The 57,671-nt window shown below is 60.6% G+C and carries 48 protein-coding genes, 1 tRNA gene and 1 pseudogene (2 of these 50 cut by a window edge); 34 read left to right on the forward strand and 16 right to left on the reverse strand.

The window, feature by feature from the left end; translation table 11 throughout:
* Positions 1-935, reverse strand: the 5' portion of a protein-coding gene (locus tag BREU_RS04105) for an O-acetylhomoserine aminocarboxypropyltransferase/cysteine synthase family protein (protein ID WP_044090047.1). The gene continues 388 nt to the left of window position 1, outside the view; only the first 935 of its 1,323 coding nucleotides appear in the window; it begins with the start codon at positions 933-935; its stop codon lies off the left edge, out of view.
* A gap of 479 nt (positions 936-1,414) precedes the next feature.
* On the opposite strand from BREU_RS04105, the gene BREU_RS04110 reads away from it, so the two are divergent.
* The 4 genes from BREU_RS04110 to BREU_RS04125 all read left to right on the forward strand — a co-directional run bounded on the left by BREU_RS04110 (position 1,415) and on the right by BREU_RS04125 (position 5,660).
* Positions 1,415-2,794: a M20/M25/M40 family metallo-hydrolase gene (locus BREU_RS04110; protein ID WP_052382020.1), complete on the forward strand. Its 1,380-nt coding sequence runs from the start codon at positions 1,415-1,417 to the stop codon at positions 2,792-2,794.
* 202 nt (positions 2,795-2,996) lie between these two features.
* Complete coding sequence (metK, locus tag BREU_RS04115; RefSeq protein ID WP_044090045.1) at positions 2,997-4,190, forward strand: methionine adenosyltransferase; 1,194 nt, start codon at positions 2,997-2,999, stop codon at positions 4,188-4,190.
* A complete protein-coding gene (locus BREU_RS04120; protein WP_044090044.1) occupies positions 4,187-4,927 on the forward strand; it encodes a methyltransferase domain-containing protein in 741 nt (246 codons plus the stop codon). Before metK ends, BREU_RS04120 begins: the two co-directional genes overlap by 4 nt.
* 4 nt (positions 4,928-4,931) lie before the next feature.
* The gene (locus BREU_RS04125) at positions 4,932-5,660 is read left to right on the forward strand and encodes a class I SAM-dependent methyltransferase (protein WP_044090043.1); all 729 of its coding nucleotides are present in this window, start codon (positions 4,932-4,934) and stop codon (positions 5,658-5,660) included.
* 61 nt (positions 5,661-5,721) lie between these two features.
* Here the strand turns inward: BREU_RS04125 and BREU_RS04130 are convergent, their stop codons facing one another.
* The 7 genes from BREU_RS04130 to BREU_RS04160 form a co-directional block, all read right to left on the reverse strand.
* A complete protein-coding gene (locus BREU_RS04130; RefSeq protein WP_081886538.1) occupies positions 5,722-6,603 on the reverse strand; it encodes a MetQ/NlpA family ABC transporter substrate-binding protein in 882 nt (293 codons plus the stop codon).
* Positions 6,593-7,270: a methionine ABC transporter permease gene (locus tag BREU_RS04135; protein ID WP_044090042.1), complete on the reverse strand. Its 678-nt coding sequence runs from the start codon at positions 7,268-7,270 to the stop codon at positions 6,593-6,595. Before BREU_RS04135 ends, BREU_RS04130 begins: the two co-directional genes overlap by 11 nt.
* A complete protein-coding gene (locus BREU_RS04140; protein ID WP_181161787.1) occupies positions 7,267-8,403 on the reverse strand; it encodes a methionine ABC transporter ATP-binding protein in 1,137 nt (378 codons plus the stop codon). Before BREU_RS04140 ends, BREU_RS04135 begins: the two co-directional genes overlap by 4 nt.
* Positions 8,404-8,563: 160 nt before the next feature.
* Entirely contained in the window at positions 8,564-9,007 is a 444-nt protein-coding gene (locus BREU_RS04145) for a GNAT family N-acetyltransferase (RefSeq protein WP_044090041.1), read from the reverse strand.
* Between the two features lie 57 nt (positions 9,008-9,064).
* Positions 9,065-10,090 carry a D-2-hydroxyacid dehydrogenase gene (locus BREU_RS04150; protein WP_044090040.1) on the reverse strand — a complete coding sequence of 342 codons (1,026 nt, stop codon included), beginning with the start codon at positions 10,088-10,090 and terminating at the stop codon, positions 9,065-9,067.
* Between the two features lie 83 nt (positions 10,091-10,173).
* Positions 10,174-11,367: an aminotransferase class I/II-fold pyridoxal phosphate-dependent enzyme gene (locus BREU_RS04155; protein ID WP_161788314.1), complete on the reverse strand. Its 1,194-nt coding sequence runs from the start codon at positions 11,365-11,367 to the stop codon at positions 10,174-10,176.
* 80 nt (positions 11,368-11,447) lie between these two features.
* Positions 11,448-12,536: an Ldh family oxidoreductase gene (locus BREU_RS04160; RefSeq protein WP_052382022.1), complete on the reverse strand. Its 1,089-nt coding sequence runs from the start codon at positions 12,534-12,536 to the stop codon at positions 11,448-11,450.
* A gap of 424 nt (positions 12,537-12,960) precedes the next feature.
* Between BREU_RS04160 and BREU_RS04165 the strand changes: the two genes are divergently transcribed.
* The 16 genes from BREU_RS04165 to BREU_RS04240 all read left to right on the forward strand — a co-directional run bounded on the left by BREU_RS04165 (position 12,961) and on the right by BREU_RS04240 (position 31,486).
* Positions 12,961-13,719, forward strand: a complete 759-nt coding sequence (locus tag BREU_RS04165; RefSeq protein WP_044090039.1) for an amino acid ABC transporter ATP-binding protein — start codon at positions 12,961-12,963, stop codon at positions 13,717-13,719.
* Positions 13,720-13,803: 84 nt separating this feature from the next.
* On the forward strand, positions 13,804-14,637 hold the full coding sequence (locus BREU_RS04170; protein ID WP_044090038.1) for a transporter substrate-binding domain-containing protein: 834 nt from the start codon (positions 13,804-13,806) through the stop codon (positions 14,635-14,637).
* Between the two features lie 117 nt (positions 14,638-14,754).
* Positions 14,755-15,417 carry an amino acid ABC transporter permease gene (locus BREU_RS04175; RefSeq protein WP_044090037.1) on the forward strand — a complete coding sequence of 221 codons (663 nt, stop codon included), beginning with the start codon at positions 14,755-14,757 and terminating at the stop codon, positions 15,415-15,417.
* Positions 15,418-15,468: 51 nt separating this feature from the next.
* Positions 15,469-15,717 (forward strand): mycoredoxin, encoded by a 249-nt coding sequence (locus BREU_RS04180; RefSeq protein WP_044090036.1) that lies wholly within the window; start codon positions 15,469-15,471, stop codon positions 15,715-15,717.
* Between the two features lie 144 nt (positions 15,718-15,861).
* Positions 15,862-17,043, forward strand: coding sequence for an amidohydrolase (locus tag BREU_RS04185; RefSeq protein WP_044090035.1), 1,182 nt, complete (start codon positions 15,862-15,864; stop codon positions 17,041-17,043).
* Between the two features lie 260 nt (positions 17,044-17,303).
* Positions 17,304-19,010, forward strand: a complete 1,707-nt coding sequence (locus BREU_RS04190) for an ABC transporter substrate-binding protein (RefSeq protein ID WP_052382023.1) — start codon at positions 17,304-17,306, stop codon at positions 19,008-19,010.
* Positions 19,011-19,164: 154 nt separating this feature from the next.
* On the forward strand, positions 19,165-21,012 hold the full coding sequence (locus BREU_RS12225) for an ABC transporter permease subunit (protein ID WP_202962216.1): 1,848 nt from the start codon (positions 19,165-19,167) through the stop codon (positions 21,010-21,012).
* Positions 21,009-22,658, forward strand: coding sequence for a dipeptide ABC transporter ATP-binding protein (locus tag BREU_RS04205; protein ID WP_044090031.1), 1,650 nt, complete (start codon positions 21,009-21,011; stop codon positions 22,656-22,658). The genes BREU_RS12225 and BREU_RS04205 overlap by 4 nt, the downstream gene beginning before the upstream one ends.
* A 161-nt stretch (positions 22,659-22,819) precedes the next feature.
* A complete protein-coding gene (locus BREU_RS04210) occupies positions 22,820-24,256 on the forward strand; it encodes an FAD-binding oxidoreductase (protein WP_161788313.1) in 1,437 nt (478 codons plus the stop codon).
* On the forward strand, positions 24,253-24,792 hold the full coding sequence (locus BREU_RS12520; protein WP_052382025.1) for an aminotransferase class I/II-fold pyridoxal phosphate-dependent enzyme: 540 nt from the start codon (positions 24,253-24,255) through the stop codon (positions 24,790-24,792). Before BREU_RS04210 ends, BREU_RS12520 begins: the two co-directional genes overlap by 4 nt.
* A complete protein-coding gene (locus BREU_RS12525) occupies positions 24,789-25,475 on the forward strand; it encodes an aminotransferase class I/II-fold pyridoxal phosphate-dependent enzyme (RefSeq protein WP_081886548.1) in 687 nt (228 codons plus the stop codon). The genes BREU_RS12520 and BREU_RS12525 overlap by 4 nt, the downstream gene beginning before the upstream one ends.
* Before the next feature lie 271 nt (positions 25,476-25,746).
* Positions 25,747-26,580: a DUF1684 domain-containing protein gene (locus tag BREU_RS04220; protein ID WP_044090030.1), complete on the forward strand. Its 834-nt coding sequence runs from the start codon at positions 25,747-25,749 to the stop codon at positions 26,578-26,580.
* Positions 26,581-26,656: 76 nt separating this feature from the next.
* Positions 26,657-28,105 carry a lanthionine synthetase LanC family protein gene (locus BREU_RS04225; RefSeq protein WP_044090029.1) on the forward strand — a complete coding sequence of 483 codons (1,449 nt, stop codon included), beginning with the start codon at positions 26,657-26,659 and terminating at the stop codon, positions 28,103-28,105.
* A 156-nt stretch (positions 28,106-28,261) separates the two neighbouring features.
* Positions 28,262-29,485 carry an iron-containing alcohol dehydrogenase gene (locus tag BREU_RS04230; protein WP_052382027.1) on the forward strand — a complete coding sequence of 408 codons (1,224 nt, stop codon included), beginning with the start codon at positions 28,262-28,264 and terminating at the stop codon, positions 29,483-29,485.
* A 114-nt stretch (positions 29,486-29,599) separates the two neighbouring features.
* Entirely contained in the window at positions 29,600-30,484 is an 885-nt protein-coding gene (locus BREU_RS11210; protein WP_052382028.1) for a GNAT family N-acetyltransferase, read from the forward strand.
* Between the two features lie 114 nt (positions 30,485-30,598).
* Positions 30,599-31,486, forward strand: coding sequence for an SPFH domain-containing protein (locus BREU_RS04240; RefSeq protein WP_375137574.1), 888 nt, complete (start codon positions 30,599-30,601; stop codon positions 31,484-31,486).
* Between the two features lie 330 nt (positions 31,487-31,816).
* Here BREU_RS04240 and BREU_RS04245 read toward each other — a convergent pair whose 3' ends face one another.
* Positions 31,817-32,659 carry a patatin family protein gene (locus BREU_RS04245; protein ID WP_044090026.1) on the reverse strand — a complete coding sequence of 281 codons (843 nt, stop codon included), beginning with the start codon at positions 32,657-32,659 and terminating at the stop codon, positions 31,817-31,819.
* Between the two features lie 320 nt (positions 32,660-32,979).
* Positions 32,980-33,774 (reverse strand): glutamate racemase, encoded by a 795-nt coding sequence (murI, locus tag BREU_RS04250; RefSeq protein ID WP_044090025.1) that lies wholly within the window; start codon positions 33,772-33,774, stop codon positions 32,980-32,982.
* A 159-nt stretch (positions 33,775-33,933) separates the two neighbouring features.
* On the opposite strand from murI, the gene dapF reads away from it, so the two are divergent.
* Positions 33,934-34,830, forward strand: coding sequence for a diaminopimelate epimerase (dapF, locus tag BREU_RS04255; protein ID WP_044090024.1), 897 nt, complete (start codon positions 33,934-33,936; stop codon positions 34,828-34,830).
* 134 nt (positions 34,831-34,964) lie between these two features.
* Here dapF and BREU_RS04260 read toward each other — a convergent pair whose 3' ends face one another.
* Entirely contained in the window at positions 34,965-35,684 is a 720-nt protein-coding gene (locus BREU_RS04260) for a vitamin K epoxide reductase family protein (RefSeq protein ID WP_044090023.1), read from the reverse strand.
* Positions 35,685-35,816: 132 nt separating this feature from the next.
* Between BREU_RS04260 and BREU_RS04265 the strand changes: the two genes are divergently transcribed.
* The 6 genes and pseudogenes from BREU_RS04265 (at position 35,817) to BREU_RS04290 (ending at position 44,335) form a co-directional block, all read left to right on the forward strand.
* Positions 35,817-36,710 carry a PHP domain-containing protein gene (locus BREU_RS04265; RefSeq protein ID WP_081886541.1) on the forward strand — a complete coding sequence of 298 codons (894 nt, stop codon included), beginning with the start codon at positions 35,817-35,819 and terminating at the stop codon, positions 36,708-36,710.
* A gap of 724 nt (positions 36,711-37,434) precedes the next feature.
* Positions 37,435-38,783 (forward strand): annotated as a pseudogene (locus tag BREU_RS04270) (ABC transporter substrate-binding protein).
* 308 nt (positions 38,784-39,091) lie between these two features.
* On the forward strand, positions 39,092-40,036 hold the full coding sequence (locus BREU_RS04275) for a carbohydrate ABC transporter permease (RefSeq protein WP_044090020.1): 945 nt from the start codon (positions 39,092-39,094) through the stop codon (positions 40,034-40,036).
* A 1-nt stretch (position 40,037) separates the two neighbouring features.
* Positions 40,038-41,048 carry a carbohydrate ABC transporter permease gene (locus BREU_RS04280; RefSeq protein WP_044090019.1) on the forward strand — a complete coding sequence of 337 codons (1,011 nt, stop codon included), beginning with the start codon at positions 40,038-40,040 and terminating at the stop codon, positions 41,046-41,048.
* 96 nt (positions 41,049-41,144) lie between these two features.
* Positions 41,145-43,232 (forward strand): beta-galactosidase, encoded by a 2,088-nt coding sequence (locus BREU_RS04285; protein WP_044090018.1) that lies wholly within the window; start codon positions 41,145-41,147, stop codon positions 43,230-43,232.
* Between the two features lie 44 nt (positions 43,233-43,276).
* Entirely contained in the window at positions 43,277-44,335 is a 1,059-nt protein-coding gene (locus tag BREU_RS04290) for a LacI family DNA-binding transcriptional regulator (protein WP_044090017.1), read from the forward strand.
* A gap of 8 nt (positions 44,336-44,343) precedes the next feature.
* Here the strand turns inward: BREU_RS04290 and BREU_RS04295 are convergent, their stop codons facing one another.
* Together BREU_RS04295 and BREU_RS04300 are read right to left on the reverse strand one after the other, a co-directional pair.
* Complete coding sequence (locus BREU_RS04295) at positions 44,344-44,568, reverse strand: DUF3107 domain-containing protein (protein ID WP_044090016.1); 225 nt, start codon at positions 44,566-44,568, stop codon at positions 44,344-44,346.
* A gap of 83 nt (positions 44,569-44,651) precedes the next feature.
* Positions 44,652-46,364, reverse strand: coding sequence for a phosphotransferase (locus BREU_RS04300; RefSeq protein ID WP_044090014.1), 1,713 nt, complete (start codon positions 46,362-46,364; stop codon positions 44,652-44,654).
* A gap of 183 nt (positions 46,365-46,547) precedes the next feature.
* Here BREU_RS04300 and BREU_RS04305 point away from each other — a divergent pair, with 183 nt between their 5' ends.
* Positions 46,548-48,125 (forward strand): ATP-dependent helicase, encoded by a 1,578-nt coding sequence (locus BREU_RS04305; protein WP_162178916.1) that lies wholly within the window; start codon positions 46,548-46,550, stop codon positions 48,123-48,125.
* A 46-nt stretch (positions 48,126-48,171) separates the two neighbouring features.
* On the opposite strand, the gene BREU_RS04310 is transcribed toward BREU_RS04305, so the two are convergent.
* Complete coding sequence (locus BREU_RS04310; protein WP_044090011.1) at positions 48,172-49,977, reverse strand: zinc-dependent metalloprotease; 1,806 nt, start codon at positions 49,975-49,977, stop codon at positions 48,172-48,174.
* Between the two features lie 185 nt (positions 49,978-50,162).
* Here BREU_RS04310 and BREU_RS04315 point away from each other — a divergent pair, with 185 nt between their 5' ends.
* From BREU_RS04315 to BREU_RS04325, 3 genes are all read left to right on the forward strand, one after another.
* The gene (locus BREU_RS04315; protein ID WP_044090010.1) at positions 50,163-51,014 is read left to right on the forward strand and encodes a S16 family serine protease; all 852 of its coding nucleotides are present in this window, start codon (positions 50,163-50,165) and stop codon (positions 51,012-51,014) included.
* A gap of 78 nt (positions 51,015-51,092) precedes the next feature.
* The gene (locus BREU_RS04320; RefSeq protein ID WP_044090009.1) at positions 51,093-51,509 is read left to right on the forward strand and encodes a DUF3052 domain-containing protein; all 417 of its coding nucleotides are present in this window, start codon (positions 51,093-51,095) and stop codon (positions 51,507-51,509) included.
* Positions 51,510-52,935: 1,426 nt separating this feature from the next.
* Positions 52,936-53,009: transfer RNA gene (locus tag BREU_RS04325), tRNA-Val, on the forward strand.
* Positions 53,010-53,332: 323 nt separating this feature from the next.
* On the opposite strand, the gene BREU_RS04330 is transcribed toward BREU_RS04325, so the two are convergent.
* Both BREU_RS04330 and BREU_RS04335 read right to left on the reverse strand, forming a co-directional pair.
* Positions 53,333-53,635: a HigA family addiction module antitoxin gene (locus tag BREU_RS04330; protein WP_044090008.1), complete on the reverse strand. Its 303-nt coding sequence runs from the start codon at positions 53,633-53,635 to the stop codon at positions 53,333-53,335.
* The gene (locus BREU_RS04335) at positions 53,607-53,882 is read right to left on the reverse strand and encodes a type II toxin-antitoxin system RelE/ParE family toxin (RefSeq protein ID WP_044090007.1); all 276 of its coding nucleotides are present in this window, start codon (positions 53,880-53,882) and stop codon (positions 53,607-53,609) included. Before BREU_RS04335 ends, BREU_RS04330 begins: the two co-directional genes overlap by 29 nt.
* Positions 53,883-54,257: 375 nt before the next feature.
* On the opposite strand from BREU_RS04335, the gene BREU_RS04340 reads away from it, so the two are divergent.
* The 3 genes in view from BREU_RS04340 to ispG are tightly spaced (at most 57 nt apart) and all read left to right on the forward strand, a layout consistent with a single transcriptional unit that may run on beyond the window.
* Positions 54,258-56,102, forward strand: coding sequence for a DivIVA domain-containing protein (locus BREU_RS04340; protein ID WP_044090006.1), 1,845 nt, complete (start codon positions 54,258-54,260; stop codon positions 56,100-56,102).
* Entirely contained in the window at positions 56,099-57,289 is a 1,191-nt protein-coding gene (dxr, locus tag BREU_RS04345; RefSeq protein WP_044090005.1) for a 1-deoxy-D-xylulose-5-phosphate reductoisomerase, read from the forward strand. The genes BREU_RS04340 and dxr overlap by 4 nt, the downstream gene beginning before the upstream one ends.
* A 57-nt stretch (positions 57,290-57,346) precedes the next feature.
* Positions 57,347-57,671, forward strand: the beginning of a protein-coding gene (gene ispG, locus BREU_RS04350) for a flavodoxin-dependent (E)-4-hydroxy-3-methylbut-2-enyl-diphosphate synthase (RefSeq protein ID WP_150335618.1). It continues 887 nt past the right edge of the window; 325 of the gene's 1,212 nt are visible here — the first part of the coding sequence; the start codon lies at positions 57,347-57,349; its stop codon lies off the right edge, out of view.

Here is a 57,671-nt window from a genome sequence, read left to right on the forward strand (position 1 = left end):
GACGCTGTCTCCTTCGATACACGCTCGCTGAGCGTCTCCAGGCCGATCAACTGCAGATACGCCTCGAACGGGCCCAAAACCGCACCGGTCAGACGCAAATACTTCAACCGCAGACGGCGGATGAACGCCAGAGGCCCTGCCGCCTCGGCGAAACTGCGCGGTGCGCGGCCTGCCGCCTCGCCAAGGATGTACTCAGGCTCGGTGAATTGCGGATACCGGCCGTTCGCCCAATCAAACGAGTCGCCGGAGGTCACCACGCCGCCGATGGCATTGCCGTGGCCGCTCAGCGCTTTGGTGGTGGAATACACGACGATGTCCGCGCCATGTTCGAGCGGGCGATAGAGATACGGTGTCGGCAGCGTGTTGTCGATGATGAGCGGGATGCCATGGCGATGAGCCAGCTCGGCCAGCGCCTCGACGTCGGTGATGACCGTGGTGGGGTTGGACACCGATTCGGCGAAAATCGCCTTGACATCGGTGTCTCCCGTATTGTTCGGATCGCCGATCAGCGATTCGATATGATCGATGTCATTGATGTCCTCCACGAAGTCCGTATGCACGCCGAACTGCGGCAGCAGGGTGCGCAGCGAGTCGAACGTGCCGCCATAGACGTCATAGGGCGCGATGATGCGGCCGCCGCCTTCAGCAGCGTTCAGGATCGCATAGGTGATCGCAGCCATGCCGGAGGCGACCGCCACCGCCTCCTTGGCGCCGTCGAGCTCGGCGATTCTCTTCTCCAGGAACGACACTGTGGGATTGGAAACCCGGGAGTACAGGAATCCTGGAATGTCCCCGTTGGCCACATCATGTCCGCGCTGCGAATTCTCCAACCAGAATGCCGCATTCGAATAGATGACCGGCGTCACGGAGTCGGCGTTGGCGCCGGGGTCGAACCCGGCATGCACCTGTGACGTCGCGAATTGATGATCAGACATAAACCCCTTCTTTGCAATGGCCGTGCGACGGATCCGAAGATACGTGGTCGCTGGATACATAGACGCTTCCCGACATCCCCGGCCGGAAAGCCATGCCACACAATCTATCAGCTTCCAAGGTGTGCCGTTCCGGGCTGCCAATCGGTAAAATTTATGATGTCATCAATGAAATGATTATGGACGGCGCCGCTGTGTGATTGGCTGTGCGATTGGCTTATATCCATTGCTTATGGCGCACGCATGGGCGCTGCTTATAGCGCGTGCGGAGGGCTGCGCCGTCGGCGTTGCGATCATGCCGAATGTGAGCCGATTCTATATTTCTCTTATACCTTCATGCCCGGTGACACAGGGGATTTGTCGTTTGACGAGGCCTCGGAGCAACCCATACCATGCAGGCTAGGTAACGTCTCGCAATCAATGCAACGTCTCGCATGTCTTGGGGAAGCACATGCGGGCGGACTCGTGGAAGGGAATATGCCGTGACGGCAATCAACGAATCGAATGTCATCGCAACCGCAGCCGGAGATGAAGCCATCGGTTTTCTTCAGGACCTGATCCGCTTCGATACGCGCAACAACGGTGACGGCACCTGCAACGAACGGCCGGCGGCCGATTGGGCGGCGGAACGGCTGCGCGAGGCGGGCATCGAATCGACCATCATCGAAAGCGCCCCAGGGCGGGCGATTCTTGTGGCTGAAATCCCGGGTGAGGACCAGACTCTGCCGACACTGCTGGTGCATGGGCATCTTGACACCGTGCCGGCCAATCCCGATGACTGGTCGGTCGATCCGCTTTCCGGGCTGATTGCCCCCGATGAGGCGGGTGTCGAATGCGTCTGGGGCCGCGGTGCCGTGGATATGAAGGACATGGTCGCGATGTCGCTTGCCGCCATCCGTGCGCTGGTCAGGCGTGGGGTCAGGCCCCGTCGCAATGTGCGATTCGTATTGCTTCCCGACGAGGAGGCCGGCGGGCATATCGGTTCGGATTGGGTGGCCGAGCACCGCCCGGAAATCTTCGCAAACATCGGATATGTCATCAGCGAGACCGGAGGCTTCTCCGACTATGTCAACGGCAGGCGCGTCTACTATGTGCAAGTCGGTGAAAAAGGCACGCAGTGGTTCAGACTCGAGGCGCAGGGCACTCAGTCCCATGGGTCGCAGATCAACCATGACAATGCCGTGGTGCGCGTCGCCGAAGCCGCAGTGCGCGTCGCCGAATACGAGTGGCCCGTCGAACTCAGCCCGGTGACACGCGCGTTGTTGGACGGTCTGAGTGAGGTCAATGGCCGGACGGCCGATGCCAATGCCAATGCGGCAGACGCCTCCTATGCGCCTGCCGACATCCAGCGGTTGGCGCAGTCGGCCGGGGCGACCACGCCGTGGGTGGCATCTTCGTTACGTAATACGTTCAATGTCAGCTCCATCGACGCCGGAAGCACGGTCAACATCGTGCCGGCCAAAGCGACGGCACTGGTGGATGGCCGCGCGCTGCCCGGTCAGGAGGATCTTCTGGTCGACACCCTGAAACGACTCGCCGGACCGGGCATCACCGTCACCCCGATACACCGCAGCAGCGGGTACCTCACCGAGCCGGATGCCGAGCTGTTCACCGGCATCACCGCGGTATTGCATGATCTGGACCCCGATGCCGTGGTGCTGCCGTTCCTCTCGTCCGGCGGCACCGACAGCAAGGAAGTCAAGCAGGTCAGCCCCGAGGCTCAGGCGTGCGGGTTCATGCCATTGCAGGTGCCCGAGGGATTCAGCTATATCGCCCAATTCCATGGCATCGACGAGCGCGTGCCGGTGCAGGCGCTGCGCTTCGGCGAGCAGGCCCTGGAACGTTTCATCGCAGAATTCTAGTGTTCCGTCTCGTATTTGGTTAAGGGTGCTGGCCCCCTCTGACGAGGGGGCTGTCAGCGAAGCTGACTGGGGGAGAGACGGAAGCTGAAGTCCTCAATTATCAGCGAGACAGGCCATCAGAAATACAGTGAGATTTAATCATTCCAACGTACACATCAATTCGTGCATACAGATACAACCACAACACAGAAGGGAACACACCATGACCAGACTGCTCACCTCCGAATCGGTGACCGAAGGGCACCCTGACAAGGTCTGCGACATCATTTCGGACTCCATCCTCGACGCTTATCTGACACTCGATCCGGATTCGCGCGTCGCCGTGGAGACCTCCGCCAAAGACGGCCTCGTGGTCGTGGAAGGCGAGGTGTCCGCGCCCCGCACGCTGGACCATGTGGCCATCGTGCGCAAAGCCATCGCCGACATCGGCTACACGGATGCCGCCAGCGGCCTCGACCCCGAAGGTGCAGGCGTGATCAACAACATCCGGCCGCGAGAATTCGACAGCAACGACGGCGGCGCATGGGGCAACTACGGCGATGACAAGCAGATCAGCAAGGAGGAGGCCTACAACACGTTCGGCGGCGACCAGGGCCTGATGGTCGGCTATGCGGCCGACGACACCAAAGCACTGCTGCCGCTGCCGATCTACGCCGCCAGCCGTCTGGCCGAGCGTCTCGCCTACGTACGCAAGAACGGCATCATCCCGCTGCTGCGCCCCGACGGCAAAACGCTGGTCTCCGTGGAATACGCGAACGACGACATCACTGATCCCCGTGCGATTCGTCATATCCTGATCTCCACCCAGCACTCCGACAGGATCGCCGTCGAAGAAGTGAGGGAGCAGGTGCGCAAGGAGGTGCTCGAACCGGTGCTCGCCACTCTGGATGTGGACGCATCTGAAGCGGAAGTGGTCATCAACCGTTCGCCGTTCATCAACGGCGGACCCAAGGCGGACGCCGGTCTGACTGGACGCAAGATCATCGTCGACACCTATGGCGGCATCGCCGGTCACGGTGGCGGCGCGTTCTCCGGCAAGGATCCGCGCAAGCCCGACCGCTCCGCCGCCTATGCCGCGCGCTGGGCAGCGAAGAACATCGTCGCCGCAGGCCTCGCGCGCCGCGCGCAGGTGCAGCTCGGGTACTTCAACCGTGTGGCCAAGCCCATCACCATCGACGTGGAGACGTTCGGCACCGAGACCGTGGATCGCGAGAAGATCCAGCGCGCGGTGGCAGACACTTTCGACTTCCGTCAGCTGGCCATCATCGACGAGCTTGACCTGCGTCGTCCCATCTACCGCAAGACCGCGGCATACGGGCACTTCGGCCGCGATGACGCCGACTTCACGTGGGAGCGCACCGACAAGGTGGAGGAACTTCAGAGGAACATCAAATGACCGATGCGTTCAGACACGAGTACTTCGACGACTTCGAACGCGACCATCCCAACATCTTCGCGGCGAAACTTGGCCTGCTCCGAACGGCGATCACGCTCGACGGTACGCGGGATATCGGTTATACGGTGTCGGTAGGAGCCGGCACCGGTTCATACGAGACCGCCCTGCGCAGCGACGGCCTCGTCGTCGACCGCATCATAGAACCGTCCGCGAACCTTGCCGCCGAGGCCCGCAGCCGGGGATTCGACGTCACCGAGGCGCTCGCTCAGGATGTGCCGGTCGCGGACGAATCAATCGACACTGTTTTCTACAACGGCAGCGCCTTCGGATTCATCGACGAAGCCACCCTGCGCGACCTGTTCCGAGCCCACTGGCGGCAGCTCAAACCGGGCGGCGTGCTCGCCCTGCTCGACGTGCCGCCCGCCAGCGCGCTGGGACTCGCAGTGCAGGCGTCATTCCGCATCGCGGGGGAGTCGTATATCGGCGAAGTGCTGCGGTCCAGCTGGTACAGCGCCGACACCCCGCACAAGGAGTATTGGCGCACCACGGAGGAGTACCGAGCGTTCCTCGAGGACGGCGGCTTCACTCAATTCTTCACCTGGCAGACCCTGCGCAGGCATCTGATCTACCAGAACGACGCCGTCGAACCGGTCGTCGAAGGGTATCAGGAAGGCAGCTACGTGGCCTTGGTAGCACGTAAAGACATCGAATCAGACCATCACATCGATCGGAGATAACACCATGGGAGAACCATTCATCGACCGATATCAGGACAACGGGCGGATTCTGGACGAGACGTGGCAGGCCCGGCCCAACATCTATGAATCACGGCTGCGTCTGCTGCATCGCGCGTTGACCACCAAGGAGCCGGGCAAGATCCTGTCCATAGGCATCGGCTCGGGCATCTTCGAAACGCTGCTGAGCGAACGCTACGGCATCACCGTGGCGGAGGCCGTGGAGCCTTCCGCAAGCCTCGGCGCAGAGGCAAAGGCCAAAGGGATCAACGTCGTGCAAAGCACCGCCCAGGAATACGACTATGCGGGCGCCCCCTACGACACCATCGTCTACAACGGGTCAAGCTTCGGTTTCATCCCGGACGATGAAATCGAGGCGACGTTCTCCCGCAACCGCGAGGCGCTCGCCGATGGTGGGCGCCTGGTGCTCACCGATGTACCGGAGGAGAGCGCGCTCGGCATCCTCCTGCAGTTCGCCCAGAAGTATGAGATAAACCGCAACGATCTTGACGATCTGCTCGTGGGAACCACGTTCTTCAACCTCGATACGCATGCCTACAAGCCGAACTGGCATCCTATCACCTGGTACGTCGCGCTGCTGGAGCGCATCGGATACCACGATCTCAGGTTCTTCCAGACCGTGCTCTCCAATCCTCCCTATCAGAAGGACACCGTCGAGGATCCGATTGAAGGATACACCAAGGGCAACTACGTGGCCATCGTAGCCGAACGCTGATAGTCAGCCTATGAAAAAGCCTCTCCGTAAGGAGAGGCTTTTTCTGTACAGCTGTCTGTCATCACCACGTCGGGATTTCAGCGCCCTTGGACTCGTTCTCCATAAGAACGCGGACATTGTCCTGATGATAGGCCTTGATGATGTCCTTGTAGGCCTGATTGTCCTTATCCTTGGTGCGGGCCACGATGACGTTGATCCACGGCTTGTTGACATCCTTCGTGGGGTCGGGGTCGATCTTGAAGATGGAGTCCTTCTCGGGGCTCTTGCCGTAATCGACCACTGCGTTGGCATTGGCGATGCCGGCTGCCGCATCGTCTAGCGAGCTCATGATCATGTTGCGGTCAGTGGGCACGATCTCGATGTTCTTCGGATTGCTGGTGATGTCTTCCTGCGCCGGGTAGACGCCCTTGGCTGGGTCGTTCTTGTCGGGGTCGACCTTGATGACGCCGGCTTCCTGCAGCACGATCAGTGCGCGGCCTCCATTGGTCACATCGTTGGGGATGAGGACCTTGTCGCCATTCTTCAGTTCGGAGACCTTCTTGATCTTGTTGGAATAGATGTTCAGCGGGCTGATGTATGCCTCGCCGATCACCGTGAAGTCGTAGCCCTTCTCCTTGATCTCACCGTTCAGGAACGCATAATGCTGCTGTGCGCTCAGGTCGACATCGCCGGCTTCAAGGGCCTGGTTGCCGAGCACGGCGCTTTTCATGGCCACTGTCTTGACCCTGACCTTGGATCCCTCGGATTCCAGGTTCTTGTTGACCTGGTCCCATAGCGGGTCATCGGTCGATGTGGTCAACGCGACCTTGACGGTGGTGACGCCGGAGGCGGAGGACGAGCCGCAGGCAGCAGCCGTCAGCAGCACGCCCATTGCGGAGATGATGGCAAGTCCCGTCCGGATACCGGTGAACACGCGTGAGCGAATCGATGGTTTAATGTTCATTCTTCCTCCCAACTAAGGTTCCAATGGTCTGGATGATGGTGATGAAAATCAGCAGGGCGATGACCGCCGCGACTGTGACATCAAGCTGGTTGCGCTCGAAGCCGTAACGGTTCGCGTAATCGCCGAGGCCTCCGGCTCCGATGGCGCCGATGACGGCGATCTCGGAGTTGAAGCTGATGCAGGTGATCGTGGTCACTCGCGCCAGGCCCGCGATGCTCTCGCGCAGGTACACGTGCCAGATGATCGACAGCGGCCCGAAGCCCATGGATTGCGCCGATTCGATGAGCGTCGGGTTCAGCCCGTTGAACACGGATTCGACCTGACGAGAGAAGAACGGTGTGATGCCCACGATCAGCGGGAAAATCGCGCCTTCCACACCAATGGCCGTGCCGGCGATGAGACGGGTCAGTGGGAACAGCAACGCGATCATGATGACGAACGGAATCGAGCGGCATAGGTTGACGAGCTTGTCGAGGAACTCGAACACCGGCCGGTTCTCCAGCAGGCCGCCTTTCTTCGTCACGGCGAGCACCAGGCCGAAGAAGATGCCGAAGACGAACCAGAACGGTGATGCGATGAAGAACATCTGCAACGTCTCGATCAGCGACTCGACGAAGACGTCGGGGTTCTCCATCACATGCGGGAACAAAGTCTCGAGAACACTCATCGTGCATCCTCCTTGTCATGGTCGTGGTTCGCGGCCGTGGCCTCGACCGCGGTAGTCTCGTCGGCGTCGCTTTCTGCTGCCGCCACGTCACCGGGTTCGATCAATGTGGTGCGGATGCCTTTGCCTTTCAGGAACTCGAGCGCCTGATCGATCTGCTCGTCGCTGCCCTTGTATGTGGCGACGATGCTGCCCAGTGGGTAGCCGTCGACGATGTCGAGCGAAGCGAACAGGATATTGACGGTAAGGCCGAAGCGCGTCGAAATAATCGACACGAGTCCTTCCGAGACGGTCTTGTCCACGTACTGCATATGGATCAATCGCTCGCCCGGTGCAGCGGCAAGCAGCGGCGAACGCTTGGCGATGAGCTCGTAGATGCGGCTCAGGCCAGTCGAATTCGAGACGAATCGACGGGTCAGGTCGGCCTGCGGATCCGAGAACACGTCGAACGAGTCTCCCTGCTCGACGATCGTGCCCTTGTCGATGACGGCGACATCCGTGCAGATCTGCTTGACCACATCCATCTGATGCGTGACCACGATGATGGTCAGATGAAGCTGCCGGTTCAGACGTTCCACCAGTTCGAGGATCGTCTTGGTGGTGTCCGGGTCAAGTGCGCTTGTCGCCTCATCCAGCAACAGGATTCGCGGATGGTTGGCCAGCGCGCGGGCGATGGCCACGCGCTGCTGCTGGCCGCCGGACAGCTGCGACGGATAGGACCGTGCATGGCTTTCCAGTCCGACGAGCTGCAGCAGCTCCTTGACACGGGCCTTTTTCTGTTCGCGGCTGAGACGCGACTTGCGCAACGGCAATGCGACGTTGTTCTCCACGGTCCGCGACGGCATGAGGTTGTACTGCTGGAACACCATGCCGATGGATTTGCGCAGTTCGCGCAGCTCAGCCGGTTTGAGCTTGGGAACATCCTTGCCCAATACGGTGAGTTGGCCGCCGGTGATGGGTTCCAGGCCGTTGAGGCATCGGACCAACGTGGACTTGCCTGCACCGCTCAGTCCGATGATGCCGAAGATGGAGCCTTCCCGGATGGTCAGGCTGACATCCTTGAGCGCCGTGTACGGACCGTTCGCCGTGTTGTAGGTCTTGCTGAGATTGTTGATCTCGATGATGGTGTCCGCCATCTGGCAATGTCCCTTCTGTCTGGCTGATCGCTGTTCCCGGATGGCATGTCCGGGCAACATATGCGAGCCTAACCGATGGGACAAGGTGACTTGGCCTGTTCTTTATCGGTGTTGGTTATGGCCGGTTACAGGCGAGGGTGCGCATACGGACTGCGGAACTTCACAGATCGTGGTCGAAGTAGATCACGTCAGGGCGGGTGTTCCAGCCCTGCTTCTTCCAGAATTCCTGTCCTTCGATGTTGTCGGCCACCACCAGGATGCCAATCTTGACGATGCCGATGGCCTTGAACACATCGTAGATGCGGTTGATCAGTGTGGTGCCGATGCCGTGGCCGCGCCACTGCTCATCGACCGCCACATGATACAGGTAGCCTTTGCGGCCGTCCGTGGCGCCCAGCGCGGTGGCGATCACCTTGCCTTCCGGATCGGTGGCCACGAAGCAGGAATCCGGATTCTTGGACAGCAGCAGCGCGATGCCGCCATACGTGTTGTTCAATGATTGCAAATGCATGCCGGGAGTGTGCTCCCAGAGCGCATAGGCCTCCTCGTAATCCTCGGGTGCCATGCGGCGGATGTGGACGTGCTCGTCCTGCCAAGTAGCCATAGTGTGTCCTCTCTGTCGAAGGTGTTGCATGCCGTTGCCGTAATGATATGGCGTTGCCTATCTGGTGTGAGCCAGATTGTCATATGGTGCTATTTCGTGTGGGCTGGTGCCGCCATTAAGGATCGCCAGTGCGTCGTCCAATGATTGGCAGACCATGTTCTTGACCGCCACGTCGGTGAAGAATGCGATATGCGGGGTGATGACGACGTTCGGCATGGCGTTGAGCGCATCATAGTACGGGTGCCCGGTCGGTTGGTCGGCGGGCAGGGTGTGGCCGAATAGCGTCGCCTCGCCTTCGAGCACGTCGATTGCAGCCCCGGCGATCACATGATTGTCGAGCGCATCGATGAGCGCCGGGGTGTCGACCACGCCGCCACGCGAATTGTTCACGAAATACGCGGTCGGTTTCATCTGCGCGAATCGGGAGGCGTCCATGAGATGCCGCGTGCTCGCGTCGAGATACGTGTGCATGGTGACCACGTCGGCCCGCGCCAGCAGCTCATCCTTGCTCACCCAAGTGAGGATGCCGTCCAGCTCATGGTTCGGCGCGATGTCGTTGCCAAGCACCTGCGCGCCGAGCGCATGGAAGATGCGCGCCACCGTGGAGCCGATGCGGCCGACGCCGATGATGCCGACGGTCAGTTTGCTGATCTCCCGTGAGATCAGTCCCTTGACCGAGAAATCATGGTTGGTGGCGCGTTCGTCGAACTGCGGCACATGACGGATGAGCCGCATGATATGCGTCAGCGTCAGTTCGGCGACGGCACTGGGGGAGTAGGACGGCACGTTGGTGACGCGGATGCCGTTCTCCGCCGCGGTCTTCAGGTCGATGGTGTCGTATCCGGCGGAGCGGATCGCGATCTGGCGGATACCGTAGGCGCTCAGGCGACGGTAGAAATCCGGGTCGTCGCTTGGCGCGCTGCGCTGCTTGTAGGAGATGCCGTCGAATCCTTCGACGGTGTGCAGCGTATCCTCATGCAGTTCGAACGGGAAGCATTCCACATGGACGTCGTGTTCGGCGGCCCACTGCTCGGCGAACGGACGCTCCTCGTCAATGCAGTGATAGAACGCGATGGAAGTCATGGAAGGGCCTTTCTGATGGATTGGGTTGGTACGAGTGGAATGATGCGCCATTGACGATGCGACGGGCGCATACGCATGCGAGGTCAATGTGATTGCCTGAATGCCCGGATGCGTCTGACGGCCTCATGCAGCGTATCGAGCCCTGCGGCATAGCTGAATCGGATATACCGTGATGGTCCGCTGGTGAACGCCTCGCCGGGGATGCCTGCGACCTTCGCCTCTCTCGCCAATAGTCGGGCATAGTCATAGCCGGTGCCCTCATAGTCTTCGGGAATGCGTACGTACAAGTAGAACGCGCCGGAAGGCCTGGCCATCGAGAATCCGAGCTCGGTGAGCGCATGCACCAGATAATCACGGCGCTCGCGGTATTCCCCGACCATGAGATCGATTGATGTGTCGCCTTGTTCGTAGGCGGTCTGCGCGGCGTCCATGGTGAAGGTGGCAGCCGTGGACACATGGATTTGGTGGACCTTGGCCAGTTGCGCGGACAACGCGTGCGGCGCGGCGAAGAACCCAAGTCGCCAGCCGGTCATCGCATAGCTTTTCGACGTGCTGTCCACCACGACGGTGCGGTCGGGCGCGAACTGCGCGATGGAGGGTGCCGGGCGGGTCTCGTAGCTGACCTCTGCGTACACTTCGTCGCTGAGCACCGTCACGTCATACCGCTCCACGACCTCGGCAAGCGCTTGCAGCTGGCTGGCGGACAGCGTCACACCGGTGGGATTGTTCGGCGAATTGATGACCAGCACCGTGTCGCGTCCCTTGAGGGAGTCCAGGGTGCGTTCCAACGCGTCCGGCGTGAGGATGAAACCGGTGCCTCTGGTGTCGATCGCCACCGATTCGGTGCCGGTGAGTCTGGCCATGCTCTCGTACAGGCCGAACGCCGGCGTGGGATACACCAGTACCGCGCCCGGGTGCAGCAAGGCGGTCAAGGCACTGCTGATCGCCTCGCTGGCGCCTTCGGTGACGACGATGTCAGCAGCGTCGAAATGCAGGTCGCGGCGGCGTGCAAGATAGTCGGCGATGGCCTGACGCAGGCCGGGAGTGCCGGCGTTCGGCGCGTAATGCGTACGGTTGCGCGCAAGGCTCGCCGCTGCCGCATCCTTGATGAAATCAGGGGTCGCGAAATCCGGTTCGCCCAAGGTGAGTTTCAGTATTCCCGGAATATCGGATACTTCGGCATCGAACGATCGGATGACCGATGTCGTGAGATTGGAAAGCTGGGGGATGACGGAGTCTGTCGGATTGAACTGGTGCGACGGTGATGGCTGATTCACTGGTGACTGCCTTGCTGGGTTCATGGGTGGTGGATAGTGTGTTCGTTGCGATGATTGGTTGTATCGGTGTTCATAGGTGTTCATCGATACTCGTCGAGTGCGATGGCGGGCGGCGCTGCGATGCCGGTGCGCTCGCCGATCTTTGCCAGCTGCCGGAATGTGGCCTCATCGACCGTCACCGTGGTGGTGTTGATCCGGAAGGCAGTGTTCTCCTTGTCTCCCGGAACCAGCACGTCGTGACCGTCCACCGATGGCATGGACCGGAGCCGGCGCGACAGCTCGGCGACACGGCTGCCGACCAGCGGGGCGCCGCCGAACGACTCCAGACTGATGGCGGCGAAACAATGGCAGATGTGCTGTCCCCGCATATCGAGGGACAGCAGCCCGCCGGAAAGGATGCCGGTGAATGTTTCGACCATCAGTGCCAGGCCGTATCCCTTATAACCGGCATTCGTCTCACCGGCTCCGCCCAGCGGCGTCAGACCGCCGATCCGCGGAGTCGCCTTGATATTGTCCATCACGTCGGCGGAATCGTGGTTGATGAGGCCCTGCCCGTCTACGGCCCAATCGCCTTCAATGGGCTGGCCGAGCTTGACCAGCACCTCGATCTTGCCTAGGGACACTGTGCTGGTGGCGGCGTCATAGACCAGCTGGTCATCGCCTTGTCCCACCGCGAACGCTATAGGATTGCTGCCCAGCGCCGGCAGACCGGCATGCGTCGGTACGGTGAGCGGATTGCTGTTGGTGCTGGCCAGGCCGATCAGGCCCTGATCGGCCGCCATGCGCGCATAGAAACCGGCGGTGCCGAAATGATTGGAGTCGCGGACGGCGACGATGCCGATGCCATGGTTCTGGGCTTTGGAGATGGCAAGCTCCATCGCATCGCGCGAGATGAGCTGTCCCATGCCGCTGTGGCCATCCAGCACGGCGCATGCCTTCACGTCGCTGACCACGGTGGCGTGCGCATTCGGGTCGATCATGCCGTGGCGCAGTTTGTGGTCGTACATGGCTAGACGCTGCACGCCGTGCGAACTGATGCCCCGGCGGTCGGCATCGATAAGCGTATCGGCGATGAACGAGGCGTCTGCGGCATTGAAGCCGCGCGCCACGAAGACCCGCGAAAGGAAAGTGTGCAGAGTCTCGATGCTGATCTGGACGTATTCGGTCACGATGAGTCGATTACCTCCCTGATTCTCCGGGCGTTTCCGCTGTCTGCATTCGTCCGGCTCGTTGCCTCCGGATCCGCTGTGCCGAAAACAGGTCGGGCGGGGGAATGACGTGCGGACACTGTGCATGAACCTAGCACGGTGCGAGGCGTATGACAGTGGCGTGGCAATCGGGAAAACCGATAGCGCGTTACAAACCACGGCTGTACCGGACGCGACACCGGGCGCGGCCCATCCCATTCCCGTGATTTCGGCGCAGGGCGGAATATGAGGGGATGGGTTTTCCGGTCCGGATACCATATGGAATCCGCGTGGATAGCACCTCATAGGTAATGCCTATAGCAATGCCGACGTATCGGCATTGCGCCCGAGGTATCGTAGTCCGTGCGTAACGGAAAGTGCGGCACAGGAACATGAGAGGAAACCGATGATCGAGATCAGGGGAGTACGTAAGAGCTTCGACGGCACCGCCGTGCTGGATGGGCTCGATCTTGACATCCCCCGCAAAAGCGTCGTGACGGTGATCGGTCCCTCCGGTTCAGGCAAATCCACACTGCTGCGCATCCTCGATTTTCTGGAACGGGCGGATGCCGGCACCGTGGATTTCGGAGACGGGCCAATCGATCTGACCAGCACCAAAGCGTCCGACATTCGTGCGGTGCGTGCCCGGATCGGGTTCGTATTCCAGAACTACAACCTGTTCCTCAACAAAACCGCATTGCAGAACGTCGCCGAGCCGCTGATCTATGCCAAGGGCGTCAAACCTGCGGAAGCCCGTAGGATCGCCGCCGAACAGCTTGACAGGGTGGGACTTGCGGATTTCGCGGATCGGCACCCCAGCACTCTGTCCGGAGGACAGCAGCAGCGCGTGGGCATCGCCCGCGCGGTGGCGCTGAACCCGGAACTGCTGGTGCTCGACGAGCCGACATCCGCGTTGGACCCCGAAATGGTCTCCGGTGTGCTTGAGGTCATCAAGCAGCTGGGCCGTGACGGCATGACCATGCTGATGGTGACCCATGAGATGCGCTTCGCCTATGAGGCTTCGGACAAGGTGGTGTTCATCGAACATGGGCATGTGATCGAGCAGGGGGATCCTAAACGGATTTTCGAGCACCCCCAGCAGCAGCGGACCGCGGAGTTCCTGTCGTCCACCAACAATGTGCTGGTGATTCCGGCAGCGCAGTGAGGCTGAGTTCGCGATTGACGCCTACTGCGCCTCGATCTATCCGCAATAAATGTATCCACAATGACAAGAAGAGAGGAAATTGTCATGTCCACCAATCATGTGATTCGCAAGGCCGTGGCCTTGCTGTCCGGCGTCGCCGTGCTGTTCTCGCTGGCCGCCTGCGGTTCGTCTTCCGCCGGTTCCGCTGACAGCGGCTCCACTAGCGCCAGCGCCCTGGAGCAGGTCAAGCAGGCCGGCAAGATCGTCTTCGCCACCGAAGGCACCTACGCACCGTTCAGCTACCACGATTCCAAGACCAACGAGCTGACCGGCTACGACGTCGAGGTCGCCAAAGCCATCGCCAAGGAAGTCGGCGTCAAGGCCGAGTTCGCCGAAGGCAGCTTCGATTCGCTGCTCGCCGGCGTGGACGCCAAGAAGTACGATACGGTCGCCGACCAGATCAGCGCCACCGACGAGCGCAAGGCCAAGTACGACTTCACCGAACCGTACACCTATTCCTATGGCGTGGTGGTGACCACCAAGGACAACCCGAAGGGCGTCAAGTCGTTCGATGACGTCAAGGGTCTGCAGGCTGCGGAGACCGGCACCTCCAACTGGAACAAGACCGCCCAGGAGAAGGGCGCCACCATCGTGCAGGTCAACGACTTCGGCCAGGCCGTCGATGCGCTGACCACCGGTCGCGCCGATGTGACCCTGAACGACGGTCTCGCCGTGCTCGACTACCTCAAGCAGAAGCCCGACGCGAACATCAAGATCGCCGCCAAGACCGAGAAGACGCCGGCCGCCCAGCTGCCGTTCCGCAAGGGCAGCGACGATCTGGTCAAGGCCGTGAACGACGCCATCGCCAAGCTCCAGAAGGACGGCACCCTGACCAAGATCTCCGAGAAGTACTTCGGCGAGGACTTCTCCCAGGAGTGATGCATCGCTTCCAACCGCTGTTCCGGCTCCCTTCGCTCTGAAGGGGGCCGCCGGCATGAACCGGCCCGATGAACGGCGACGAGCGGGAGTATCCAACCAATACGCAAAGGATGACCAATGGATGCACGAGTATGGGGAATAGTCGTTGATTCCTTCACCAAGCTGCTGATTCCCGGCATCACCGTGACCATTCCGCTCACGCTGATATCATTCGCCATCGGATTGCTTCTGGCGATTCTCGTGGCGCTGGTCCGCGTGGCCAAAGTGCCGGTGGCGTCGCAGATCGCATGGGTCTATGTCTGGGTGTTCCGAGGCACGCCGTTGCTGGTACAGCTGTTCGTGATCTTCTTCGGCCTGCCTTCCGTGGGCATCACTATCCCCGCACTGCCGTCCGCGGTGATCGCATTCTCGCTGAATGTGGGGGCGTATGCGTCCGAGACATTGCGCGGCGCGATTCTCGCCGTGCCCAAGGGACAGCTTGAGGCGGGCCTGTCCGCCAATATGCCTTATGTGACCATCATGCGGCGCATCATCCTGCCGCAGGCATTCCGTTCGGCGTTCCCGGCATTGTTCAATTCGTTCATCGCATTAGTGAAGGACACCTCATTGGCCGCGAACATCACCGTGGTGGAGATGTTCATGTCCGCCCAGCGCGTAGTGGCGATCTATTACGAGCCGCTGGCGCTGTACATTGAGGTGGGTCTCATCTACCTGCTGTTCTGCACCGTGCTGACATGGTTGCAGAACTACTGTGAGAAGAAGCTCAACGAACACTTCTGATATATCATCGGATACCGTTCACGACGATTACGAAACAAAGGAGAAGCTCAAATGGCCATTGACGTCTATGGGGCAAGCTGGTGCGGCGACTGCCATCGCGCAAAGCAGGCTCTGAACGATTTCGGAGCGCCGTTCAACTGGCACGACATCGAAACCGAGGAGGGTGCCAAGGATCGTGCCGTGGCCATCAGCGGCCAGCAGCACATTCCCGTCGTCGTCTATTCCGACGGCGCGTTCCAGGTGGAGCCTTCCGCTCTGGATATCAAGCACAAGCTTGAGGAGCTTGGCGAACTCAAGTGATACGGCGCTCGCCGAATCGCGGCCGCTGCACTTCGGCTCCCCTGAAACCAGGGGAGCCGAACGCATAGATGGGCATCATGCCCAAGGCGGGCGGTTGCGGGCAATCGATCAACCCACAGGGTCATGACTGGATAGGGGGTACCCATGGCCGACAACACATTGCAGCAGGAACTGGAAACCTATTACCGCTGGTTCCACCAACATCCCGAACCTTCATACGGGGAAGTCGAAACCACCACACGCATCGCGGCCATTCTCGCCGATCACGGCATCGAGATTCTCGATACCGGCCTGAAGACCGGTCTGGTCGCAAAGGTCACAGGACAGGGGCGGCAAGCGGGTGCCGGTCATGTGGTGGCGGTGCGTGGCGACATCGACGCGCTGCCGATCGTGGAAAACACCGGTCTGCCGTATGCCTCTCTCAACAAGGGGTATCTGCATGGATGCGGCCATGACTACAATCTCACGGTCGCCTTGGGGGCTGCGCTACTGCTCAACGCGCGTCGGGAGGAATTCGCCGGCGAAGTCAAGGTCATCTTCCAGCCGGCCGAAGAGGTGGGAGCCACCAAGGAAACCCCTACCGGTGCGGTGACCGTGCTCAACACCGGTGCTCTGGATGACGTGGAGGCGTATTTCGGCACCCATGACACGAACATCGGAGAGCCTGGCGAGGTGCTCATCTCCGCCGGTCCCGACAGTGGTGCGGTCGACAAGTTCCGCATCACCATCCACGGCAAAGGCACGCATGCGGCACGGCCCAACGGCGGAGCCAGTCCCATCCGCGTGGCCGCCACGCTGATCGAGGGCATCCAATCCATCGCCGGACAGGACGTCAACCCGATTCATCCGAGAGTCGTCACCGTCACCAACGTCGAAGCGGGAAACACGTGGAACGTGGTGCCGGACACCGCGTTCCTGCAAGGAACGGCACGCACGTCATATCCGGAGGACCGCACGGTCATCCATGATCGCCTTCAGGCCTTGGTGCAGGGCATATCGGCGGCCTATGGCGTCACCGGCGATTTCACATGGGAATTCGGCGCGCCATCGGTGATTAACGACGCCGAATGGGCGGCATTGGCCACCGATACCGCCACAGAGCTCGGTCTGTCCGTCAAGCCATCCAAGCCCACGCTCGGCGGCGAGGACTTCTCCTACTATCAGGCCCAGGCGCCAGGCGTGTTCATCCACCTGGGCGTCGGCAACGCCGACCGTCCGATGCACGGTCCGACGTTCTATGCGAAGACCGATGCCATCGCAGCCGGCGCAGATCTGCTGGCCACTGTGGCCGAACGTGCGTTGCGACGTCTGGGCGACGACAATTGACGGCCGGCGATTGAGGAATCGAACACCGTTGCCGCCGTAAGGATGGCGGTCACTCGGCCGGTCATGCGAAGGGCCCTTCACCTATATATAGGTGAAGGGCCCTTCGCATGTTTTGAGCGGCATATAGATAACGCATATAGGCACGAGGGTGTGCGAACTGCCGGAATACTGTACGGTTGTCGCTAACGGCGGACGCATGGGGATGCGTAGGGCCGGGGCCGGAAGGCCTGAACCATCGCAATATCAAGGGGAATTATCTTATGGGGGACAATCGTATCTCGAGGCGGGCCGGCACTGGCCGATCCAAAGCCGTACGAACCAAAGCTGTGGCGCTGGCGATCGCGGGACTGCTGGTCTTCTCCGGCTGCGGCAGCGCCGCAAACGCGGCGACGAATGGCGCCGAGGAGACGGCTGGCGATCCGGTCTCGGGCGGCACCTTGCGCATCGCCGAACCGACCGAGATCCTCAACTGCATCGATCCATTCCAGACATCATGGACCGCATCGCGTACGCTGGTGCGCCAGTTCGCGGAATCCCTGACCGATCAGGATCCGAAGACCGGCGAGATCAAGCCGTGGCTTGCCACCGACTGGACGCTCAGCGAGGACGGCAAGACCTACACGTTCAATCTCAAGCATGACGTGACCTTCTCCAACGGGGAGGCATTCAACGCGGACGCCGTGGTGAAGAACTTCGAAACCGATCTGCAAGGCGTCAAGGAAGGCTGGGGCACCGCCGGCGGCAACTACATCCAAGGCCTCGAATCCGTGAGCAAAGTGGATGACGACACCGTGGAATTCCATTTCTCCAAGTTCAACGCCGCGTTCCTGCAGGCAACGGCCACCACCACGTTGGCGATCATCGCGCCGGCCTCTCTCGATCAGACCCCGCAGCAGCGCTGCCACGGGGAGAACCTGTACGGCACCGGTCCGTTCGTGCTGGAGCAGTGGGACATCACCAGCAAAACCACGTTCACCAAGCGCAAGGGATACACAACACCCTCACCATTCGAAAAGCGACAGAAGGGCGACGCCTACCTCGACCGCATCGAAGTTTCATATATTCCTGAAACTTCCGTACGCACCGGCAACTTCGTGGGCGGACAGACCGACCTGATCCTCGCCTCGTCTGCGGTGCCAATCCTCGAGAACGACGCGAACCAGATCAAAGCGGCAGGCGGGCGCATCGAAACCCGAGCCTTCCCAGGCACCTCATACGACATCTATCCGAACACGCGCACCGAGGGACGTCCGCTGACGGACATCAACGTGCGCAAGGCGGTGTCACTGGCGATCGACCGCACCTCGTACGCACAGACGATCTTCCGCAAGGACTACCCACTGGTGCAGGGCGTGCTCGGCGCCACGACACCGAGCTTCCAAGCCACGCCCGAAGCGGTGAAGTACGATCCGGAGCAGGCCGGCAAACTGCTGGACAAGGCCGGCTGGAGGCTCAAGGATGACGGCTACCGGTACAAGGACGGCAAGAAACTGACCTTGGTATGGCTGGACTACAACAAGAACGCCGGCCAGGATCTTCTGGTCGACCAGTTCCGCCAGGTCGGCATCGACCTGCAGATCGAGATCGGCACCTATGCGGATTCGGTGAACAAGGAGAAGACCAACGATTACGATCTGTCGATGCTCTGGACCTACACGCGAAGCGACCCCTCGGCCATCGGCAATCTGATCGATATCCGCAGCGAGAAGGGCAACCGAGGCGGATGGAACATCGCCGACGACGAGCAGCGCGCCAAACTCAACGAACTGTTCGATGCCGGCATCGCCGAACGCGACACCGCGAAACGCACCAAGATCTATCAGGAACTGCAACAGTACCTCGCCGACCAGTACCTCCAGATCCCGTTCTACGAGCGCACCGGCGACCTCGCCCTCGCCAAGAACGTGCACGGCGTGCGCTACACCGCCGAATCCTTCATCTCCCTGTACGACACCTGGCTGAGCTAATACCCTGCGTCAGAAATTCGTTGATTATATTGACGGCTCCCCTTGTCCGGGAGCCGTCCCGAGAAGCGGGACTGAAGGGCAGTGAATTCGTCAACGAACCTCTGGCGAAAGATGTTAGCCGGCATACCGCATATAACACCCGGATTGGAACAATATGAAAGATCAACTTCTCTATGTGGCAGGCAGGGTGGTGCAGGCGGTGGTGGTGCTGTGGGCCTCCTATACGGTGACCTTCATCATCCTGAATCTCCTGCCCGCCAACCCCATCGATCTGATCCTGCACGCCAGAGGCATCCCCGACGGCACCATCAGCGGACCCGAGCTGGAAGCGGTCAAACACCAGTACGGCCTGGACCAGACACCATTGCAGCAATACTTCACGATGCTGGTCAACGCCCTGCACGGCGATTTCGGCACCTCATACATGCAGGGACTTCCGGTCAGCCAGCTCATCGCACAGCGTCTGTCCAACACGCTGGTCATCAGCGGACTGTCCATCGTGGTGTCGTTCATCGGTGCCTTCCTGCTGGCCTTCTTCGCCGCGTACACCAGGCACGACTGGATCCGAAGCCTCATCAACATGCTGCCCACGCTCGGCGTATCCGTACCATCGTTCTGGATCGGCCTGCTGCTCATGCAGGTGTTCAGCTTCGGACTTGGATTGCTGCCGGCAGTGGGAACCGAAGGCTGGCAGACCCTGATATTGCCGACTATCACCATGTCCATCCCCATGATGGCGTTGCTTTCCCGACTGCTCATCACCGGCTTCGAGGAAGTGCTGCATGAGGAGTTCATCACCACGGCGAAAGCGCATGGTCTGAGCTACCGCACCATCATCGCCACCCATGTGCTGCGCAACGGCGCATTGCCGGCGTTCACCATGCTCGGCCTGGTCGTCGGGCATACGGTGACCGGCGCGATCGTGGCTGAAACCGTATTCTCCCGCCAAGGCGTGGGCATGCTGGTGCAGCAGTCCGTGGAGAACCAGGATATCCCGGTGGTGCAAGGCGTGGTATTGCTCGCGGCCGCAGCGTTCGTCGTCATCAATCTCATCGTGGATCTGATATACCCCGTGCTCGATCCGCGCATCTCACACATTCGCAAAGGAGGGGGCACAATGAGCATCAGTATTACTGAGTCGCCGGTATTGGGCGTCGCCATACCGCAGCCCAGACACCATGTGGCCAATCGCATCACCGGCTTCATCACCAAACGGTTCTTCGTCGTATTGTCGGCCGTCTTCCTGGCCTTCGTCATCGTCTCGTCGGCTTTTCCCCAGTTGTTCACGCGGATAGATCCGTATAAGACCAATCCTGCGGACAAGCTGCTCGCGCCTTCGGCCGAGCATTGGTTCGGCACCGATCAGGTGGGGCGTGACCTGTTCACCCGCGTGCTCTACGGCGGCAGGGCCACCATCCTGGCGAGTCTCGTATCGCTGTCCATCGCGTTCTTCGGCGGCCTTCTGCTGGGCGTCATCGCCGGTTATTTCGGCGGAGTGCTTGACGCCCTCTTCATGCGCGGGGTGGATGTACTGCTGTCCATTCCTGGATTGCTGCTGGCCATCACCATCGTCACCGCCATAGGGTTCGGCACCACTCCGGTCGCCATAGCCATTGGCATCGGCATCCTGCCCGGATTCGCGCGCACCACGCGGTCCCAGGTGCTCAAGGTGCGGGAGCGGTCGTATATCGAAGCGGCGAAAGTCAATGGGGTGCCGGTGGCCTCCATTGTGTTCAAGCATGTGATCCCCAATGCCATCGGACCCGTGTCCGTGCTGGCGTTGCTTGAATTCGGCAGCGTGATCATGGCGGTCGCCACGCTGAGCTTCCTTGGATTCGGTGCGAGACCGCCGGCTGCGGAATGGGGTTCGCTCATCAACGACGGCCGCAGCTATCTCGTCACCAGCCCGTGGGTGCCGCTGCTGCCCGGTCTGACCGTGGTGCTCACGGTGTTGTCTATCACCGTCATCGCACAATCATTGAAGAAGAAAGGCAACCTATGAGCGAGGCAACAACAGGCGAACTGGTCGGCGAGATCTCGCACCTGAGCGTCACCTACCATGCGCATGGGCGAGCCCATACGGCCGTGGATGACATCTCATTGCAGCTGAAGGCCGGCCGCACGCTGGCCATCGTGGGCGAATCGGGGTCAGGGAAATCCACAGTGGTCAAGGCATTGCTGGGCATCCTTCCTGCGAGCGCGGAAGTGACCGGATCCCTCAACCTTCTCGGGCATGCGCTCGAGCATGCCGGGCCGAAGGAATGGGCCCAAGTGCGTGGCCGCATCGTTGGATTCGTACCGCAGGACCCCCAGAGCAACCTCGATCCGACCATGCGTATCGGCGAGCAGGTCGCACAGATCGTCCGTCTGCACCATAGCGGCCTCGACAGGCGGGCGCAGCAGTCTCGTGTCCTTGAACTGTTGGAGGAGGTGGGCATCGATGAACCCGCCTTGCGCGCACGCCAATACCCCTATGAGCTGTCCGGCGGATTGAAGCAGCGTGTGCTGATCGCGCAGGCATTGGCCAGCGATCCCGAGGTGATCGTGGCCGACGAGCCCACCAGTGCGCTTGACGTCACCGTGCAGAAGAAGATCCTCGACGTCCTCGAGACGTTGGGCAAGGCGCGCAACATCGCCACCCTGATGGTGACCCATGATCTGGCTGTGGTGTCGGACCGGGCCGATGACGTGCTGGTCATGCACAACGGCGAGCTCGTGGAAACCGGCGAAACCGGACATGTGCTTGGGCATCCGGGGAGAACCTACACCAAGGCGTTGCTCGCCGCATCGCCGTCATTCCGCAGTGAGGACATCCCGACAAAAACCGGCCGTGAGCATTTGACCGGCGGAGCCGCACCGGAACCCGAGGTTGCGGTCCGATGGAAAGACGTCACCAAGACTTACCGCACCGGGTATACGCCGGCGGGGGTGTTCAAGGCGGTCGATGGCGTTACGCTCACTGCCCGCAAAGGTGAGACCCTGGCGATCGTCGGCGAATCCGGATCCGGAAAGACCACGCTGCTGCGACTGGCTTTGGCGCTCACCTCGCCCACCAATGGTTCCGTGGAAGTCAACGGGAACGACCTCTCCACACTGCGTGGAGCAAGGTTGCGCAACGCGAGAAGGGATTTCCAGCTCGTACAGCAGAATCCCTTCGATTCGCTCGACCCGAAATACTCTATCGCCGATTGCATCAGTGAGCCGTTGAAGGCCTTCCATGTGGGAGACGGCCGTTCGCGCGCCAACCGAGTGCGCGAACTGCTGGACCTTGTCGCACTGCCGCAATCCGTGCTGACCGCGAAGCCCACGGAGCTTTCCGGCGGTCAATGCCAGCGCGTGGCCATTGCCCGCGCCCTCGCCGTCGAACCCAAGGTGCTGTTCCTCGATGAGCCGGTGTCCGCGCTGGATGTCATCGTCCAGGCGCAGATCGTCGATCTGCTCGCGACGCTGCAACGGGATCTGAAACTCACCTATGTGTTCGTCTCCCATGATCTGGCGGTGGTATCGAACATCGCCGACCGTATCGCCGTCATCGGCAAAGGCCATCTCGTCGAGGAGGGCGCGGCGTCTCACGTGCTGCATCATCCCACGGCGGACTATACGCGCAAACTACTGGCCGCGATACCGGGCGGGCGGCTCGGGCGCTGATTATCGCGGATTCCAGGTGTGGAATCCGGGTGTGGATTCCAGTGTGCTCGGTAACGGCGTGGGAAACGGCGAGGCGGACCGGAAAGGGCGGTCGCCTCGACTCGGACCAGATCGATTCCATCGGGCATCGTGCCTTCATTATGGATGTATTGGGGAACATCATGACGAATATCCAAGAGCAAGTGATTCAGGCAGCGGAGACTGCCGATCTCCTGGCACTCGATTCGAAAAGAGTCGTGGAGCTTCTGGCTGAAATACTGCCGGAGGGGCAATTGGTCGTCGATCCCGCGCAGATTGACGCCATCCAGCGGCGTTCTCGGCAGGATGGCGTGGGAGAAATCTACGCCGTCGCGCTGCCGGACAGCGTCGAAGGTGTCAGCGCCGTGCTCCGCTTGGCATCATCGCTTGGCGTGCCGGTGTATACCAGGGGCGAGGGCTCCGGTATCGGCGGCTTGTCCGCGCCATCACAGCCGGGCATCCTGCTGCTGACCACCAATCTCAAGCGCATTGTGGACTTTGATGCGGTCAGCCGCACCATAACCGTTCAGGCTGGAGTGGTCACGGCGGACATCAACCGGTATCTGGAGGGGAGCGGACTGTTCTATGCGCCGGATCCCGCCAGCGCCGGTTTCTCCAGCATCGGCGGCAACATCGCTACGAACGCAGGGGGATTCCACTGCGTCAAATACGGCACCACCCGCCAGTCGCTGCTGTCATTGAAGGTGGTGCTGGCGGACGGTTCCGTCATCGACACCGGGCGCGGTGTGGCGAAGAATGTGGCCGGGCTGGATCTGACCTCGTTGTTCACCGGCTCGGAAGGATTGCTGGGCGTCGTGGTCGAGGCCACCCTCAAGCTTCTGCCCAAACCGATTTCGACGTCGGCGGCGATTGCGTTCCTCGATGATCTGTCCGAAGTGGGCGAAGCGGTCGACGCGGTGCAGGGCGTCGCCGTGCAGGTGTCCACGTTCGACCTGATGGGCGTGCCGTACATACAGACGTATCCGGATGCCTACATCCCCGCCGTGGGTGATGCGCAATGGATGCTGGTCGTCGAAACCGATGGGTTGGCGAGCGCGCAGGAACGCGATCTGGTGTGCGAAGCGTTGCGCGGCACGGGTGCCAGCGTCATCGCCCCAAGCGAGGATGAAGTCGCCTCATTCCTGGAATTGCGCACCAGCGGACGGGCCATCCCGCCCTCGGACCATCCACGCTGGCTGGTGGAGGTGGATGCCGCGGTTCCCCTTTCGGTTGCCGCCAGGTATCTGCGGGACATCGAATCGGAGGCCGTGAACCATCAGTCGCAAGGTGTGGGGTTCTCGCTGGCGGCGCATATCGGCGACGGCAACGTCCACGCCGTGTTCCTTGCGAGACGGCGGGAGGAGGAGAGCGAGCCCCCGGCGGTGCTGTCCGAAATACGCCATCGGCTGTTGATCCGTGCGCTCGAACTTGGTGGCACCATCACCGGCGAGCACGGCATAGGCCTGGGGCTGAAAGACTATCTGCCCCTACAGCTGGGCGCGCGCAATCTGGAACTGCAGCGGGCCATCAAGCATGCGCTCGATCCCCAAGGCATTCTCAACCCGGGGAAGTGGCTATGAGCGTTTATGCAGCATATTCGCATATCGCCAACAATCTGGGCGCGCCGCCGTTCCTTCCGCTGAATCGGGACCACGTGGGTGATGTGCCTCTGGTCAATCTGACCGGAGGCGTGCCTGCAGCCGACATACTGCCCTATGAGTCGTATAGTCAAGCAGTCGGGCGGGTGCTGGGCAATCCTGCCACCGCGTTCTCCTCGGTGTCGTATGTCTCGCCGTTCGGCATCCAGGAGCTGCGCGAACAGGTGGCGCATTGGCGAGGGGTTCCGGTGGAGAATGTACTGGTCACCAATGGCGCGATGAACGGCATATTCCTCGCAGCGCAGACACTGATCGACCCCGGGGACACCGTGTTGGTGGAGAGTCCTACTTTTCCGTTCGCGCTCAACATCTTCCGCAGAGCCGGGGCACGTCTGGAAAGCATCGCACTGCATGCGGGCGGCATCGATCTGGACGAGCTGGAGCAGCGGTTGCGCGAAGGCAGACGGTACAAACTGTTCTACACGATTCCCGATTTCCAGAACCTGCCGGGACCCTGACCTCAGCCGAGCACAAGAGCAGACTGCTTGCGCTCGCCGATCGATACGGATTCGCGGTTATCGCGGACAATCCATACCGAGAGTTGTGGTTCGATCATGAGCCGGACGGCTTCCCGGATGACTACCGCCACGCGGAACGGTATTCGCCGCTCTACGAAATCGGCACGTTCTCGAAGACGCTGGGACCCGGATGGCGTGTAGGGTGGACGATCGCCTCAAGCGATGCAGTGCGGCGAATGAGTGCCATTCGCGCCTGCGTGGACGGCAACAGCACGGCACTCGGACAGTATGCCATCTCTTGTCTCTTGCAGGAGCCGTATTGGTTTGATCGATTGCTTGAGGCCGAACGTGCTCTCTACCGAGGCCGTGCACAAGCATTGGCTTCGGCATTGCGAACCGGATTCGGCGATGCCGTTGCGTTCGACGAACCTCGAGGCGGGTTCTTCCTCTGGCTGGGATTGCCTCAAGGCATACGGATTGATGATCCGCATGTGCAGGACGCTCTGGCGCGCCAGAATGTGCTGGTGACCCGAGGCGATTCGTTCGCTCCGGAACAACCGGGCCGGGACCCTGCGCATCGCGATTATGCGGACCATGTGCGGATCGGATTCTCCGCGCTGCCCGAACGGGATCTGCGCGAGGGTGCGGACCGTTTGGTTGCGGCATTGATTGGTCTGGCGTAGCTGTTTCCCGGCGGTTTCGCGAGGGGCTTCACGTGTGTGAAGCCCCTCGTTGTGTTTGCTGCCAGGCGACTGCTGCGCATGACATATGCTGGCTGGCTGCCGGCATTCGGCAGTGTAACAGAGCATAAGTTTTTCATATGGCGTCGTGGTGTTTTCCTGGTGAAGTATGGCGTAGAGTACAAACCATCAGAAGTTGGGGCTTCTGATTCTCTCAACAATCATCCGGCATCTCCATGAAGAGCATTGCCAAACGAGAAGGGGAACTCATTCCATGAGCACATACCAGCAGATCGAGGAGCTTGGCGACGACCAGTTCGTCCAAGAGTGGCGCCAGTGGCACCAGGACAAGGACGAACGGTTCGCCTCGGAATACGGTTTTCTGTCCATCACCAGCCTCAATTGGCTGAAGGACGGCAATACCATCGAAGTCTCGGACTTCCCGGGGTCATGGTCACAGGCCGGTGACACGGTCACCTACACGCCAGCCGCAGGCAAAGTCGTCACCGTCAACAACCTTCCGTTGGGCGGTCCTCGCGGGTTCATCACGGAACCTGCCGAGGACGCGAATGTGGTTGTCGTGGTCTACCGCGACGTGCATGCCGAACTCATCAAGCGACTCGGTGGCCCAAACCAATACGCCGTGCGCGTGCGCAACCCGCAGGCGGCCAAGCGCGTGAACTTCAAGGGCACTCCGGCCTTCGAGCCAAGCAAACGCTGGGTGGTTCCCGCAACCTACAAGCCATACACCGAAGTCAGCGATGTGACCGTGGACGCCTCGCTCGACTACCTCAACCATGTGGAGCAGGCCATCGGCGAGTTGGAATTCGAACTTGAGGGCAAGCCGCAGCGGCTCGTCGTGTTCCAAGGTCATGGGGATGGCCAGGGACTCGTACTGTTCCGCGACGGAACCTCCGGCAAGGAAAGCTATGGCGGCGCCAGGGTGCTGACGTTTGACGTGAGCGAACCGGAGAGCATTGACCATATCGACTTCAACCGCGCCACCAACCTGCCATGCGCCTACAGCGAATACGCCACCTGCCCGCTGGCTCCGGCATCGAACAGGCTCGACGTGGCGGTGACCGCGGGGGAGAAGCTGCCGGCGTAGCACGATTTCTAAACGGAATCCGCATCGTTTGCCAAAACTGAACTTACACAACGATCACAATCTTGGGGGAAGATTCATGACCGAACAACAACATAACGAACCGCAACACAGCGAACCGGCACTGACCATCGCGAATCTCAGGCCCACCTATGACGGCAAGCCGTTCCCGGGCAGCGAACTGCCCACCATCGAACAGGCGGTAGCGGAAGCGCAGCAGTACGTGGACCGCTCATGGAAGGAGGACGGCAGCTTCGTCACCTGGCCGGAACACGAGGAATGGGGAGCCAATTACGGCCCGCTTTCCCTGTACACCGGCGCAGCGGGCGTCGCCTGGTTCCAACTGGCGAAGCTGAACAGCGAACTCGCCGAAGACGGCGATCTCGACCGACTGAACAAGGCGCTCTCGTATCTGGAGACGCATTGGAGCATCCTGACCGAGCCCGACCATGAATTCATCTCGGTCGACCCGGACACCGGATACTGCGGCGGGCTTGCAGGCATCGCCGCAGTGGTGGCTGAAGCGGCGGCCCGTTACGAACGTTGGCGTCTGTTGGCGGTGAACATCGCCGACGCGCTCGCTGAACGGTATCGTCCCGGTGAAGGATGGACCGGCCTGTCGCCGCTCTGGGGCGATGCCGGAATCCTCAACGCGCTGCTTGCCATCGGCAAAGCGCTCGGCGAACAGCGTTACACCGATGTCGCCGTTCAGGCGGGCGAGGACCTGCTCGCCAAGGAGATCCGTGACGACGACGGTTCGCATTGGCCATACATGCATCTGCATGACATGAGCGAGCGATACGCCTCATTCCCGGATAAGGCCATGATCGACGGATTCCTCGAAGGCGGCGACGGCATCGCCCTGGCGTTCTCGAACCTTGCGCTGGCCACCGGCCGCGATGATTTCAAAGAAGCCGCGTTGCGTGCATTGGACACCGTCAAGACCAAGGCCATCGTGGTGGGGGACAGTGCCATCTCACGCAACCTCAACGAATCCGGTCAGGCGCGTTTCGGCCTGTGCTCCGGCTCCTCCGGATACATCCGCATCTACACGGCGGTGGCCCGCATCAGCGATGACCCCGCAGACACAATCGGCTGGGCACGTCGATTCGGACGCGGACTCATCCGCAGCGGTGTTCCCGGTCGTCTCGCCCAGGACAACTACTGGCTGCTGTCCCAATGCTGCGGCGGTGCCGCGGTATTGGAGGCGTTCACCGCATTGTGGTTGGAAACCGGCGAAGAGCTGTGGTTCCAAGCCGCAAGCGCACAGGCCGACGATCTGCTGATCCGCTCCTGGTCCGACAAGCTCGGACGCCGCTGGTACACGGAATCCTACGCGCTGCGCGATGTGGGACGTCTGAAGGCGGAAGTCGGCTATCAGGTCGGTGCTGCAGGCGTGGCCTTGAGCCTGATTCACTTCCATCAGGCCAAGCGCAGCCATGACGACGGCGTGCACTTCTCCACGCCGCGTCTGCCCGACGAGCCATACGTCACCAATGACGACGGCTTCCCGTTCGCCGGCGTGTGACCGCCAGTACCACGCGACAATCCGAATCATCATCCATCGCCGTAATCCAGCGGCATCCATCACTGCAACCGCAGTCCTGCACAGTCAGGCGCCGTCATTTCTCGACGGGCGCATCATCGACATCATCGATACATACTCATTCGCAAAGGAACCATCATGTCCAACAATCCCGCAGACCAGCAGTACACCACCCGAATCGCCGACCTTCCCGGCACTGAAGTCGTCTTCGGTGTCGGAGCCGAGGAGAAGCTGCCATACCTGCTGAAGAAGAACCATGTGAAGTCACTGCTGTTCGTATACAGCGGCGACTACGTCAACGAGCTCGGCATCCGGCAGAAGGTGCTCGACACCGCCAAGGAACTGGGAATCAGCGTCATCGAAAACGGCGAAGTGCAGGTCAACCCCCGGCTGGAGCTGGTGCACACGCTCATCGAACAGGCACGCGAACATGACGTGGACTTCGTCATCGCCGCAGGCGGCGGCAGCGCATTCGACACCGGCAAGGCCGTGGCCCTCGGCAAGAACTATGACGGCGACGTCTGGGATTTCTACACCCATAAGCGTACGGAGCCGGAACACCAGGTGCTCGGAGTCGGCACCATCTCCACCATCCCCGGCACCAGCTCCGAAGTCTCCTTCGCTTCGGTGATCACCAACGGTCACATCAAGGGCGGGGCCGCTCCCATCGCCATCAAGCCGACCTTCACCATCATCAACCCCGAATACTCGCGCACCGCGCCATACCGGTACCTTGCGGCGGCCACCGTCGACATGATCGTGCACAACCTCGAGAAGTACTTCACGCCGAATGCGCCGCTCGCGCTCGTCGACCAGCTTGAGGAGAACGTGTTCCGAGCCGAATACGACGCGGCCATCCGGTTCGCCAAGAATCCGGAAAGCCTGCAGGCGCGTACCGATCTGCACTGGCTGTCCGCATACGTCAACCCGCAGCTGCGCTCGGCCGATGCCACCGGCCCGCGGTACTCCATCCATGAAGGCGTGATCCACGCCATCGAGCACGCGCTGAGCGGCGTCTACGATATCATCCACGGCGAAGGCAACGCGGCGGTGCTGATCGCGCTGGTGCGGTATGAAGCGAGCCGCAATCCCGAGAAATTCGCCAAACTCGCGGTACGAGTCTTCGGTGCCGACCCTTATCTCAATACCGAAGAAGAGAACGCGCTGCTGCTGGCGGACAAGCTCGAGGATCTCATCGTGAACCACCTGCACGTGCCGATCCGTCTGTCCGAACAGGGCGTGCCCAACGACGATTTCGAGGAGGTGCTCGACCAGATCGGCGGCGGCATCGGATATCCGCTGGGTCACTACACCAACCTGAGCCGTGAGGACGTCAAGGCGCTGCTCAAGAGCGCATACTGACAGGGGTGTCGGGCCTGCGGCGGTCGTCGCGGGCCCGGGCTGACCGTCGAAAGCCGACAACGGCAACAAGACCAAGACAGATCCAGACAACCAAGCCAACGAGGAGCGAGCATCATGGCCGCATCGCAGCTGCAGACCGAAGACGGCATCATCATCCGCGAAGCCGAGCCACATGAATATGACACGGTGGGCGAAGTGCTGTATCGCGCGTATTCCAGTGTGATCGACGTGTCCGAACGGTATGAGCGGGACATGCGTGACATCGCCGGCCATGCCAAGGCATGGCACATCTGGGTCGCCGATGACACGCGTGCACATCGTCTGCTGGGCGTGGTGCTCACCCCGTTGTCGGCATTCGGCCCTGCCGACCAGCTATGGCATTTCCATCAAGGTGAGCGCATGTTCCGTCTGCTCGCCGTCGATCCGGACGCCCGCCGGCGTGGGCTCGGACATCGGCTTGTGGATTTCGCGGTCGCGCAGATCGGCGGGCTTGGCTTCTCCACAGTGGGTATCAACTCCGGACTGAATCTCACCCAGGCCGTTCACCTGTATCTCCACTATGGTTTCGTGCGTCGTCCGGAACGGGAGCTGATGCTGTACGGGCCGGGCAGGGTGTTGGAGCTCACCTATGACATCCCGGCGGACCTGGTCCGTCATGACGCGCGCGTGGACGAGTTCGAACGACGGCGTGGGGAGCCGGCCGTCCCCGATACCGTGGGGTCCATCCCGGCGTTCCTCCGCCGTGTCGGCGGTTTCATCGAGCGAGACCGCATCGTATCCGAGCGCCAGGCCATCGATTCGTATGTTAAATCGTTGTCTATTGATTTCGATGCGGACGACCAGCCGGTGGCATTCGTCCGCGTCAAGGGGGACGAGGAGGAGCGTTTGGTCGCCGATGCCGCCAAGCGCTACGGCATCCCGGTGTTCCACTATGTCGGAGCGGGCCCGCTGGCCGGGCGGACCTTGCCGCATGAGACGGGCGTGGTGCTTCTCCGGTAGCCGGCCGACTGATAGGATGGTGACTGTCAGGTCGACGGCATAATGGTATGCCGCGCAGAAACCTTGTACGAAAGGGGGCTGTGCATGACCATCGCAGCCATGTTGGGAGGAAGCATGCTGTTGCTGCTGATTGTATTGATAGTCATCATCGCATTGCTGTTCGCCGCGATTTTCGTGGTGCCGCAGCAGCAGGCGTATATCATCGAACGATTCGGCAAATTCCAGAAGGTGCAGTTCGCCGGCATCCACATGCGCATTCCATTCGTTGACCGCATCGCCATGAAGACGAACATGCGCGTCAACCAGCTCAATGTGCAATTGGAGACCAAGACGCTCGACAACGTGTTCGTCACTGTGGTGGCCTCCACGCAGTTCCGCGTCAACCCGAATGATGTGGCCACCGCGTACTACGAGTTGCGTGATCCTGCCGGACAGCTGCGCAGCTACATGGAGGACGCGCTGCGCTCAGCCATCCCGGCGCTGAGCCTGGATGATGCGTTCGCCCGCAAGGATGATGTGGCATTCGACGTGCAGAAGACCGTGGGCAACGAGATGAGCCGCTTCGGTTTCACCGTGGTCAAGACCCTGATCACGGCGATCGACCCGAGTGCTCAGGTCAAGAACGCGATGGACTCCATCAACGCCGCGCAGCGTGAAAAGGAAGCCACCCGCCAGCGCGCCGAGGCCCAGCGCATCCAGATCGAGACCCAAGCCGCCGCCGAGGCCGAGAAGACCCGCCTGCAGGGTGAAGGTCAGGCCAACTACCGTCGTGAGATCGCCAACGGTATCGTCGACCAAATCAAGAGTCTGCAGGCAGTGGGCATGAACATCAACGACGTGAACAACGTCGTGCTGTTCAACCAATACCTCGATGTGATGCGTTCGCTGTCCGAATCCAACAACGCCAAGACCGTGGTGCTGCCCGCCTCCACGCCCGGCGGCTACCAGGATCTCTACGAGCAGGTCACCAAGGCCATGCTCACCGCCTCCGAAACCAGATAACCCGGTATGTACAGCTGATTCGCATCAGCTGTGCGATCAGGGCATCGGGCATCGCCTGTTAGGCTCCCCTTGTCAGGGGAGCTGTCGGCGCAGTCGACTGAGGGGTAGTCCCGTGCTTGTTATTGGTTCTGTGAACTTTGGCATCGCCTGTTTGGCTCCCCTTGTCAGGGGAGCTGTCGGCGCAGTCGACTGAGGGGTAGTCCGCGACTACATACCAAAGTTGGAGTGGCAGAGTCTGTGTATTCGCTGATATGCCTGTTTGCCTGACTGTCAGCCAGGTCGGTGATTGGGGTTCCGGACGGATATGTGGATGGAATTCGAGGTGTTCTCCTATTTGCCGAGGAACTCCGGAATCGTCTCGGCTGCGGCATAGCCCTTGCGGTACATCATTTCCAGACCTTCGAAGTTCTTCTTCAGCGTATTGAGGCCGTACAACTCTTCGGGGGCGAGGATGAGTACGCGTCCCTCGGCCTCGTTTCGTTTGGCCAGTTCGATCTCATCGTTGTAGGTCCGGTAGCGCTCGCGAAGCCGCTCGGCCGCCGCCGGATACGTGCGCTCCAGAATGCGTGCCGGCGCCAGATCCTTGCGCTGCTGGCGCACCTCATCGCGCAGACGGGAAAGGATAAGAACCACGCGATCATAGCCATCGTCCAGTGCCTTCTGTACCGGTACCGGGTCGGCGATGCCGCCATCGAAGTATGGCACACCATCCACCACATACGGTTCGCACGCCACCGGCACCGCGGACGATGCCTTGACGACGTCGAAGTCGTCGAAGTGAATGCGTGATTTATCGAAGTACTTCGCAGAACCGTCCTCGGCATTGCATGCCACCACGGTGAATCCGGTGGGGTTCGCCTCAAAAGCCTCGAAATCCACCGGATACTCGCCGTCGTGATTGCTCAATGTGCCGTAAATGTAGTCGAGATTGGCGAAATTATGGTTCTTGAAGAAGCTCTCGGCGCTCGCGTATTCCTTGCGGAATGCGTATTTGGTATAGAACGTGTGATTGCGTCCATGCTGGCGGGCGATGAACGAGGTCATGTTCGCGGCTCCAGCCGATACGCCGTAGCACATGTCCACGTCGATGCCGTCCTCAAGCATGCGGTCCATCACGCCGCAACCGAAAATCGCGCGGAATCCGCCGCCCACGTCGATCATCGCGGTTTTCATAGCTTTATTCCTCCCCTGAAAAGCCCCTATCGATATTCATAACCAATTTCAGAGCTTACGCGGTTTTGTCGGACAATTGGATAGGCATTGAAAGGCACATTGCATGGTTATCGCTAGGCCTCCAGTCGTTTCGCCAGCCTACATCGTGCAGCGAACTCTCCACGATGTAGGGAAACCCCATCATGTAGGGAAAACCCCATGATGTAGGGAAAATCCCATGATGCAGGGATAAGAAATGGCGGAATTCCGCCATTTCTATATTTTGCATCCCTACACGGTGGGAATTTCCCTACACGGTGGGAAACCGACTGCATTGCGAGTCAGCGGGTCAGCAAGGAGTGCGAGAGTGCGGCGATTCGTTCGGAGGGATCGGAATTGGCGAGCTTCACGCCGCCGGCCGCGCCTTCGGGGGCCAGTGCGCCCAGTGATTCCAGCACGACGCGCAGATGCCGCACCGTGCCTTCGTTGCCGTCGATGATCGCAGCGCGATCCGGCAGCAATTCACGGAAATAGTCGCGGTAGAACACGAAATGCGTGCAACCCAGCACCACCGAATCGATACGGTTCAGATCATACCGGTCGAAGTAATGGTGCAGCGTATCCATCACCAGCTGATGATTGTCCAGTTGCCCGGATTCCACGATCTCCACCAAATCGGGGCAGGGCTCCTTGAATATCTCGTTGTCCGAGTCGAAACGCTCCATCAGCTTGGCGAATTTCCGTTCGCGCAAGGTCAGTGGAGTCGCGGCGACGATCACGCGCTGGGGGATATGATGCGGATCCGAAGGCACGTCGCCTCTGTCGCAGGCCACCTTCAGTGCCGGCTCCATGCCGATGATCGGGATATCGTATTGTTCGCGCAGGTCATTCACTGCGGCGGAAGTCGCGGTATTGCAGGCGATGACCACCGCCTTGACACCCTGGACGACAAACCGCTCCATGATAGCGAAGCTCAGCGCCCTCACCTGTTCGGGTGTTTTCGTGCCATATGGCGCATTGGCGGAATCACCGAAGTACAGTACCTGTTCGTCCGGCATGTCCTTCACAATCTGACGGACGACCGAAATGCCGCCAAGCCCGGAATCGAATACGCCGATCGGCGCCGAGGAGCTCATGACACAATCCTTCCCGATGAATGGACTCGATGGGCCAAGGCATGGTGTCGCGGATTCCGCAGACCTCGGAGCGAACCGGAGTGCACCGGAGTGCACCGGAGTGCACCGGAATGGAATCGGCACTGTCGCCTTGCCATTACCAGAGTACTCTTAACAGACATGAGTTTTCCGAACCGAGTAACCAAAGCACACGCCACCGGCAATGATTTCGTGGTGTATCTTGACCGGTCCGGCGAATATGAGCCCACTGCCGACGAAGTGCGATTCCTGTGCGACCGCCACTTCGGCATTGGCGGCGACGGCCTGATTCGTCTGACGCGGCCCGATCACGTATCCGACCTCACCGATGAGCAACTCTCCCGAACCCTCGCAGGAGGCGCCCGCTGGTTCATGGATTATCGCAATGCGGATGGTTCCCTGGCGGAGATGTGCGGCAATGGCACGCGCGCCATCACACTGTTCGCCCAACGCGAAGGCGTCGCCGACTCCACCGAGCCGTTCCGCCTGGGCACTCGTGCCGGCGTCAAGATTCTCACACCGAAGGGCAATATGAAGCCCTATGGGGCTGACGTGTTCCAAGTCGACATGGGGGAGTGGGCGATTGGTGCTTTGGATGCTTACGAAGTGACCATCCCCGGTACTCCGGGTTCGGCGCGCGGCACGTTCGTGGACATGGGCAATCCGCACGTCGTGGCGGTGATCGAGGACGCATTCGCGTCGTTGCCGGTGGTCGAGGAGCTCGACTTGGCGACCAAGCCGGAAGTGAACCCGAAGATCGAATCCGACCAGAACGTGGAATTCGTGCGCGTCGATGACATTGACGACACCGCCGGCTCGGGAGAGGCCACCATGCGCGTCAACGAGCGGGGATGCGGCGAGACCCTGTCCTGCGGTACCGGATTATGCGCCACGGGCATCGTCCTCAGGGCCAAGACCGGCATCGACCACTGGGATATCACCGTGCGGGGCGGCACGTTGCGCGTGGACGTCTCCGACCATGATGTCAAGCTCACCGGTGCCGCCACCCTGGTGGCGGATATCGATGTGCTGCGATAGCCGTACGCCGGCTGATACGGCACCCTCAGGGAGACAAGACCCCCGCAGGATTCCGACAAGGACATCCTGCGGGGGTTCGATTGTCATGTCATGCAATGGCGGCCGACAGCGTCAAAGAACCGCCAAGGGAGGGGTCAGGCGAACAGTGCCGCACCTTCGGTCACGAAGATCAGCGCGACGATGGCCACGATCCAGAGCACATCGATCATGAGGTCGAAATTGAGACGGTAATACTTGTTCAGCCCGTTGGGAATCGTTCCCGTCGTCTTCGATGCGGGCATCTTCTGCACGGCCACCGTCGCATGGCTCAAGGCCATGAACTGGATTGTAGTGGAGAACATGAGGGTCAGGCACCACGGGCACAGCGCATGGATCACGAACAGCGACTGCGTGCTCAGCCAATACGAATAAGCCAGTGCAGCAAGTCCGCCTAGCCAGGTGCATGCCGCGAACCAGCGCGGCACCCGTACGCGCGCCAAGCCGATGACCGCAATGGTGATGAACACCGATTCGGCGGCGATGCCGAAGAACGCGTTCGGGTAGCTCAGGCCTCCGAACTTCACGATCTCCGCCTGCCAGGATTGCGCCACTGTAGTGCAGGAGATGACCGAATTCACGTCACAGCCGAGTTGCGCGTCGGGATGGCGGGCCAATTGCAGTGTTTCCGCCGACAGGATGAACGATGTGCCCAGTGCGATCGCCGAAGCGATCAGCATGATCAGATACGTCCAGGTGGCGCTATGACGCCATCCGGTCAGTGGATTGACAATAGAGGAATCCGGGTTTTCGTCGACGTTGCTGGAAGCGAGGTCGATGGGCGAGTCGGTGTATTCGTCGTTGTTCGTGCGAGCCATGGTATTCCCCCTGTTTTTCGGTATCGTCCACCACGATAGCTGTGGGTGTCGCCGGAATCCGTGCCGTTGCGCGGTTAACTCGCCCAGAGCGAAGCGTCGATCTGGCTGTGGTATGGCGTGCATGCGGTTACGATGGAACGTATGACTGGATATGTGATGCCTGATTCGCCGCCGAGCACCGGGTGGGATATTCATTGTCACACTGTGTTTTCGGATGGTACGGAGACTCCCGCGACCCTGGCTGCGCAGTGCATGGCACGTGGGTTGAGCGGGGTTGCCATTTCCGATCATGACACGACGGCAGGCTGGACCGAAGCCGAGGCCGCGGCTCGTCGCGTGCAGCTGCCATTGCTGCGGGGCACGGAGATTACGGCCACCGACGACGATGTGTCGGTGCATATGCTCGGCTACCAATACGATCCGAACAATCCGCATATCGTACGGCTGTTTGCCTCCACGCGCGAGGCCCGTCTGCGCCGCACCCAGCGCATGGTCGCATTGATGTCCCGCGATCTGCCTATTTCCTGGGAGTCGGTGCTGGCGCAAGTCAAGGAGGGGGACAACACCACCATCGGCCGCCCGCACATCGCTGACGCCTTGGTCAGTGCGGGTGTGTACAGGAATCGTTCGGAGGCGTTCGCCGACGCTGTCAATTCGGCATCGAAATACTATATTCCGACGCCTTCTCCCACGACGCATGAGGTGGTGAAGGCCATCAAGGAAGCCGGAGGGGTGATCATCATCGCCCATCCCGGCGACAGAAGCCGCAATCCCGGATTGTTGAGCGATGCGCAGATAGAGTACCTGGTGGATGAAGGTTTGGACGGTCTTGAGGTGTGGCATCGCGGCAACCTGCCCGATCAGCGCGTCAGGCTGCTGGACATATGCAGGCGATGCCATTTGCTGGTCACCGGCGGTTCCGATTGGCATGGCAAAGGCAAGCCGAACCTCTTGGGCGAGAACCTTACCGATGAGGCCACGGTCGCCGAGATTGTACGCCGGGGCGTACTGCCGCTGTATCGTTAGCAAGCGCCTTCCGGCGTGTGTGTCCCTCATGCGCTTCCTGATGGTACCGGTTGGGTGGTGCCGACTGTGTGGTATCGATTGAGTGGTTCCGGTTGTGTGGCGTCGACTGTGTGGTGTTGATTGGGTGGCGCAGGCTATTGACATGAATTGATTTCTGCCGGCATAATTCACAACACTGCTTTCGGATACGGAGCCTGTTTTACCTGCAACTGCCGGCGCAAAGCCGTTCTGATTACTCTTCTGCAGGTGAAACAGACACAATTACGAGGCCAACATGGTCGGTTCTGATGGTGCGGCGCGGCACTGCAGGTGGAACAGGTACAAATAAGACGACTCTGTGCAGGTGGAACAGGTACAAATAAAGGGGCTGCAGGTAAAACAGTACTAGTTATGAGGATTATTGGCCTCTAACTGGCACTGTTCTACCTGCAGTCCCTATTTACGATGCCTGTTTTACCTGCACGCGGCAGGATTGGGATCTCTGTTCCGGGGTCCAGGGTTCGCAGGATTCAGATCCTGGCGCTAGTGGTCTGTTCCCCGCCAAGTATCGTGATTCGGCGTTGTGTTCGGCATTGCGGCATGCGGAGGCTCCCGTGGTTTGGGAAGGAAAATGAGGCGTGTCGCGCGGTTTGACATATTGATACACAGGTGTATCATCATAGGTGTTGGTACACGGATGTACCAAAGACATAACCCGAAACAATGGGGTAGGAGGAGAAATAACATGCGCAACGTCAAGAAGGTCATTGCGGCAACCGCAGCGGTTGCCACCCTCGTCGGTCTCGCGGCCTGCGGCGACAGCGGGGACGCCAATGCCAACAAGGGCGACGCCGACAAGGCCGAACTGGTGTTCTGGGGCTGGGATTCCGGCAACTCGATGAAGGACATCATCGCCAACTTCGAGAAGGCCAACCCCGGCATCACCGTCAAGTTCAACAACACCGGCACCGCCGAGAAGACCTCCACCGCGCTCTCCAACGCCATCGCCGCAGGTAACGGCGCTCCGGATGTGGTGATGCTCGAAGACCCGACCGTCACCCAGTTCGCCGTCACCGATGGTCTCGTGGACCTGAGCGAATTCGGTGCCGACAAGCTCGCCGATGATTTCGCGGCCGGCCCGTGGAACAAACTCCAGTACAACAGCAAGCCCTACGCGTTGCCCATCGATTCCGGCCCGGAGATGTTCTTCTACAACAAGGCCGTATTTGACAAGGCCGGCGTCGACGGCGAATCCATCAAGACGTGGGACGACTACTACGAGGCCGCCAAGAAGATTCGCGCCACCGGCTCCTACATCACCAACCTCGCCGGCACCTCGAACGACTACCAGCCGTTCACCGCCCAGATCTGGCAGGCCGGCGCCAAGCCATGGACCGTCGATGGCGAGAACATCACCATCAACATGACCAAGGACGAAGGCATGCAACGCTACATCGAGTTCGTCCAGACGCTCATCGACGAGGACCTGGTCGATACCAAGACCCCGAATTGGTCCGACGATTGGAACCGCGAGCTCAACGACGGCACCATCGCCTCGCTGACCATCGGCGCATGGATGCCGATCAATCTCATGTCCGGTGCACCCGACCAGGCCGGCAATTGGCGCGTCGCCCAGCTGCGCAGTGGGAGGAGGGCCAGGAGGTTTCCGCCGAGGATGGCGGCTCCGCACTCGCCGTCGTCAAGCTCTCCAAGAACCAGGCCGCAGCCTACAAGTTCGTCGAGTACATGACCCATGGCGACGGTGCCCAGGAGATGGCGGACACCGGCACCTTCCCGTCCTTGAAGAAGATTCTCCAGTCTGACGCTTTCATCGATCCGACCACCGAGGGCAACAAGAAGACCAACGACTACTTCGGCGGACAGAATGTGAACGAGGTCCTTTCTGCAGCAGCTCAGCGCCCGACCGAAAAGTTCCAGTACCTGCCGTACAACCCGTTCGCCCAGTCTTCCTACGGTGATGAGGTCTCCAAGGCCTACTCCAAGGAGATCACCCTTGAGCAGGCGCTCGAGAACTACGGCAAGAAACTGGCCGAGCAGGGTGAACAGCAGGGCTACACCGTGACCGTCAAGTAGGCGGTCCGATACATCCAACGGTTCGGATTCCACAGCCTGCTCTCCTTCCGCTCAACTGTCAGACAGGAATCCGAACCGCCAAGGCCAGCGCTTTCACTCTTCAAGCCAGGCCGCTGACTCAAGGGCGGGGATGCTCCCCAAAGTATCCCCGCCTTGTCATGTCTCGATCCATGCCATGCCCGTGCAACACTCCTATGCGACGATGCGGGAAGCGGGCTCCCCTTGTGCCCATTCTCTGGAAAGCATGGATGCATTTCATAGTGACATATTGATAAGAAAGTAGATTCATCATGTCAGAAGAACACACAATGGCCACAGCGCCGCAAGCTGTGGGCATTTTGCCCGAGCAGGCGGGGCTGCATACTGCCCAGGCGCGCGTGAATAAGCATAAGGCGGATTGGCGTGGTTGGAAGTTCATGTGGCCGTTCGCGGTGGTGTTCGTGTTCGTGTTCATCATCCCGATCGTGTACGCGGTCTATATTTCGTTCTTCAAGAAGCAGATGATCGGTGGTACGAGGTTCGTCGGTGTGGAGAACTATGCGCGTCTGTTGCAGGACCAGCAGTTCTGGTCGTCGGTGGGTCGTGTGGCTTTGTTCACGGTGGTGCAGGTGCCGATCATGTTGTTCCTTGCGGCGGCGATGGCGTTGGCGATCGACAGCATGAAGCTGCATGGGACGAAGTTCTTCCGTATCTCCACGTTCCTGCCGTATGCGGTGCCGGCGGTGGTGTCGACCCTGATCTGGGGTTTCGTGTATGGCGCGAAGTACGGTCTGGTGGGTTCCCTGAACGGCTTCCTGGGCACGGACATCGACATGTTCAGCCCGGGCATGCTGCTGGCGTCGATCGGCAACATCAACACGTGGGAGTTCACGGGCTACAACATGCTGATCTTCTACAGCTCGCTGTCGACGATCCCGCACTCCCTGTACGAGGCGGCCTCGATCGACGGCGCCTCGGAGTGGCAGATCGTCAAGTCGATCAAGCTGCCGGAGTTGAAGGGCTCTTTGGCGATCACGGTGATCTTCTCGATCATCGGCTCGTTCCAGCTGTTCAACGAGCCCAGCATTTTGCAGAACATGGTGCCGGGCAACGCGATCACGACGTATTACACGCCGAACATGTACGCGTACAACCTGAGCTTCAGCGGCAACCAGAGCAATTATGCCGCCGCCTTGGCCATCGTCATGGCCGTGATCACGATGGCCATCGCATACATCGTGCAGCTCAAGAGCATGAAGGAGCAGATGAAGTAACATGAGTGCCGCAACAATGACTTCGGAATCCACTCGCCTCACCGAGGCGCAGCTCAAGGCACAGGAGAAGGCCGCCAAGGCCGCCGAGAAGGCGCGTCAGAAGCGCATCGCCGCCGATGAGAAGGCCGAGCGCAAACGCGCCGCCAAGACAGGCTTCTCCAACCCGGCGAATCCTACCCGTTCCATCGCGTTGACCGTGGTATGCGCGATCTTTGCCGTGTACTGCCTGTTCCCGTTCGTATATCTCATGATCAACGCCACCAAGACGCAGTCCGACTTCACGAGTACGTTCGGCCTGGGCTTCGGCAAGAGCTTCGCCCTGTGGGACAACATCGTCACGGTGTTCACCTATCAGGACGGCATCTTTGGCCGTTGGCTCATCAACACGATCCTGTACGTGGTGGTTGGCGCCGGCGGCGCCACCCTGCTGGCGATCATGGGCGGCTACGCCTTGGCCAAGTTCCGCTTCCCGGGGCGCAAGGTGTGCTTCGCCATCATCATCGGAGCCATCTCCGTGCCGGGCATCGCGCTGGCCGTCCCGCAGTTCCTCCTGTTCGCCAAGCTCAACCTGACCAACACGCCATGGTCCATGATCATCCCATCCTTGGTGTCCACGTTCGGGCTCTATCTGATGTGGATCTTCTCGGATCAGGCGGTGCCGGATGAGCTTCTGGAGGCCGCTCGTGTGGATGGTGCCGGCGAGTTCCGCACCTTCTTCCAGATCTCGCTGCCGCTGCTGGCTCCTGGCATTGTGACGACCGCATTGTTCGCGATCGTGGCGACGTGGAACAACTACTTCCTGCCGTTGATCATGTTGAAGGACTCGAACTGGTATCCGCTGACCATCGGCCTGAACCAGTGGAAGGACCAGGCCAGCACGGCCGGCGGCCAGGCGATCCAGAACCTGGTGATCACCGGCTCGCTGATCACCATCATCCCCCTGGTCATCGCGTTCCTCATGCTCCAGAAGTACTGGCAGTCCGGCCTCGCCGCCGGCGCAGTCAAGGAATAAGGTAAGCGCATCACACAGCCGGCCCCCTCCCCGAAATCGTTACGTACATTCGCATAATAGGGGGCCGGCATTGATACATACACAAGGAAAGCATCCATGGCAACACGCAGATCGAACAAGTGGCCGTCACTGCTCACGAACAATGGGCGCGGCATCGCTTTCGGCGGCGACTACAATCCCGATCAATGGCCGGAAGCCGTAGTCGATGAGGACATTCGGCTCATGTGCCAGGCGCACGTCAACACCGTGGCCCTTGCCATCTTCAGCTGGGACAAGATCGAACCGAGAGAGGGCGCATTCACATTCGAATGGCTTGACCGCGTCATCGACAAGCTCGGCAAGGCCGGCATCGCCGTCGATCTCGCCACCGCCACAGCCTCCGCGCCGATGTGGCTGTACATCAAGCATCCGGAGGTGTTGCCCATCGACAAATACGGGCATACCGTCAACCCCGGTTCGCGTCAATCATGGCAGCCTACCAGCCCGGTGTTCAAAGCATACGCGCTCACCTTGTGCTGCAAGCTTGCCGAGCACTACAGGGACAACCCGTACGTCACCGCATGGCATGTGGGCAACGAATATGGCTGGAATAACCGCTACGACTACTCGGACAACGCACTTGACGCGTTCCGCACATGGTGCAGGGCGCGATATGGCGACATCGATGCGTTGAACGAAGCATGGGGCACTGCGTTCTGGTCCCAGCACGTCAACGATTGGGACGAAGTGCTGCTGCCGCGCCACATGGGCGGCGATGCGATGGTGAACCCCGCACAGCAGCTCGACTATGAGCGGTTCGGCAACGACATGTTGCTCGATTTCTATAAGGCCGAGCGTGACGCCATCGCCGAGATATGCCCGGATAAGCCGTTCACCACGAACTTCATGGTCTCCACCGACCAGTGCACGATGGATTACGCCCAATGGGCCGACGAAGTGGACTTCGTCTCCAACGACCATTACTTCCACGAGGGCGAATCCCATCTGGATGAACTGCTCTGCTCGGATGCGTTGATGGATTCGCTCGCCCTCGGCAAACCATGGTATGTGATGGAGCATTCCACATCCGCAGTGCAATGGAAGCCGCTCAACACGCGCAAGCGCCACGGCGAACTCATGCGTGACGCATTGGCTCATGTGGCCATGGGCGCGGACGCCATCAATTTCTTCCAATGGCGGCAATCCGCATCCGGAGCCGAAGCATTCCACTCGGCCATGCTGCCGCACGCCGGTGCCGACTCGACAATCTATCGTGATGTCTGCAAACTCGGGGAAGCCTTGCATGCGCTTGGCGAAGCGGGCATGCAAGGCAGTGAACTCGAACGTTCGGATACGGCCATCCTGTTCAGCGCCGAATCCGAATGGGCCACGCGCAGCCAGACCCTGCCCAGTATGAAACTCGATCATTGGCATGACGTGCGCGACTGGTATCGGGGGCTTCTGGACGCCGGCCGACGTGCGGACATCGTGCCGCTGGCATACGACTGGAGCGGATACCAGACGGTCATCCTGCCTACGGTACTGATTCTGTCCGATCGGGATGTGCGTCGTCTTGCCGATTTCGCGCGCAAGGGTGGCAGTGTCATCATCGGCTACGCCACGGGGCTGATCGACGAGCACTTCCACGTCGGTCTCGGCGGCTACCCAGGTGCCGGACATGGACTGTTGCGCGAAATGCTCGGCGTGCGCAGCGAGGAATTCAACATCCTCGGAAGCGAAGCGGAGGGCGAGCCTTTCGAGATCCGACTGTGCGATGGCTCAGTGAGCAGGCTTTGGCAGAACGTAGTGACCGGTCTTGCCGAAGGCACCAAGGTGATCGCCGAATATGTCGGTGCCGAAGCAGCCGAGTGGGAGCTTGCCGATGTGCCTGCCATCACCCGCCATCCATACGGGGAGGGGGCGGCGCTGTATGTCGGTTGCGATTTGGACCGCAGCGGCATCGCGTCATTGATGCGCGCGCTGTACTCCGCAACCGTTGTCGATCAGCGTATCATCCATACGATTCGCCGTTCGGTCGACGGCAATGCGGTCTTCGACTGCTACCTCAACCGGGACAGGCAACCGGTACATGTGCAGAACGTTATGGGCGACCCCATTGTCGCCCATCGTTGCAAGCCCGGCGCGCGCGCACATGAATATGTGATGGACCGCAATTCGGTGCTGATCGTGAAGCGGGTAGAATGACGACGTACTCCACTCCATGCCGATGATGTAAAAGGAGATATGCCGTGAGCGAGCATCCTGGGACAAGACGACGCGTCACTTTGCGCGATGTGGCCGAAGCGGCTGGGGTCTCGCTCAAAACCGCATCGAATGTGATCAATGGGTCCGGGCGCATGAGCAAAGACACCCGTACCAAAGTGGAATCGGTCATCAAGGAGCTCGGTTATCAGGTCAACGTGGCCGCTCGCAACCTGAGCCGCAACCACACCGGTTTCATCACGCTCGCGGTGCCCTCGCTCACTCCGCCGTATCTGGCCGAACTTGCCAACCGCACCATCGATGCGGCTCGCCAACATGATTATTCCGTCTACGTCACGACTTATGCGGAAGGCTCCGCCAAGGGTGCGCGCGATCTGCTGAGGAAATTCAACTCCACTGTCTCAGATGGCATGATCCTGTCCATGAGCGAGGTGGAGAAAATCAGCAAGGAGGATCTGGAGGTTGGTTTTCCGCTTGTGGTGGTCGGCGCACGCACCACATGGGGCGTCGCCGACCATGTGACGCCGGATGATGTGGACGCGGCGGCTCAGGCAGCGGGTTACCTGTATGCACATGGGTCAAGCAGGCTGGCGGTCATCGGTGCCCGTGGCGACTATGATGAAGCCGCCTTGCTTCAATCGGTCGAAGGCAATGCGCAGTTGCGTTTGCGTGGCGTGATCGAGGAGGCGCATCGTCGAGGATGCGCCATCGATCCGAGGCTGGTGGGCACCACCGATCAGGATTGGACCATCGGTGCCGGGGCGTGCGTCACGCAGCGGCTGATTGATTCTGGCGTGCCGTTCGATGGGGTGGTGGCGTTGAACGACCAACTGGCCATCGGTGCCCTGACGGCATTGCGGATTTCCGGGTATGCGGTGCCCGAGCAGGTGCAGGTGATCGGCTTCGACAACATCGAGGAGGCCGCGTATCTGCAGATTCCGCTGACCACGATGGACTCCCGGCTGGAGTGGACCGCGCCGACTGCGGTGGAACGCATCCTGGCGCGCATTCGGGGAGAAAACGTCATGCCGGAAAAGCTGACCTGCTCATCTCAAGTCATTGTGCGCGCCTCCACGCGCCGGTGAATCGTCGGTCACAGGGCGCCGAAGCCCACCGCGTGCTTGGTGTCCGAACCGATGATGGCATAGCCGAGCGCGCCCGCGGGAACGATGATGCGGCGGCCCTTGTCGTCGGTCAGATCGATGGTGGTGCCATCCGAGACGGATTGCGCGATAGTCTTGCTGACCTCATCCGCGGACTGTTCGGTGCTGAAGTTGACCGGACGGGCCACATTCTGAATGCCCAGTTCGATATCCATGATGCTCCTTGATGATTGGGATACTCGTTAATCTAAACCTATTGTGCCGTATCCGGAATGGACGGACACGCGGATTCGCACGTTTACGCCTTCGGCGTGGAGACCTGATGGCTGACGATGGTGTTGCCGTTCTGGTCATACCCTTCCAGACCGGCCCTGGCATCGCGCAGCGCTCGCTCCTCTCGCTCCAGCAGCGGGATCACCGTGGTCTCCGCCGCGTAGGAGGCTTGGGGCTCGTGCTCGCCGGTGTCGTCGTCATCCTCCTCGGTGGCAGCCGTCGTATTTCCGTTGTCGACGGCCTTGACGGATGATGCCGCTGCCTGCCGCTCTTCCTGCTCATGCATGTCGATGAGCTCTCTGAGCGTAATGGTGGATGCCGAGGACGGCTGTGCGTTGGGCGTAGGCTGAGGCTTGGTCGAGCCTGTGGCGGTCACCGGCCGGTTCGCCGTCTGATCGTCATTGTCCGTTGCGTGCTTGTCCGTGACGCTTCTGTCGGCGGCAGCGACCTTCGGCGTGACGTCGATGCTGCCGGCCGCGATGATATCCGCGCTTCCTGTACGGTCGGGGTCGTTCGTATCATCGGGATTCTGCGCAACATGATGCTGTGCGTCGGGATTCCGTACAGCGTTGTTGGCCGCGTTCGCAGTGCGTTGGGCCTGCCGCGCGGCATCCTGCTGCCCGTCATTGTTCAACAAGGTGCCCACCGTGATGGTGGAAGGGTTATGGGATGACTTGCCGGTGGCTTTTGCCGCGGATGGCGTAGTGGCCGTGGATCGGCTGATGACCCCGAGCTGATGGGCGAGACGCTCCACTTGGGCCTTGAACTGGATGATGCGGTCGTTGTCCGCGCGGTTCAGCGCCTGGATGAACTCGCCGACCTGTTCCATCTGCAGCCACAGATTGGCGCGGAGCATGATGAGGTCATCGAGTCGCGCGCCCATCATGCGGCCGTATGCGGAAAGCACGGCATTGCGATGGGACTCATCAAGTTTGCCGAAAATCCACGCCAGATCGCGGGCGGGATCATTGACCTGCATATCCTGCCAATTGGTGATTGCGGCGATGGTGGATCCGGAGAACAGCATATCGCCATCGGAGAAGCCACCGTGCACCGTGCAGGTGGAAAACGACCATAGTCCCTCGGTTTCGATGACTTGCGCCCAGCTGTTGGTGATCTCCTGCGGCACATGGCCCGCTGCGCGCAGTCGTCTGATCCAGGCGATGAGTTGGGCACGAATCTGACCGGTGGTGAATACCGGATACTTGGCGGCTTTCAGGAATGCGGGAGGCAGGCGGTGGATGGCTCCCAATGCCGTGCCTACCGAAGCGCAGTCGTCCAGCGTCAGCAGATCGAGCGAGCGCGCCTGTCCTTCATTGTGGGTGGCGATCATCACCGCCGTCTGGCCGGTCGGGCCTGGTTTGGTTTTCGGTTTCGGCGCGGCAGCGACCGCTGCCTGATCCAGGGCTTGGGCGGTCGAGGTGGCGCCCGGCTGCGGTACTTTGCCCGGAGCGAATGCAATCACATGGTCCAGATTGAACCCGAGGCCACCGGGCTCCCGCGCTGCAAACAACGTCTGCGCGGCCTGCACACGGCGTGTCAGACGCGTGCGACCTTCCTTGGTGTCGGTGGCGTACACGTCATACAGTTTGCCCGAGGCGTCCTGTATGACTGCCTGATCGATGCCTTTGGCCAGATCAGTCGCGCTCTGCTGAGCGGTCTGACGAACTCCTGCAACGGCCAGATTCGGCAGGACGGCTGAGGCCAATGCCGCCAACATGTAATTGCTTCGTCTCATCACCCTTCCACACTAATACATGTCTGGTGTTTCAGTGGTGCGGCACGGGGCGAAAAGTCCGTGAATCGGACGTCTGCGGCCATGAGATGCCATGCGTCCGCTTTCTTGAAGGGGTCGATGAAGGAATCGACGAAAGCAATGACGAGGGGATTGACGAAGGGATTGACGTGCCACAATGGAGATATGGAACATGCGCAGCGGATTCTTGAAGGACTTGACGAGCGGCAACGTACGGCGGCCACAACGCTCAACGGTCCAGTGCGCATCATCGCCGGGGCGGGCGCAGGCAAGACGCGAACCGTCACCCGTCGTATCGCCTATGCCTGCGCCACAGGAGCGTGGCGGCCCGAAAGGACGCTTGCTGTCACGTTCTCGGTAAAGGCGGCGGCGGAAATGCGTGCCCGTCTGCATCAGCTGGGGCTCGCCGGCGCATCGGCCCATGGCGGACGACCGGGATCACCGGATGCGGCAGGCGTGACGGCTGCGACCTTCCATTCCGCCGCACTGCATCAGCTCAACAGTGTGTGGGCCGACGTGTGCGAGGCACCGTTCCCGCATCTGATTGAGGACCAGCGTGATGTGGCATCACGCGCCATCACGCGGGTGACGGCCAACGCGGACACCGATCCCATCACCGTCAGGGATGTTCTGGCTGAAATCAACTGGGCGAAGGTGTCCTTGGTCGCTCCCGAGGATTACGGGCGCGTGAGCGTCGCGGCGAAACGCATGCCTCCGGCCGGGCTGTCCCCTCAACGGTTCGTCGACATCTATGCCGCCTATGAGCGGGAGAAGACCTCTAGGGGGGAGATCGATTTCGACGATATCCTGCTGCTGGTATGCCATATCATGGACGATTTTCCGGAAGCGGCGGCACAGATCCGATCCACCATCGGATGGCTGACTGTCGATGAGTATCAGGATGTGTCGCCATTGCAGCATCGGCTCATGATGCTGTGGCTCGGCGGCGGGGGAGCTGAGGGGAAGGCCGCGCTGAACCGGAATGTGTGCGTCGTCGGTGATCCGGCACAGACCATCTACTCGTTCGCCGGGGCCTCAAGCTGGGATCTGCTTCGTTTCTCCGATGAATTCGGGCCGCTTGCCGCGGACGTCGATCTCAACACGGATTATCGTTCGACGCCCGAAGTCGTGTCCTTGGCCAATGCGGTGCTTGCCGCGGCGCCAAATCGTCAGGACTATCTGAGACTCGTGTCCGCTCGTGATTCAGGCGCCAAAGTGTCGAGGACCGCCTACGACACCGATCTTGAGGAAGCACAGGGGGTGGCGGCGCGTATCGACCGGCTGGTGCGCAACGGGGCCAAGCCATCGGATTGCGCGATTCTGACGCGCATCAATGCGCAACAGCCGGTGTTCGGCGCCGCCCTCCGTCAATACGGTCTGCGGTTCCGGGTCCGCAAGGATTCGGGATGGCAGACCTCGGCGCTGTCCACTGATGCGGCATCGCGTCAGGCCTTGCTGGAGGCTATGGGGCTGGATGGTGCCGGAGACGTGGCCAAGGATGATCCAGGGGTCACCATCTCCACCATTCACGCGGCCAAAGGTCTGGAATTCGACACGTGTTCCTTGTCGGATGTTCGGAAGGGCTGCTGCCATATGGTGCGCCCGATTGGCGAGCTGCTGGAGGAGGAGCGTCGTTTGATGTACGTCGCCATCACGCGCGCCCAGGATTCGCTGCATCTGTCATTTGCGAGGACCAAGGACGGATACGGCGCCCAACAGCGCCGCCCGTCCCGGTTCCTCTAGCGCCGAAGCCGCAATCGCCTGACCGGTATCGATTGCAGCTTGTCAGCTACTTGGTGCCGTTGGTGCCGCTGGTAGTACCGTCTGTTTGGTCCGTGCCGTCCGTATGGTCGGTGTTGTCGTTGTTTCCGCCCTTATCACCGTCCTCATCGAGCAGTTTCGACAGCTCGGCATCCCAGTCGATATCTGCTGATTTGCCCTCGGCGGCTGGATGACCGGCAGATGAGGCCTGTGACGCGCCGGTGCCGGAACCAGCGCCGGCGCCATCGTCCTGCCGGCCGGCACCCTGTTCGGCGGGCAGCGTCGGCAGCAGATCGGGATGCGACCATTTGGCGTCGCGGCCTTCGGGGCCTTCGGCTGCAGTGATCATCTCCCACAATCCCGCTGCTTCGCGCATGCGCTTCGGACGCAGCTGCATGCCGAGCAGACTCTCGAAGGTGCGTTCGGCGGGGCCTCCCATGGCGCGTTCGCGACGCATCATCTCACGCAGCTGCTCGATATGCGGTAGATGCGCCATGCCGGCGCGCCACACGACGCAGTCCACCCAGCCTTCGACCATCGCCAGCAGCGATTCCAGCGAAGCCAGTGCCTCGCGTTGCTCCGGGGTGTCGGGAATGCCGACTTTGGTGAGGTTCACAGCCCCAGAGATCGACTCCGGATCCATCGACGTGGCGTCGCGCAGCTGCTCCTCCATGGCATCCAGATCGATGGAAATGCCACGGGCGTATTTGCCGATCAGCGCCTCAAACCGGGGCATCAGCCATGGTACTGAGGCGTACAGCCGGGCATGTGCCATCTCCTGCAGGGCAAGGAAGGACAGCACTTCGGATTCCGGAATGTGTTCGGTCATGTTGAAATCGGCGAATGCCGCCGCAAACTGGGCGTCGAGATCGTCGGCGTCTGATGCGTCATCTCCGCTGCCGGCCTCTGATGGTGTCTGCGGGCCGGCATCCGAATCGGTGTTGGTGTCAGAATTGTGAGATTGCGCTGAGGTGAAGCCAGCCGGATAGTGGGAGTCTGCGTCATTCGACCCATCACCCGCAGTGTCCTGCTGGATTGGATCCTGCTGAGCCTGGCCGTTCAGCATGGCCGCATACTCGGTGGCGTTCTGTGCGATCAGACCGCCGGCCGGATTCTGCAACAGGGCGATGCCCTGATCGAAACTGCCATGCACCTCATGGCTGAGATTGCCTGCAGCATGTCCGAGCTGCATGGCGAACGAGGTGTTGCCCAAGAGTTTCATCAGCTGAGCCGGGTCCTTCATGCCATCAGGAATCGGAATGGGGACAGGACCGGCGAACATGCCGGCGATTTCCCCGGTGCCGTCGCCGAACATGCCGCCCAGACGCTCCGAGATAACCGAAGCCAGCGCGTCGTTCATCGACTCGGCCACCGGGGAGGCGAACTTAGCCCACTGGTCGATGGTGCCTTCCACCCATCCGGCGCGGGTCAGCACATCCGGCTCTCCCGGGGCTGGATTGAATTCGCATGCGGTGTCTAGCCACAGGTTGGCCTCGCTCATCGCACGACGTGCGGCCTCGCCGTCCACGGCAGACACGCTGGACTCGGAGCCCGAGGCATTGGCCTGCTGCAATGCGATGGACTTGGCGAGCTTCACATTGATGGGCCCTTCCTCCACCGTGCGCTGCATGTCGGACATGGTGTTGAGCCCGCCCGCGCTGAACGCGGCCATCATCTGCTGCACTTCGGAGGGGTCTGGCAGGCGGCTGGGATCCTGGCTCATCAATTGTTCCCGTATCTCCTCCGGCAGCTGACTGATCTGCTGCCATGCCATCTCACCTTGGATAGGGCCGAAGCATTTGATCAACCATTCGTGAATCGCGTTGTCGTCCATGCGTGTCCTTCTGTTGCTGCGGCATACGTCTCGCACACCCCGAGATTGGATTACCTCAAGTGTAGGCGGTGCCCGCGCCCGTTCGCCTGAGGCGAGCGGATGCCGGGCATCCCGGTGACGGTTTGCGGCGCCGGAGTGGTGCGGCCCGTTGTCCGCGCTGCCGCCCATTGCCTACACTGTTGCTTATGTTTGCACGATGGTTCGCACGATTCAGGTCGTATGTCGCCGGCCGTTCGCCAAGGTATTTCACGGGTGCCGTGGCGGTGGCGCTCGCTGTGGTGGTGTTGCTGCTGCCCAGCCCCTACGTTATCGAGATGCCCGGTCCAACCCAGGATGTGCTGGGCAAGGTAGATGAGGGCGATGTGATTGATGTCTCCGGCGAAGGTGTGGCGACGTACAAGGATTCAGGCAAGTTGCTCCTGGTCACGGTGAGCGCGTCGGGTGTGCCCGGGTATCCGATCGTCAACGCGCAGGCGGTTTGGGGATGGGCGAATCCACATGTGGAGGTCATGCCCCGTGAGGCGGTGGTCCCGGTCGGACAGACCGCAGACGAATACCAGCAGGAGGTCGATGCCGATATGTCCGGTTCGCAGGACACGGCCGGAGAAGTGGGGATCGCATATGCGAAAAACCACGCAAGCGAGCTGGGAATCGACGTATCCGCGCTGGACAAGGTCAGCGTGACCATGCATGTCGACAAAATCGGCGGTCCTTCGGCCGGCATGATGTATGCCTTGGGTCTCATCGACAAGCTCACGGCAGCGGAGGAAAGCGGCGGACACGTCATCGCCGGCACCGGCACGATCGACTCTAAAGGCAAGGTCGGCAGAATCGGCGGCGTTCGTCTGAAGATGCTCGCCGCCAAACGCGATGGCGCCACATGGTTCCTTACGCCGTCCGGCAACTGCGACGAGGCCGTAGGGCATGTGCCGCAAGGGGTGCGGGACGTCAAGGTCGCAACCTTGGATGAGGCGTACCAAGCTTTGGTAGCCATCGGGCAAGGTAGGGGTGACAGTCTGCCGCATTGCTCGGCATAATCGCAAACATGGTCACTGAGCGAGATGTTTCGGTGAAATTAACGCGTTTGTTCCCCGAGACTTGCTAATGTTGCCTCTGTGAATCAAACGGCATCACAGAACGCTGAAGAATTTGGATTTAAGCCTGGAGACATCGTCCAGGAGTGGCTCTGGGACGACGACGTGGATGATTCCATCCGCGCCAAGATCGAAGAGCGTACTGGCGAGGAACTCGTGGATGAGGATTACAATTCCTCCGTGGATGGCGTCATTCTGTGGTGGCGCGATGGCGATGACGAAGACGAGCTGTCCGACACCATCGTCGACGCATGCGCCGTGCTCGATGACGATGGTCCGCTGTGGGTGCTGACTCCCAAGCCGGGGCGCCCCGGTGCCGCAAGCTCCTCCACTGTGCAGTCCGCGGCGCAGACTGCAGGCATGAATGCAGCCACCCCGCTTACCGTCAGCAAGGATTGGAACGGCATCCGACTGCGCGCCTTCGGCAAAGGACGCTGACCGATGGTCTCGGGCTTAGTGGCCCGTCACGTCATTGTCTGAGTGGTGCTTGCCCATTACCCCCCTCTGATGGACGTTGCCGTGAAGCAGACAGCGGAGCTGTTTGTAGGCAACGTGCGAGCCGGCAGGCGAGCCAGTTGGATGCCGCGCGTAGCACGTCCGTAATTGCAGGACGGGCTGTCAGCGAAGCTGACTGGGGGAGAGATGGAAGCCGGATCCCTCGGTTATTGGTGAGACGGACCACTAGGTTTGGTGCCGAACGGGTGAATCGATTGCATGGATCATCCGTATCCTCGGCCGATTGCCTGGCTGATCCGTCCTGATACCTGAACATGGCCTTGAACATGGGTTCAGAGACGGATTCTCGTGTCTCTGAAGAGCGGTTCAGCCGTTTTCGGGCTTCAGGGACTGGTTTTCGTGTCCTGGAAATGCGATTCTGCCGTTTTCGCACTTCCGGGACGGGTTTCGTGTGCCTGCGCCTGTGACGTGTGTGCGGCGGGGGTTGGGAATCCTTGGAATTCCGCCATTCCTTCCGGGCGGCGATCGACGTGGCGCGGGAGGATCCGTCCCCGGAACGACGAAACGGGCCGAATTAGGCTTCCGGGACGGGTTTTCGTGTCCCTGAAGTGCGATTCAGCAGTTTTCAGGCTTTCCGGGACGGATTCGGTGCGTTTGCGCCGTTCCTATGCGGCAAATTGGTGTATGGGATGCCGCCGTGAGCGCGTATCGTATGCCATGCGTATGTTCCGTGTGCCATGGTAGTGCGATTCGAGCCGTTTGGGGCTCGCGTGACGGACCGGCCTTGTTCTCTTCTCATGCGCGGATCAGATGATCCTTGGAATTCCGCCATTCTTGTTTGCGGTACGGGTGATGAATCATCGCGGATCATCGTGGATGCCGCCGCGCCAGCGCGATATCGCATTATTTGCGGCGCTGTGGCACAAGGTGCAGCACAAGCACCCGCTATGTCGTCTCACTTAACGTGCGTTGAGTGTCCGTCAAGTACGTTGAGTGAGAAAAGACCTGGAGAGAAGTGTGGGGCGTCGAACCGCGAAAGCGCCTGTCGGCGCAAGGGCCGCTCTCGGCGGCAAAAAATGGAGCCCGGGGCTTAAGCACGGCCCGACGCGGGTATCAGTACAGCGTGCGGTATCACCCGCCGCTTGCTGGCAAAAGATGATTCATGATGTGCCTTGCGCGAAGTGGCTGATACCGATTGTCGCCCGATGAGTCCCCAGTCTGCCCTTGCGAGATTGTTGAATCCCTCAATTGTTTACGAGACAGACCACTAGAGGATCACCTGAAAAACCAAGTTCACGATATTCCGGTGCCGGGATAGCGGAAGCGGGCGTGCCGCAATCACTGCGGCACGCCGGTAGACATCGGGGTTGACACGCTGTGCCGGTAATGCGCTATTGTGGACAGTTGCGGGCAATTAGCTCAGTTGGTTAGAGCGCCACCTTTACACGGTGGATGTCGGGGGTTCGAGTCCCTCATTGCCCACCTTGTCGAAAATGCATTAAAAGCCGCTTCCGCCTTATGGGAGTAGGGCTGAGCGGCTTTTCTGTTTTCACTGGATATCACGCGAAATCACTGGTGTAATGTCTCGGGGCCTAAATGACGCATGTGTCGGAGCATGGTTGACGGCATGTCCTGGGGTATGGTTGACACATGCGTCGTGTCGATGTCATGCGGCTGCCGGTTTGTCTCTTGGCCCGAGCGGGTAGTCGCGTGTGATGTCAAGCGGCTGGTCTGTTTTGTTTCAATGTTTGTTCAGCAGGGTTTGGCAGTGTTTTTCCGCAGTGCCAAGGTGGTACCGGTCATGTTCAGACTTCGGCGAGCGGGCGGATGTCTCCAAGGGTGCTGGGGTCGAAGGTCAGGAGGTCGTAGTCGGTCTGGAGGTTCGCCCAGAAGTCGGGCGTGGTGCCGAGCGCCTTGCCGAGACGCCACGCCATGGGGGTGGAGATGCGGCGCTTGCCATTGACGATCTCGCCGATGGCGGTCTCGCTCACGCCGATGCTCTTGGCGAGCCGGTATCGGCTGATGCCGAGCGGCTGGAGGAACTCCTCGTCGAGGATTTCGCCGGGGGTGCTGTAGTAGTCATTTGTGGTAGTCGTCGAAGTAGACATCGGTGGCCTCCTTGTTGTCGTCGTCCCATTGGAACACGAGACGCCATTGCTGGTTGACGCGAATACTCCAGTCGCCCTTCAGGGGTTCGAGCCGGTTGCCGGGCGGCACTTTGAGGTCGTGCAGCTCGCGGGATGCCTTGAGTATCTGGAGCTTGCGCATGAGGGCGCGCTCGAGTCCCGCCGGATATTTCTTGGGGTAGCGGCCACCGTAGAGGAAGTCGTTGAGCTCCCCGTCTCTCGTTCTCACACAACGATACTAACACGGTGCGTTAGTATCGTCAAGTGGTGGCAGTGGATACCGTGACGCGACCTTAAGTATGCGTGACCCATTCCTATGACATTTTCAGGCTCAATGGGCAGTGGGACTTTTTCGTTGGATGCTTTGTGGCGGGTGCTTCCCATTGCTGGTTTCTGCCGTCCGGCGGTCGGGGCGGCGATAATCGCCAGCTTGTTGCTGCGCGATTGTGAGACGCCGTTTGCCTGCCTGCGATTTGGCGGCCGGGGTTCGAGGTCCCTCATTGCCCACCTTTTGTGTCGATTCCGTCCGCCTTCATCACTGAGTCGTAACGCTCACGTACAGTTGTGAGCAGAGTGTTTTATTCAGCAGGAGGTTGATCTGGCGATGGCGAAGAAACTTCGTGAAGGGGATGGCAAAGCCGGAATCGCACGTGCGGGCAAGCGCAAGCTGGGATACGACACCACGCAGGTGGATGCTTTCCTGGAACGCGCCCACACCTTGTATGACAGCGAAGGCATCAACCTTACGCAGCAGGACATTCAATCCGTCTCCTTTGAATTGGCCAAGGATGGATATGTCATCAGCCAAGTCGACGCGGCGCTGCACCGTCTTGAACAGGCCGTGGTCGATAAGCAGACCGCTTGGGAGATCGGCCAGCAGGGTCGTGTGGCTTGGAAGGCGCAGACGGAAAAGCTGTATCAGAAGGTCGCATCCCATGTTGAGCGCGCCCCACGGGAGCGATTCAAGCCAGGTGCTCCCAAGCAACCGTCCTATGACAAGAAACAGGTCGACCGCATTGCCGATCAGGTGGTGGACAAGGCAGCCGCAGCTCTTGGCGTCGATGGCGTAACCCAGAACGATGTCAAGGGGCTTGCCGACCTGAATGCCGACGCTGTGAACAATGTTATTTTCACACAGCGCAAGGGCAGAAATGGATACGATGAACGCCAGGTCGATTACTTCCTCAATGTCTGCGTCCAACTGCTGAGCAGGATCGAGTCCTACGCACGCATCAGCGATTATGTCGCCAACGGCGGCACTACGGCAAACCAGTCGGCGGCAAACCAGTCGGTAGACACTTCTCATAATGCCTCCGGTCAGGTGACCCCGCTTATTGCGAATGACGCACAGCGGTCCACGGTTGCCGCACCTCAGGCGGCTGCGGCCGTGACGGGGGAGTCGTTTGACGCGCTTCGTCAGGCCGAACAGAATCTGTTCCCTGCTCCCGCCACAGCACAGGCCGAGGCACAGTCAGGCGTATCTGGCTCAGCACCCTCAGTACCCTCCGCTTATACGCCGCAGACCATTAATCAGGTGTCGACCGCCTCGAACGCATCTGCTGTGCCGATTCAGGCACCTTCGTCAGCGCAGTCGGCTGTTCAATCCCCGACTGTGCAGTATCCTTCGGTTCAGCAAAATCGTCAGGCACTGCCGGTGCCGTCCCCGTCTCCTGACGCACCTGCGGCCGTCCCGGCATCTGTGCGCCATGACGCTTCTGAATCGGCGGATCAGGTTCCTCCGTCCTTCGATCCTCAGCCCAAGCCCGCTGCAACCGCTGCCGGGCCTGCTCAGCAGGCTGCCTCCCTGTCTACGAACAGGAACCTGACGGATGGCAACCCCTCGCTCGCCGCATTGGCGCACATGGCCGAGGTCTCCCAGGAGCTGCCCGCCGTGGATGCCTCTTCGTTCGCGCCGAAGATGCCCAGCCTCAATACTCCGAGCGCATTGAAACTGAACACTGAGCCCGCAGCGAATGTCGCGAACGCCGTGAATACGTTCACGCCGGCCGGACAGCCGGCGCCACAGGCGCAATCGGCTGCGGCATCACACACGACATCACCTGTGGCTCCTGCCGTGCAGCCGGCGACTCCGGCACCGCCTGCTATGCCGGTGTCCTTCGCTCCCGCCGTCAAGCCTGAGCGCAATACCGGGTCCGTTGCGGTACCGGTCGTCGCACAGCCCGCCGCACAGCCCGCCGCACAGCCCGTTCCACAGAGCGCAGCGGCTCCTGCAGCACATGATGGACCCCAGTCTTCGGTGAAACCACAATCACAAACCGGCCAGCCTGCATCCGAGCAGCCGGCCGCGGAGAAAACAGACAACCAACACGAGACGAAATTCAGCACGTTATTCCCATTGATCCCGAACTTTGACGATGATCTGGGGAACTCCATCCCCGATCTGTCATTCCCCACTCTGAACGACGACGATACTAAGAAGGAACAGTGAGCGAGGTCTCCATTCGCAGCGTTGTGCTTTTGGGATCTACGGGATCCATAGGCACGCAAGGTCTAGATGTCATTGCACGTCACCCGGAACGTTTCACCGTTACCGGTCTGGCTGCCGGCGGAGCGCATGTGGAACTGCTCGCCCGTCAGGCCGCGCAATTCCATGTTCCTGAAGTCGCGGTTTTCGACGCGTCCAAGGTCAAGGAACTTGAAGAGGCGCTGGTCCAAGCCGGTGCCAAGGGCACGCATGTGAGCGGTGGCCCGGATGCAGTCATCGCACTTGCCGCCTCAGGCGCCGATGTGGTGCTGAACGGCATCACCGGTTCCATCGGATTGGAACCATCCATCGCGGCGCTTCATGCCGGTTCCCAATTGGCATTGGCCAATAAGGAATCGGTGGTTGCAGGCGGTCATCTGCTGTTCGGCGCCCAAGTGCGCGAGGCGCAGATCAACCCGGTGGATTCCGAACATTCCGCCATCTGGCAGTCACTGCGTTCCGGGACCCATGCCGAAGTGTCCAAGCTGGTGGTCACGGCCTCCGGCGGACCATTCCGCGGCTGGAAGCGCGCCGACATGGAGCACGTCACTCCCGAACAGGCGCTGCATCACCCCACATGGAATATGGGGCCGGTGGTGACGATCAACTCCTCGACGCTGATGAACAAGGGACTTGAGGTCATTGAGGCTTCCCGTCTGTTCGACATTGCGCCCGACCGCATCGAAGTGACTGTCCATCCGCAATCCATCGTGCACTCGATGGTGGAATTCAGCGATGGCGCCACCATCGGTCAGGCCTCGCCGCCCGATATGCGTCTGCCCATCGCACTGGGCCTGTCCGCGCCTGACCGCATGGACAACGTGGCCGTGGCATGCGACTGGACGAAAGCCGCCACCTGGACGTTTGAGCCATTGGACAATGAGGCGTTCCCTGCGGTGCAGCTTGCCCGCCACTGCCTGTCCGCGTCGGAAAAGCATACGGCAGTTCTGAACGCCGCCAATGAACAGGCGGTGCACGCCTTCCTTGACCATCGCCTCCCGTACTTGGGCATTGTGGACACGGTCAAGGCAGTACTTGACGAGATGGATGTGGAACTCCGTGGTAACCCGCTGTTCAACGACGTGGAGGAAATGAACCAACTCGAGTGCGAGGCGCGCCGCCGGGCGGACGACCTGATAAACAGGCAATAGCGTACGAGGGGCTGAAAGAGCTCATAGCCTATAGCTGCATGTCTGAGGAGATACCTGTTGAACACGGAAATCCCTGTTGCCAAACCATTCCGTAAGACCGGCGACCCGGTTGAGTTGACCAGTGAGTCGCCTTTGCATCCACGACGTAAATCCCGTCGCATCATGGTCGGTCCGGTACCGGTCGGTGGGGGTGCGCCCATTTCGGTGCAGTCGATGACCAATACGCTCACGGCGAATGTGGGTGCCACCTTGCAGCAGATCGCCGAACTGACTGCGGCGGGATGCGACATCGTCCGGGTGGCGGTGCCGAGTCAGGACGATGCCGACGCATTGCCGGAAATCTGCCGGAAATCACCCATTCCGGTCATCGCCGACATCCATT

It is taken from the genome of Bifidobacterium reuteri DSM 23975 (assembly GCF_000741695.1).
Taxonomy (GTDB): domain Bacteria; phylum Actinomycetota; class Actinomycetes; order Actinomycetales; family Bifidobacteriaceae; genus Bifidobacterium; species Bifidobacterium reuteri.

Coding starts and splice junctions, on each gene's coding strand:
- metK (WP_044090045.1), top strand. CDS start 2,997: ATGACCAGACTGCTCACCTCCGAATCGGTGACCGAAGGGCACCCTGAC.
- BREU_RS04120 (WP_044090044.1), top strand. CDS start 4,187: ATGACCGATGCGTTCAGACACGAGTACTTCGACGACTTCGAACGCGAC.
- BREU_RS04125 (WP_044090043.1), top strand. CDS start 4,932: ATGGGAGAACCATTCATCGACCGATATCAGGACAACGGGCGGATTCTG.
- BREU_RS04130 (WP_081886538.1), bottom strand. CDS start 6,603: ATGAACATTAAACCATCGATTCGCTCACGCGTGTTCACCGGTATCCGG.
- BREU_RS04135 (WP_044090042.1), bottom strand. CDS start 7,270: ATGAGTGTTCTCGAGACTTTGTTCCCGCATGTGATGGAGAACCCCGAC.
- BREU_RS04140 (WP_181161787.1), bottom strand. CDS start 8,403: ATGGCGGACACCATCATCGAGATCAACAATCTCAGCAAGACCTACAAC.
- BREU_RS04145 (WP_044090041.1), bottom strand. CDS start 9,007: ATGGCTACTTGGCAGGACGAGCACGTCCACATCCGCCGCATGGCACCC.
- BREU_RS04150 (WP_044090040.1), bottom strand. CDS start 10,090: ATGACTTCCATCGCGTTCTATCACTGCATTGACGAGGAGCGTCCGTTC.
- BREU_RS04165 (WP_044090039.1), top strand. CDS start 12,961: ATGATCGAGATCAGGGGAGTACGTAAGAGCTTCGACGGCACCGCCGTG.
- BREU_RS04170 (WP_044090038.1), top strand. CDS start 13,804: ATGTCCACCAATCATGTGATTCGCAAGGCCGTGGCCTTGCTGTCCGGC.
- BREU_RS04175 (WP_044090037.1), top strand. CDS start 14,755: ATGGATGCACGAGTATGGGGAATAGTCGTTGATTCCTTCACCAAGCTG.
- BREU_RS04180 (WP_044090036.1), top strand. CDS start 15,469: ATGGCCATTGACGTCTATGGGGCAAGCTGGTGCGGCGACTGCCATCGC.
- BREU_RS04185 (WP_044090035.1), top strand. CDS start 15,862: ATGGCCGACAACACATTGCAGCAGGAACTGGAAACCTATTACCGCTGG.
- BREU_RS04190 (WP_052382023.1), top strand. CDS start 17,304: ATGGGGGACAATCGTATCTCGAGGCGGGCCGGCACTGGCCGATCCAAA.
- BREU_RS12225 (WP_202962216.1), top strand. CDS start 19,165: ATGAAAGATCAACTTCTCTATGTGGCAGGCAGGGTGGTGCAGGCGGTG.
- BREU_RS04205 (WP_044090031.1), top strand. CDS start 21,009: ATGAGCGAGGCAACAACAGGCGAACTGGTCGGCGAGATCTCGCACCTG.
- BREU_RS04210 (WP_161788313.1), top strand. CDS start 22,820: ATGACGAATATCCAAGAGCAAGTGATTCAGGCAGCGGAGACTGCCGAT.
- BREU_RS12520 (WP_052382025.1), top strand. CDS start 24,253: ATGAGCGTTTATGCAGCATATTCGCATATCGCCAACAATCTGGGCGCG.
- BREU_RS04220 (WP_044090030.1), top strand. CDS start 25,747: ATGAGCACATACCAGCAGATCGAGGAGCTTGGCGACGACCAGTTCGTC.
- BREU_RS04225 (WP_044090029.1), top strand. CDS start 26,657: ATGACCGAACAACAACATAACGAACCGCAACACAGCGAACCGGCACTG.
- BREU_RS04230 (WP_052382027.1), top strand. CDS start 28,262: ATGTCCAACAATCCCGCAGACCAGCAGTACACCACCCGAATCGCCGAC.
- BREU_RS11210 (WP_052382028.1), top strand. CDS start 29,600: ATGGCCGCATCGCAGCTGCAGACCGAAGACGGCATCATCATCCGCGAA.
- BREU_RS04240 (WP_375137574.1), top strand. CDS start 30,599: ATGCTGTTGCTGCTGATTGTATTGATAGTCATCATCGCATTGCTGTTC.
- BREU_RS04245 (WP_044090026.1), bottom strand. CDS start 32,659: ATGAAAACCGCGATGATCGACGTGGGCGGCGGATTCCGCGCGATTTTC.
- murI (WP_044090025.1), bottom strand. CDS start 33,774: ATGAGCTCCTCGGCGCCGATCGGCGTATTCGATTCCGGGCTTGGCGGC.
- dapF (WP_044090024.1), top strand. CDS start 33,934: ATGAGTTTTCCGAACCGAGTAACCAAAGCACACGCCACCGGCAATGAT.
- BREU_RS04260 (WP_044090023.1), bottom strand. CDS start 35,684: ATGGCTCGCACGAACAACGACGAATACACCGACTCGCCCATCGACCTC.
- BREU_RS04265 (WP_081886541.1), top strand. CDS start 35,817: ATGGAACGTATGACTGGATATGTGATGCCTGATTCGCCGCCGAGCACC.
- BREU_RS04275 (WP_044090020.1), top strand. CDS start 39,092: ATGGCCACAGCGCCGCAAGCTGTGGGCATTTTGCCCGAGCAGGCGGGG.
- BREU_RS04280 (WP_044090019.1), top strand. CDS start 40,038: ATGAGTGCCGCAACAATGACTTCGGAATCCACTCGCCTCACCGAGGCG.
- BREU_RS04285 (WP_044090018.1), top strand. CDS start 41,145: ATGGCAACACGCAGATCGAACAAGTGGCCGTCACTGCTCACGAACAAT.
- BREU_RS04295 (WP_044090016.1), bottom strand. CDS start 44,568: ATGGATATCGAACTGGGCATTCAGAATGTGGCCCGTCCGGTCAACTTC.
- BREU_RS04300 (WP_044090014.1), bottom strand. CDS start 46,364: ATGAGACGAAGCAATTACATGTTGGCGGCATTGGCCTCAGCCGTCCTG.
- BREU_RS04305 (WP_162178916.1), top strand. CDS start 46,548: ATGGAACATGCGCAGCGGATTCTTGAAGGACTTGACGAGCGGCAACGT.
- BREU_RS04310 (WP_044090011.1), bottom strand. CDS start 49,977: ATGGACGACAACGCGATTCACGAATGGTTGATCAAATGCTTCGGCCCT.
- BREU_RS04315 (WP_044090010.1), top strand. CDS start 50,163: ATGTTTGCACGATGGTTCGCACGATTCAGGTCGTATGTCGCCGGCCGT.
- BREU_RS04330 (WP_044090008.1), bottom strand. CDS start 53,635: ATGTCTACTTCGACGACTACCACAAATGACTACTACAGCACCCCCGGC.
- BREU_RS04340 (WP_044090006.1), top strand. CDS start 54,258: ATGGCGAAGAAACTTCGTGAAGGGGATGGCAAAGCCGGAATCGCACGT.